At 51.9% G+C, this 57,671-nt stretch carries 55 protein-coding genes, 6 tRNA genes and 2 riboswitches (2 of these 63 running past the window's edge); of the genes, 14 read left to right on the top strand and 47 right to left on the bottom strand.

The window, feature by feature from the left end:
* A protein-coding gene (locus Q5741_RS13030) for a sulfate/molybdate ABC transporter ATP-binding protein (protein ID WP_305024518.1) crosses the window boundary here: on the bottom strand, nt 1-131 show its 5' portion. Its footprint begins 934 nt before the window's first position; 131 of the gene's 1,065 nt are visible here — the first part of the coding sequence; it begins with the start codon at nt 129-131; its stop codon lies off the left edge, out of view.
* 248 nt (nt 132-379) lie between these two features.
* On the opposite strand from Q5741_RS13030, the gene Q5741_RS13025 reads away from it, so the two are divergent.
* On the top strand, nt 380-781 hold the full coding sequence (locus tag Q5741_RS13025) for a secondary thiamine-phosphate synthase enzyme YjbQ (protein WP_305024517.1): 402 nt from the start codon (nt 380-382) through the stop codon (nt 779-781).
* A gap of 122 nt (nt 782-903) precedes the next feature.
* Here the strand turns inward: Q5741_RS13025 and Q5741_RS13020 are convergent, their stop codons facing one another.
* From Q5741_RS13020 to Q5741_RS13010, 3 genes are all read right to left on the bottom strand, one after another.
* Nucleotides 904-1,485, bottom strand: coding sequence for a TetR/AcrR family transcriptional regulator (locus Q5741_RS13020; protein WP_305024516.1), 582 nt, complete (start codon nt 1,483-1,485; stop codon nt 904-906).
* A gap of 4 nt (nt 1,486-1,489) precedes the next feature.
* The gene (locus Q5741_RS13015) at nt 1,490-2,122 is read right to left on the bottom strand and encodes a YigZ family protein (RefSeq protein ID WP_305024515.1); all 633 of its coding nucleotides are present in this window, start codon (nt 2,120-2,122) and stop codon (nt 1,490-1,492) included.
* Nucleotides 2,123-2,314: 192 nt separating this feature from the next.
* Nucleotides 2,315-3,670: a glucose-6-phosphate isomerase gene (locus Q5741_RS13010; RefSeq protein ID WP_305024514.1), complete on the bottom strand. Its 1,356-nt coding sequence runs from the start codon at nt 3,668-3,670 to the stop codon at nt 2,315-2,317.
* A gap of 154 nt (nt 3,671-3,824) precedes the next feature.
* On the opposite strand from Q5741_RS13010, the gene Q5741_RS13005 reads away from it, so the two are divergent.
* A complete protein-coding gene (locus Q5741_RS13005) occupies nt 3,825-3,974 on the top strand; it encodes a hypothetical protein (protein ID WP_305024513.1) in 150 nt (49 codons plus the stop codon).
* Nucleotides 3,975-3,984: 10 nt separating this feature from the next.
* Here the strand turns inward: Q5741_RS13005 and tkt are convergent, their stop codons facing one another.
* From tkt to Q5741_RS12945, 12 genes are all read right to left on the bottom strand, one after another.
* On the bottom strand, nt 3,985-6,033 hold the full coding sequence (gene tkt, locus Q5741_RS13000; RefSeq protein ID WP_305024512.1) for a transketolase: 2,049 nt from the start codon (nt 6,031-6,033) through the stop codon (nt 3,985-3,987).
* Nucleotides 6,034-6,333: 300 nt separating this feature from the next.
* The gene (locus tag Q5741_RS12995; protein WP_305024511.1) at nt 6,334-6,819 is read right to left on the bottom strand and encodes a hypothetical protein; all 486 of its coding nucleotides are present in this window, start codon (nt 6,817-6,819) and stop codon (nt 6,334-6,336) included.
* 112 nt (nt 6,820-6,931) lie between these two features.
* On the bottom strand, nt 6,932-9,778 hold the full coding sequence (locus Q5741_RS12990) for a VWA domain-containing protein (RefSeq protein WP_305024510.1): 2,847 nt from the start codon (nt 9,776-9,778) through the stop codon (nt 6,932-6,934).
* Nucleotides 9,762-11,768, bottom strand: a complete 2,007-nt coding sequence (locus Q5741_RS12985; RefSeq protein WP_305024509.1) for a vWA domain-containing protein — start codon at nt 11,766-11,768, stop codon at nt 9,762-9,764. Before Q5741_RS12985 ends, Q5741_RS12990 begins: the two co-directional genes overlap by 17 nt.
* Before the next feature lie 14 nt (nt 11,769-11,782).
* Nucleotides 11,783-12,706, bottom strand: a complete 924-nt coding sequence (locus Q5741_RS12980) for a DUF58 domain-containing protein (RefSeq protein WP_305024508.1) — start codon at nt 12,704-12,706, stop codon at nt 11,783-11,785.
* Complete coding sequence (locus tag Q5741_RS12975; RefSeq protein ID WP_305024507.1) at nt 12,703-13,692, bottom strand: AAA family ATPase; 990 nt, start codon at nt 13,690-13,692, stop codon at nt 12,703-12,705. Before Q5741_RS12975 ends, Q5741_RS12980 begins: the two co-directional genes overlap by 4 nt.
* A 57-nt stretch (nt 13,693-13,749) precedes the next feature.
* Nucleotides 13,750-15,456 carry a coiled-coil domain-containing protein gene (locus Q5741_RS12970; RefSeq protein WP_305024506.1) on the bottom strand — a complete coding sequence of 569 codons (1,707 nt, stop codon included), beginning with the start codon at nt 15,454-15,456 and terminating at the stop codon, nt 13,750-13,752.
* 27 nt (nt 15,457-15,483) lie between these two features.
* The gene (locus tag Q5741_RS12965; RefSeq protein ID WP_305024505.1) at nt 15,484-16,398 is read right to left on the bottom strand and encodes an ABC transporter permease; all 915 of its coding nucleotides are present in this window, start codon (nt 16,396-16,398) and stop codon (nt 15,484-15,486) included.
* Nucleotides 16,382-17,323, bottom strand: a complete 942-nt coding sequence (locus tag Q5741_RS12960) for an ABC transporter ATP-binding protein (protein WP_305024504.1) — start codon at nt 17,321-17,323, stop codon at nt 16,382-16,384. Before Q5741_RS12960 ends, Q5741_RS12965 begins: the two co-directional genes overlap by 17 nt.
* Nucleotides 17,320-19,725, bottom strand: coding sequence for a DUF7408 domain-containing protein (locus tag Q5741_RS12955; protein WP_305024503.1), 2,406 nt, complete (start codon nt 19,723-19,725; stop codon nt 17,320-17,322). The genes Q5741_RS12960 and Q5741_RS12955 overlap by 4 nt, the downstream gene beginning before the upstream one ends.
* A gap of 180 nt (nt 19,726-19,905) precedes the next feature.
* A complete protein-coding gene (gene purU / locus Q5741_RS12950; protein ID WP_305024502.1) occupies nt 19,906-20,802 on the bottom strand; it encodes a formyltetrahydrofolate deformylase in 897 nt (298 codons plus the stop codon).
* A gap of 41 nt (nt 20,803-20,843) precedes the next feature.
* Nucleotides 20,844-21,971: a deoxyribonuclease IV gene (locus tag Q5741_RS12945; protein ID WP_305024501.1), complete on the bottom strand. Its 1,128-nt coding sequence runs from the start codon at nt 21,969-21,971 to the stop codon at nt 20,844-20,846.
* Between the two features lie 461 nt (nt 21,972-22,432).
* Here Q5741_RS12945 and Q5741_RS12940 point away from each other — a divergent pair, with 461 nt between their 5' ends.
* Nucleotides 22,433-23,344: a TIGR01777 family oxidoreductase gene (locus Q5741_RS12940; RefSeq protein WP_305024500.1), complete on the top strand. Its 912-nt coding sequence runs from the start codon at nt 22,433-22,435 to the stop codon at nt 23,342-23,344.
* A gap of 60 nt (nt 23,345-23,404) precedes the next feature.
* Here the strand turns inward: Q5741_RS12940 and Q5741_RS12935 are convergent, their stop codons facing one another.
* From Q5741_RS12935 to Q5741_RS12885, 11 genes are all read right to left on the bottom strand, one after another.
* On the bottom strand, nt 23,405-23,587 hold the full coding sequence (locus Q5741_RS12935; RefSeq protein WP_305024499.1) for a hypothetical protein: 183 nt from the start codon (nt 23,585-23,587) through the stop codon (nt 23,405-23,407).
* A 175-nt stretch (nt 23,588-23,762) separates the two neighbouring features.
* Nucleotides 23,763-25,421 (bottom strand): DUF6382 domain-containing protein, encoded by a 1,659-nt coding sequence (locus Q5741_RS12930; protein ID WP_305024498.1) that lies wholly within the window; start codon nt 25,419-25,421, stop codon nt 23,763-23,765.
* A 163-nt stretch (nt 25,422-25,584) separates the two neighbouring features.
* Complete coding sequence (locus Q5741_RS12925) at nt 25,585-26,094, bottom strand: A24 family peptidase (protein WP_305024547.1); 510 nt, start codon at nt 26,092-26,094, stop codon at nt 25,585-25,587.
* Between the two features lie 38 nt (nt 26,095-26,132).
* Nucleotides 26,133-27,071: a TadE/TadG family type IV pilus assembly protein gene (locus tag Q5741_RS12920; protein ID WP_305024497.1), complete on the bottom strand. Its 939-nt coding sequence runs from the start codon at nt 27,069-27,071 to the stop codon at nt 26,133-26,135.
* A gap of 32 nt (nt 27,072-27,103) precedes the next feature.
* A complete protein-coding gene (locus Q5741_RS12915; protein WP_305024496.1) occupies nt 27,104-29,317 on the bottom strand; it encodes a DUF5702 domain-containing protein in 2,214 nt (737 codons plus the stop codon).
* Between the two features lie 19 nt (nt 29,318-29,336).
* The gene (locus Q5741_RS12910; protein WP_345784159.1) at nt 29,337-30,023 is read right to left on the bottom strand and encodes a TadE/TadG family type IV pilus assembly protein; all 687 of its coding nucleotides are present in this window, start codon (nt 30,021-30,023) and stop codon (nt 29,337-29,339) included.
* Nucleotides 30,004-30,192 (bottom strand): Flp1 family type IVb pilin, encoded by a 189-nt coding sequence (locus Q5741_RS12905; protein WP_305024495.1) that lies wholly within the window; start codon nt 30,190-30,192, stop codon nt 30,004-30,006. Before Q5741_RS12905 ends, Q5741_RS12910 begins: the two co-directional genes overlap by 20 nt.
* Nucleotides 30,193-30,206: 14 nt before the next feature.
* Nucleotides 30,207-31,085 carry a type II secretion system F family protein gene (locus tag Q5741_RS12900; RefSeq protein ID WP_305024494.1) on the bottom strand — a complete coding sequence of 293 codons (879 nt, stop codon included), beginning with the start codon at nt 31,083-31,085 and terminating at the stop codon, nt 30,207-30,209.
* An 11-nt stretch (nt 31,086-31,096) separates the two neighbouring features.
* Nucleotides 31,097-31,936, bottom strand: coding sequence for a type II secretion system F family protein (locus tag Q5741_RS12895; protein ID WP_407074354.1), 840 nt, complete (start codon nt 31,934-31,936; stop codon nt 31,097-31,099).
* A 17-nt stretch (nt 31,937-31,953) separates the two neighbouring features.
* Nucleotides 31,954-33,198, bottom strand: coding sequence for a CpaF family protein (locus tag Q5741_RS12890; protein ID WP_305024493.1), 1,245 nt, complete (start codon nt 33,196-33,198; stop codon nt 31,954-31,956).
* Between the two features lie 13 nt (nt 33,199-33,211).
* Nucleotides 33,212-34,369: an AAA family ATPase gene (locus tag Q5741_RS12885; protein ID WP_305024492.1), complete on the bottom strand. Its 1,158-nt coding sequence runs from the start codon at nt 34,367-34,369 to the stop codon at nt 33,212-33,214.
* A gap of 302 nt (nt 34,370-34,671) precedes the next feature.
* On the opposite strand from Q5741_RS12885, the gene Q5741_RS12880 reads away from it, so the two are divergent.
* A complete protein-coding gene (locus tag Q5741_RS12880) occupies nt 34,672-35,415 on the top strand; it encodes a DUF3153 domain-containing protein (RefSeq protein ID WP_305024491.1) in 744 nt (247 codons plus the stop codon).
* A gap of 33 nt (nt 35,416-35,448) precedes the next feature.
* The gene (locus Q5741_RS12875; protein ID WP_305024490.1) at nt 35,449-36,258 is read left to right on the top strand and encodes a thermonuclease family protein; all 810 of its coding nucleotides are present in this window, start codon (nt 35,449-35,451) and stop codon (nt 36,256-36,258) included.
* Nucleotides 36,259-36,367: 109 nt separating this feature from the next.
* On the opposite strand, the gene Q5741_RS12870 is transcribed toward Q5741_RS12875, so the two are convergent.
* The 3 genes from Q5741_RS12870 to Q5741_RS12860 form a co-directional block, all read right to left on the bottom strand.
* A complete protein-coding gene (locus tag Q5741_RS12870; RefSeq protein WP_305024489.1) occupies nt 36,368-36,799 on the bottom strand; it encodes a thiol-disulfide oxidoreductase DCC family protein in 432 nt (143 codons plus the stop codon).
* A gap of 172 nt (nt 36,800-36,971) precedes the next feature.
* Complete coding sequence (locus Q5741_RS12865; protein WP_305024488.1) at nt 36,972-37,253, bottom strand: hypothetical protein; 282 nt, start codon at nt 37,251-37,253, stop codon at nt 36,972-36,974.
* Nucleotides 37,254-37,481: 228 nt separating this feature from the next.
* Nucleotides 37,482-37,901, bottom strand: coding sequence for an organic hydroperoxide resistance protein (locus tag Q5741_RS12860; RefSeq protein ID WP_305024487.1), 420 nt, complete (start codon nt 37,899-37,901; stop codon nt 37,482-37,484).
* Nucleotides 37,902-38,298: 397 nt separating this feature from the next.
* Here Q5741_RS12860 and Q5741_RS12855 point away from each other — a divergent pair, with 397 nt between their 5' ends.
* A complete protein-coding gene (locus Q5741_RS12855) occupies nt 38,299-39,618 on the top strand; it encodes an Nramp family divalent metal transporter (RefSeq protein WP_305024486.1) in 1,320 nt (439 codons plus the stop codon).
* Between the two features lie 162 nt (nt 39,619-39,780).
* On the opposite strand, the gene Q5741_RS12850 is transcribed toward Q5741_RS12855, so the two are convergent.
* On the bottom strand, nt 39,781-40,203 hold the full coding sequence (locus Q5741_RS12850) for a hypothetical protein (protein WP_305024485.1): 423 nt from the start codon (nt 40,201-40,203) through the stop codon (nt 39,781-39,783).
* 113 nt (nt 40,204-40,316) lie between these two features.
* Nucleotides 40,317-40,483: riboswitch (cyclic di-AMP (ydaO/yuaA leader) on the bottom strand.
* A 109-nt stretch (nt 40,484-40,592) separates the two neighbouring features.
* A riboswitch (cyclic di-AMP (ydaO/yuaA leader) is annotated at nt 40,593-40,781 on the bottom strand.
* 339 nt (nt 40,782-41,120) lie between these two features.
* On the opposite strand from Q5741_RS12850, the gene Q5741_RS12845 reads away from it, so the two are divergent.
* Both Q5741_RS12845 and Q5741_RS12840 read left to right on the top strand, forming a co-directional pair.
* A complete protein-coding gene (locus Q5741_RS12845; protein WP_305024484.1) occupies nt 41,121-41,603 on the top strand; it encodes a glutathione peroxidase in 483 nt (160 codons plus the stop codon).
* Nucleotides 41,604-41,815: 212 nt separating this feature from the next.
* Nucleotides 41,816-42,520 carry a response regulator transcription factor gene (locus tag Q5741_RS12840; protein ID WP_305024483.1) on the top strand — a complete coding sequence of 235 codons (705 nt, stop codon included), beginning with the start codon at nt 41,816-41,818 and terminating at the stop codon, nt 42,518-42,520.
* Between the two features lie 52 nt (nt 42,521-42,572).
* Here Q5741_RS12840 and Q5741_RS12835 read toward each other — a convergent pair.
* Nucleotides 42,573-42,655: transfer RNA gene (locus tag Q5741_RS12835), tRNA-Leu, on the bottom strand.
* 251 nt (nt 42,656-42,906) lie between these two features.
* On the opposite strand from Q5741_RS12835, the gene Q5741_RS12830 reads away from it, so the two are divergent.
* Entirely contained in the window at nt 42,907-43,605 is a 699-nt protein-coding gene (locus Q5741_RS12830; protein WP_305024482.1) for an urease accessory protein UreF, read from the top strand.
* Between the two features lie 252 nt (nt 43,606-43,857).
* On the opposite strand, the gene Q5741_RS12825 is transcribed toward Q5741_RS12830, so the two are convergent.
* Nucleotides 43,858-44,328 carry a hypothetical protein gene (locus Q5741_RS12825; protein ID WP_305024481.1) on the bottom strand — a complete coding sequence of 157 codons (471 nt, stop codon included), beginning with the start codon at nt 44,326-44,328 and terminating at the stop codon, nt 43,858-43,860.
* A 226-nt stretch (nt 44,329-44,554) separates the two neighbouring features.
* On the opposite strand from Q5741_RS12825, the gene Q5741_RS12820 reads away from it, so the two are divergent.
* Both Q5741_RS12820 and Q5741_RS12815 read left to right on the top strand, forming a co-directional pair.
* Nucleotides 44,555-44,803: an XRE family transcriptional regulator gene (locus Q5741_RS12820; protein ID WP_305024480.1), complete on the top strand. Its 249-nt coding sequence runs from the start codon at nt 44,555-44,557 to the stop codon at nt 44,801-44,803.
* Nucleotides 44,800-45,432: a PAS domain-containing protein gene (locus tag Q5741_RS12815; protein WP_305024479.1), complete on the top strand. Its 633-nt coding sequence runs from the start codon at nt 44,800-44,802 to the stop codon at nt 45,430-45,432. Before Q5741_RS12820 ends, Q5741_RS12815 begins: the two co-directional genes overlap by 4 nt.
* A gap of 92 nt (nt 45,433-45,524) precedes the next feature.
* On the opposite strand, the gene Q5741_RS12810 is transcribed toward Q5741_RS12815, so the two are convergent.
* From Q5741_RS12810 to Q5741_RS12790, 5 genes are all read right to left on the bottom strand, one after another.
* The gene (locus Q5741_RS12810) at nt 45,525-45,890 is read right to left on the bottom strand and encodes a helix-turn-helix domain-containing protein (RefSeq protein WP_305024478.1); all 366 of its coding nucleotides are present in this window, start codon (nt 45,888-45,890) and stop codon (nt 45,525-45,527) included.
* 164 nt (nt 45,891-46,054) lie between these two features.
* The gene (locus tag Q5741_RS12805) at nt 46,055-46,459 is read right to left on the bottom strand and encodes a MarR family winged helix-turn-helix transcriptional regulator (protein ID WP_345784158.1); all 405 of its coding nucleotides are present in this window, start codon (nt 46,457-46,459) and stop codon (nt 46,055-46,057) included.
* 209 nt (nt 46,460-46,668) lie between these two features.
* Nucleotides 46,669-46,751 (bottom strand) — tRNA-Leu (locus Q5741_RS12800).
* 14 nt (nt 46,752-46,765) lie between these two features.
* Nucleotides 46,766-46,841 (bottom strand) — tRNA-Lys (locus tag Q5741_RS12795).
* 56 nt (nt 46,842-46,897) lie between these two features.
* Nucleotides 46,898-46,969: transfer RNA gene (locus Q5741_RS12790), tRNA-Glu, on the bottom strand.
* A 197-nt stretch (nt 46,970-47,166) separates the two neighbouring features.
* On the opposite strand from Q5741_RS12790, the gene Q5741_RS12785 reads away from it, so the two are divergent.
* Nucleotides 47,167-47,958, top strand: a complete 792-nt coding sequence (locus Q5741_RS12785) for a DeoR/GlpR family DNA-binding transcription regulator (protein ID WP_305024476.1) — start codon at nt 47,167-47,169, stop codon at nt 47,956-47,958.
* The gene (locus Q5741_RS12780) at nt 47,958-48,824 is read left to right on the top strand and encodes a Cof-type HAD-IIB family hydrolase (protein ID WP_305024544.1); all 867 of its coding nucleotides are present in this window, start codon (nt 47,958-47,960) and stop codon (nt 48,822-48,824) included. The genes Q5741_RS12785 and Q5741_RS12780 overlap by 1 nt, the downstream gene beginning before the upstream one ends.
* A 47-nt stretch (nt 48,825-48,871) precedes the next feature.
* On the opposite strand, the gene Q5741_RS12775 is transcribed toward Q5741_RS12780, so the two are convergent.
* The 3 genes from Q5741_RS12775 to Q5741_RS12765 form a co-directional block, all read right to left on the bottom strand.
* Nucleotides 48,872-48,960 (bottom strand) — tRNA-Ser (locus tag Q5741_RS12775).
* Between the two features lie 5 nt (nt 48,961-48,965).
* Nucleotides 48,966-49,041, bottom strand: a tRNA-Asn gene (locus Q5741_RS12770).
* Nucleotides 49,042-49,067: 26 nt separating this feature from the next.
* Complete coding sequence (locus Q5741_RS12765) at nt 49,068-49,547, bottom strand: SprT family protein (RefSeq protein WP_305024475.1); 480 nt, start codon at nt 49,545-49,547, stop codon at nt 49,068-49,070.
* A 138-nt stretch (nt 49,548-49,685) separates the two neighbouring features.
* Between Q5741_RS12765 and cmpA the strand changes: the two genes are divergently transcribed.
* Nucleotides 49,686-49,817, top strand: coding sequence for a cortex morphogenetic protein CmpA (gene cmpA / locus Q5741_RS12760; protein ID WP_305024474.1), 132 nt, complete (start codon nt 49,686-49,688; stop codon nt 49,815-49,817).
* Between the two features lie 66 nt (nt 49,818-49,883).
* Here the strand turns inward: cmpA and Q5741_RS12755 are convergent, their stop codons facing one another.
* The 6 genes from Q5741_RS12755 to Q5741_RS12730 form a co-directional block, all read right to left on the bottom strand.
* A complete protein-coding gene (locus tag Q5741_RS12755) occupies nt 49,884-52,097 on the bottom strand; it encodes a Tex family protein (RefSeq protein ID WP_305024473.1) in 2,214 nt (737 codons plus the stop codon).
* Between the two features lie 111 nt (nt 52,098-52,208).
* Nucleotides 52,209-54,284 carry a carboxypeptidase-like regulatory domain-containing protein gene (locus Q5741_RS12750; RefSeq protein ID WP_305024472.1) on the bottom strand — a complete coding sequence of 692 codons (2,076 nt, stop codon included), beginning with the start codon at nt 54,282-54,284 and terminating at the stop codon, nt 52,209-52,211.
* On the bottom strand, nt 54,274-54,708 hold the full coding sequence (locus tag Q5741_RS12745; protein WP_305024471.1) for a hypothetical protein: 435 nt from the start codon (nt 54,706-54,708) through the stop codon (nt 54,274-54,276). The genes Q5741_RS12750 and Q5741_RS12745 overlap by 11 nt, the downstream gene beginning before the upstream one ends.
* Nucleotides 54,674-55,237: a sigma-70 family RNA polymerase sigma factor gene (locus Q5741_RS12740; RefSeq protein ID WP_305024470.1), complete on the bottom strand. Its 564-nt coding sequence runs from the start codon at nt 55,235-55,237 to the stop codon at nt 54,674-54,676. The genes Q5741_RS12745 and Q5741_RS12740 overlap by 35 nt, the downstream gene beginning before the upstream one ends.
* 155 nt (nt 55,238-55,392) lie before the next feature.
* The gene (locus tag Q5741_RS12735) at nt 55,393-56,367 is read right to left on the bottom strand and encodes a DMT family transporter (RefSeq protein WP_305024469.1); all 975 of its coding nucleotides are present in this window, start codon (nt 56,365-56,367) and stop codon (nt 55,393-55,395) included.
* Nucleotides 56,368-56,518: 151 nt separating this feature from the next.
* Nucleotides 56,519-57,671, bottom strand: the 3' portion of a protein-coding gene (locus tag Q5741_RS12730; protein WP_305024468.1) for an alpha-galactosidase. It continues 1,043 nt past the right edge of the window; only the last 1,153 of its 2,196 coding nucleotides appear in the window; its start codon lies beyond the right edge, outside the window; it ends in the stop codon at nt 56,519-56,521.

Genomic DNA, 57,671 nt, shown 5'->3' with positions numbered 1-57,671 from the left:
ATGGATGTCTTGCCGCCGCCGCTCGGACCGAGCAGGCCAATCAGATGCCCCTTCTCGATCTTGAACGAAACGTCTTTTACTGCGTGGAACTGGCCAAAATGCTTGTTCAGATTGTTGACCTCAATATGCATGACCGCGCACTCCCTTTCGCTGCTGTACTGTATATGACCTCTTCATATTCTATTGCCTATCCGAATCCCTATTAAATTCATGGGTTTTCACCATTTTAAAATAATGTACCAAACCGGTACTTCACCGTCAATAACTATTCACGAAATGTTGAATAAGAAGTTCTTCTCTTTCCAGACGACTTGATAAGCTGAAGCAGGTTAAGGTTATAATTTATAGGAATAGGCTTTATTCAAAAGGAGAGATAAATATGCTTCATACACTGCAGCTAACGACAGCACGCCGGGACGAAATGCGGGACATCACCCGGGATGTTGCAGCCTTCGTGGCGAAAAGCGGGGTACAGGAAGGCACTGTGCTCGTCTACTGTCCTCATACGACGGCAGGTATTGCCATCAACGAGAATGCCGATCCGGATGTGAAGAAGGATGTCTTAATGCGTTTGGATGAGGTTTATCCGTGGGAGCATCCCAAATACCGCCACAGTGAAGGCAATACCGCATCCCACCTGAAATCGATCACTACCGGACCTTCCCAGACCATCATCATCCGCGGCGGGCGTCTGCTGCTCGGCCGGTGGCAGGGCATTTATTTCTGTGAATTTGATGGTCCGCGTACCCGGGAATGCCATCTGAAGATTATGCAGGGCTAACCTGAACAAACGGCGCATTCCCGTGGGAAGCGCCGTTTACTTTTGCAATGCAACGTTTTTACCTTTTACCGTCATGAAGTATAAAGTGAAATAAAAAGGCCAACCGGCATTGTGCTCCATAACTATAAATTTCTGCACAGCATTTGAACATGTTTGATAGCTGCGGGTTTGATTTCATCGAAGGTAATCCGGTCCTGTATGTAATAAGAGATGAAGCCGTGCATGGCGAGGAATAAGCTATGTGGTAAAAACGGGCGATCCTCTTCAGGACATCTGCTGTCCTTCAGGTAGTGGGCGACCATGGAGGCAAGCATCTCAAAACACCTGCTCTGTTCAGCCCGGCAGTAGGCGAGGAGCTCCTCATCGCGGATCATGAACATAATCTCATATTGAAAAGGATTATCCAGGCCAAAACGCACGAATTCAATCAACAGCATCTCCAAAGAAGTCAAACCATCCTGCGGAGGCTGATTCATTGCCTGCTTCATCAGCAGTCCTAAATGGCTGAAATCATCCATCACAATGGCGTAAAATAATTCTGCCTTCTCTTTAAAATGATAATACAACGACCCGTGACTATAGCCCAGATGCTGGCCAATGCTGCGCATGGATATGGCGCGGTACCCTTTTGTAATAAAAAGATGCCTCGCCGCTTCCAGTATCCTTTCTCTCGACAACTCCTGTTCTACTGCTCTTCTGGCCATAATGTTATTCCCCTTCAGTAAAGTAAAGCTGACTTCCCTCCGTAATCAGAGATTGACCTTGGGTCAGGTCGCGCATCCAAGCCTGAAAAGCCTCGGCTTCCTCAGCTTCCGGAAGACACAGCAGTGTCACCTTATCGGTAAAAGACGTTTCTCCCTGGCGAATATTGCGGCTGCGCAGCTCGTTCTCCACTTTACCGAGCCAAGTATAATCCAGTTCCACGAACACTTCCTGATGCAGCACACGGGTAATGGCTTCCCCGGCTTCAATCGCCGCGACGGCTCCATCGGTATATGCACGAATCAGACCGCCAGCTCCCAGCATAATACCACCAAAATAACGGGTTACGACAATCGCCACATTCTTCAGGCCCTGATTGCGAATCACTTCCAGAATCGGTTTTCCTGCGGTGCCGCTCGGCTCGCCATCATCTGACTGCTTCTGAAATTCATCACGCTCGCCGATCATGTAGGCGGAACAGTTGTGGGTCGCATTCCAATGCTGCTTCTTGATGTCTTCGATAAACTGGATTGCTTCTTCTTCACTCTCAACCGGCTGAATATGGCCGATAAAGCGTGATTTACGAATCACAATCTCTTTATTTCCCGCCTGCCTGACGGTACGGTAACGTTGAATCATAACATACTAACCACCTTACACATTTACAAGCCACCTTGAAGATTTGCAAGAAAGCAGCCCCCGGCGCTAAGCCGGAGAACTGCTCTCCTGTTTGGGTGCTTCATTTTATTTCAATAACCAGACAACAAGTCAACGTCCATAAGACAGTTAACCTTTAAAATGGTTACTACACTCTATGCCGGGACGCCGGAATTATTCCGACAGTCTTGCTTCGAGTTTGGCTTTTTCTTCTTCGTAACCTGGTTTGCCAAGCAGGGCAAACATGTTTTTCTTGTATGCTTCTACGCCCGGCTGGTCAAATGGATTGACGCCCAGCAGATAGCCGCTGATGCCGCAGGCCTTTTCAAAGAAGTATACCAGATAACCGAAGGAATATGGAGTTAAATCTGGAACATTGACGATCAGGTTAGGCACTTGACCGTCTGTATGCGCAAGCAGAGTACCTTGGAACGCTTTTTTGTTCACGAAGTCCATGGTTTTGCCCGTCAGGAAGTTCAGACCGTCCAGATCGTCCGGATCAGATTCGATAGAGATGTGGCTAGGCACTTGATCAACCTGGATCACTGTCTCGAAAATGTTACGGCTGCCTTCCTGGATGAATTGACCCATGGAGTGCAGGTCTGTCGAGAAGTCAACAGATGCCGGGTAGATCCCTTTGTAGTCCTTACCTTCACTTTCACCGAAGAGCTGTTTCCACCATTCGGATACGAAGTGCAGGGAAGGCTCATAGTTGACAAGGATTTCCGTTCCTTTGCCTTTGCGGTACAGCGCATTACGAACAGCAGCATATTGATAAGCCTGGTTCTCGGCAACGTTAGGGTTGCTGAATTCCTTGGATGCAGCAGCAGCGCCTTCCATCATTTCTGTAATGTTGATGCCAGCTGTTGCGATTGGCAGCAAACCTACAGCTGTCAGAACGGAATAACGGCCGCCTACATCATCAGGAATCACGAAGGACTCATAACCTTCTTCGTTAGCGAGCTTTTTCAGGGCACCGCGCTCTTTGTCTGTTGTCGCATAGATGCGTTTGCGTGCTTCTTCTTTACCATATTTTTTCTCCAGTGCCGCACGGAAGATACGGAAAGCAATCGCTGGTTCTGTTGTTGTACCGGATTTGGAAATGACGTTTACGGAGAAATCTTTGCCTTCGATCAGTTCCAGCAGGTGGTTCACATAAGTGGAGCTGATGTTGTTGCCAGCGAAGTAGATTTCAGGTGTTTTGCGTTTGTCTTTAGGAAGCATGTTGTAGAAGGAATGGGACAGCATTTCAATCGCTGCACGTGCACCCAGGTAAGAACCGCCGATACCGATAACGATCAGTACTTCGGAGTCACTTTGGATTTTAGCTGCAGCCTTTTGGATACGGGAAAATTCTTCTTTATCGTAAGCAGTCGGAAGATCAATCCAACCCAGGAAATCAGAACCTACACCTGTTCCGTTATGTAGCTGCTCGTGAGCAAGACGGATTGGTTCTGCGAAATAATCAACTTCATGTTGACCTACAAAGCTCAGCGCTTTGCTGTAGTCAAAAGTCACTTTTTTAGACATGGAATAGAACCTCCTAATTGGTATATTGCCTTGTCTTCTTGGAACGACTTAGCAATAGAATACTTAATTTTCGGGGGCCTGACAAGCTTTGTGGAAGCGGCAGTGAGACAGCCAGAGCTGCTCTCTCCCGTTCCCCAGACCCCCATTTATAGGGATGTATGGTCAAAAAAAGACCGTAAAGTCTGAAAACAGCCGTGATCCTCGCGGACGCAACGGCTGTCTACAGTATGCAGCAGAAGCGGCCCTTGCCGAAGCGCAGGCCTCTTCCGCTTCACCCCGGCTGAGCGCCGGAAGTGATGGTTAACAAAGACCGATTACAGCAAAGCTTTTACGCGGCTAATCACGTTCTCTACTGTAAAGCCGTATTCTGCAATAACGCGGTCGCCAGGAGCGGAAGCACCAAATGTATCGATGCCGAGGATATCGCCTTGGTCGCCAACGTATTTCTGCCAGCCCATTGGATGAGCCATTTCGATGGAAAGACGAGCTTTCACGTCAGGCAGCAGGACAGAATCTTTGTAAGCTTGGTCTTGTTGATCGAACAGTTCCCAGCTTGGAAGGCTGATTACGCGAACTTGAATGCCTTCTTGAGCCAAAGCTTCCTGAGCTTTCACAGCCAGTTGAACTTCGGAACCCGTTGCGATCAGTTGTGCAACGGCTTTGCCGTCTTTTGCATCGGAGATTACATAACCACCGCGTTTGATGCCTTCACGCGCATTCACATCCGTACCTGGCAGGATCGGCAGGTTTTGACGGGAAAGCACCAGGGCAACCGGATTTTTCTTATTCTCTACCGCATAAGCCCAAGCAGCCGAAGTTTCGTTACCGTCTGCTGGACGGATCACTTTCAGGTTAGGGATGATGCGCAGGGAAGCCAGCTGCTCGATAGGTTCGTGAGTCGGACCGTCTTCACCAACAGCAATACTGTCATGAGTCAGGACGTAAGTCACAGGCAATCCCATCAGAGCGGATAGACGAACCGCTGGGCGCAGGTAGTCGGTGAATACGAAGAATGTACCGCCGAATACTTTCACACCGCTGTGCAGAGCCATACCGTTCATAGCTGCCGCCATACCGAACTCACGGATACCGAAGTAGATGTTGCGGCCGGAGTAATCTTCTGGTGTGAACGCAGCCAGGTTGTTCAGGTGCGTCATTGTGGAGCTCTCCAGGTCAGCGGAACCGCCTGTCAGGTTAGGCACGTTAGGAGCCAGACCGTTCAGTGCGTTACCGGAAGCCACGCGAGTGGATACCGCTTTGTCTTCCGTGGAGTATTTAGGCAGATCGCGGTCCCAACCTTCAGGAAGATCGCCGCTGATTGCTGTTTCGAACTGAGCAGCCAGTTCAGGGAATGCTTTTTTGTATGCTGCGAATTTCTCTTCCCATGCTTTGTTAGCAGCAATGCCTTTGTCTTTGACATTAGCAAAGTGGCTGCGAACTTCGTCTGGTACGTAGAAATCTTCTTCATATACCCATTTGTAGAAGTCTTTTGTCAGTTTGGCTTCCTCTGTACCCAATGGGGAACCGTGAGTACCGCCATGGCCGCCTTTACCTTGTTTGTTCGGGCTGCCGTAACCGATCACTGTTTTAACTTCGATGATGGTAGGACGGTTTGTTTCTTTTTGTCCTTCTTCAATCGCTTTTGCGATTGCAGGAAGATCGTTACCGTCTTCTACACGCAGTACTTGCCAGCCGTAAGCGTCAAAACGCTTGGCAATGCTCTCGGAGGAGGACAGGTTCAAAGCGCCGTCCAGTGTGATGTCATTGGAGTCGAACATCAAGATCAGTTTGCCCAGCTGCAGACGTCCAGCCAGGGAAGCTGCTTCATGGGAGATCCCTTCCATCAAGTCGCCGTCGCCGCAGATCGCGTATGTAAAGTGATCTACGATGTCATGACCTTCCTTGTTGTAAGTCGCGCCCATTTGAGCTTCAGCCATAGCCATACCTACTGCCATTGCCAGACCTTGGCCCAGAGGACCTGTTGTCGCGTCAACACCTGCAGTGTGACCGAACTCAGGGTGACCTGGAGTCAAGCTGCCCCATTGACGGAAGTTCTTGATCTCTTCCATTGGCAGATCGTAGCCGCTCAGGTGCAGCAGGCTGTACAGCAGCATGGAACCATGACCTGCGGACAGCACGAAACGGTCGCGGTTCACCCATGTTGGGTTGGCCGGGTTGTGGTTCATGGTTTTAGCGAACAGTTGGTAGCCCATTGGAGCGGAGCCCATTGGCATACCAGGGTGTCCGGATTTGGATTTCTCAATCGCGTCAATTGCCAACGTACGGATCGTTGTAATGGACAGATTGTCGATCGTGGAATTCTCATCTTTGTGAATCGCTTGCTCTTGATTCTTGTCAGTCATGATTTGTCCTCCTCATGTCTTTTGCCAAATATAGAATGCATCAGAATTCCCTTCCTGTATACGCCAAGTCCGCGCTGCACAGGGAGTGAATCCGCTTGAATCTTTCAATTTGACTTATACGTTCTTTAGTATTGTAACACTTGCTGAAACACTTTTCTAGATCATTATTCAAACCTGTCGAAATTCGCCGACAAAATACTTCCCAAGGAAGTATGTCCCATCCGGCAAAAAGCATGCAGAACCCTCCGCCAGAATTCACTGCCAGCCTTCATTCTCCCGCTCTTAGGGACTGAATAGCTGTCACTCCTTCTCCCGGCTTGTCCGCTTCAGCTCTTTCCAGAATTCGTCAGCCTGTGTTGTACTGTACGTTATCCTGTCCAATATCTCGATGTCCTTGCCATTCTCCAATCTCTCTGACGAGACAAAGTAATATGGTGTCTCCCCCCGGTAACCGGATATATCGGCCCGCGGCAGCCTGCTCTTATCATAAACGGCGATCCGCATCTGCATTCCATTCGTTTGTAAAAATTCGAACAACTGTTGTCCACACATCCTCGGATCTTCATCCTCTTCAATAATTACACCAATGAGCGGGAGCCAAACATTCGTCATTCTCCGGTACAGCTTATGCAGCCCCCAGGACAAGAGAGCCGTGACCCCTCCGGTGACGAGAAGCTCCCAGGCTGTATCCGGACGGGTATAATAAAGGGCTATTCCTGAAGCTCCCACAAGCGATAGGGTGATGGTCATCATGCACCAGCGCAGGATATAGATGAGCAGCGGCATTCCAAAACTCCTTTGAATTTAACGTGTTGATTTCATTTAGACCGGGCGAGGCGCATAAAAGGCGCTCCCGTTTGAGGAGCGCCTTCGTTAAGTCCGGCTGCGACGCCCTCCACTAGCGCTGTCCGCGCTTGCGGGCTGCCAGCAGCCGGTCCATGCCCGCCGCCGCGCCTTCCGGCGGCGAAGGTGGCGGGGCAGCCGGACGGGCTGCCCCGGAAGGCACCGGCGCGCGCGGCGCCGGTGGAGGGCCGCCTGCTGCCGGTGCAGGCGGTGTGCGGTCCGGCGGTGCCTCCGGTGCGCCGCCGTAGAAGCTGGCCGTGCGCTGCTTGCGCGCGGCCAGCCGGTCCAGGCCGGCGCTCTGCGCGGACGCGCCGGCCGGGTTGCGCCGCCGCGGCAGCCAGGCCGCGGCACGGGCCGCGAAGCGGCCCCAAGGGATGGCCAGGCGCCGTAAGGCGATATCGGCCACCCACAGGAGCAGCGCGGCCGCCAGCAGCATCCAGCTCCAGTTATGGAGCTGTCGGGCGGGCTCAGCGGTGCCGGCGAAGAGCTGCTCCGGGTGATCCCAGGAGAGCACCCGGCCGCCGGTCAGCTCGGCAAGCCGGTTCAGTCCGCTCTCGCTGTTGGCCGCGATCCGGTATTCCGGCGAATACGGAACAACAAAACCGCTGACGGCACCGGCCGCCGGTTCCCCGTCAGCCCCGTCGGGGGTCACGGACAGCAGGTAAGTACCCGGTGCGGTCGCACTCACTTGGCCCGTATATTCACCCGGCGCTTCCTGCACAAGGGTCACCTTCTGCTCGCGGCCGTCCTCCCCGGTCACCGTCGCCTGGAGACGCTCCGGCGCAGGGTCGGTGCTTGAAGTCACGCGCAGGGTTACATCCGTACCTGTAACTTCGGTTTCGCTATGATACGGGGAGGCCGAGAATTGCGGAAGCGTCCATTTCACGACCGTTGTCAGCGTCCTGGCGAAATCCGCCCAGGATACCCATTCCCTGGACCACTGCCCGGTCAGGTCACTGGTCCAGGCCACTGTCCGGCCCGAGCCATAATTCCACCGTGCCAGGACAGGGTCTGGTTCCGGACTGATGAGTACAGCCTGGGCTGACGGCTTGACCGTTGTTGCCACATAACCGTGCAGCGGCGGTACTCCCTGGCTGAACAGGCTGCTCCAGTCGCCGGGGTTTCCCGCCGACGGCACGAAAGTCTTGTTCACCATATAGGAACGCATCATCATCGCCGTCTCCCGGGTGAATATAGAAGGAATCGCTGAAGGATCGGAGGCAAAATAATACCGTCCTTTTCCTCCGTCCGCTAACGACTGCAGGAGGGCCGTATCGGCATCACTGCCAATCGCTACAGTTGACAGTGTGATTCGTTCTCCACGCATCCGCTCCGTCAGCTCGTCATAATATGAGCCTCCGGCAGACTGGCCGTCTGTCATCAGAATGATGTGGCGCCGTTCAGCCTTAACGTTCAGCATCTCGTTCAGTCCCGTCTGCAGTGCTGGAAAGATATCCGTGCCGCCTGCAGCCGGAATCGACTGGATTTGGGAAAGAATAGAGTCCCGGCCTTTTCCGATCTTCTGCGGCTCAACCACCCACCAGGGGGAGTCATCAAAAGCGACAACCCCAACCGTGTCCTGCGGGCGCATCAGCTCTACCGTGCGCATCGCCGCTTCCTTGGCAAGCTCCAGCTTCTCACCGGACATGCTGCCTGAACGGTCAATAACCAGAATCAGCCCGGAGCTTGGAATTTGACGTTTACCTTCGAGCTCCATTCTGACCGGCAGCGCCTTTTCGATCGGAGTGTCAAAATAACCGCCCAGCGCAAAGCTATCTTCACCGCCAGCCATCATAAAACCGACACCGTAGCTGCGAACTGCCTGTTCGATAAGAGTCATTTTTTTCTCGCCGACCTGATCTCCTGAAACGTTATTGAAAATAATGCTGTCGTACGACAGCAAATCGGCCAGCTCCAGGGAGAGCAGCTGCGGGGAAATAGCCTTCACGCTGGCAAACCCCGAGCCGAGCGCCGATGTGATGTTTCCCGAGCTGCCTGGCTGGCCTTCCACCACAAGAATCCGCGGGGGACCGGATGTCCTGGATATGGCGTAAGCTGTATTATTGGCCGACTGCTCATCACCAGCTGCAAAAATCTCAGCCCGATACCGGTGCAATCCCGGTGACTTGGCCAGCCCTTCAATACGGTATCGGCCTACACCCGGTTCGAGCTCGATGGCGCTGCGACCGATTTCTCTGCTGTCTTCGTAGACCCGCAGCTCCCCTGTCGTTTTCACCGAGCTGGCGATCTCGGCCTCCAGGGCAAACCTCTCACCCTGATAGAGCTTATCCGGAAGCTTGATCTCATTGATGGCCACATCCTTGCGCTGCTTTGGCTTGGACTCCAGCACATCGACCGCAATTCCCTTCTCCTTCAGCAGTCTGCCCGCAGCCATCATACTGCCTGCATTCTCCTGACCGTCCGTGATCAGCACCAGCCGCTTCTCGCCCGGACCTCTCAGCAGACTGGAGCCCAGCTGAAGTCCGCGTTCCAGATTGCTGAAATCCGGCTGGAGTGCCGCATCCAGCGGCAGCTCTGCCAGTGGAAGCCCGGAAGGACTTCGCTCGACAGCAGCATCGAGCGCGGTGGATACGACAGCTGTCGTATCCTGCTTGCCTTTGGATTGCGCCGAAGCAGCAATCCACTGACGAAGTCCTCGATCCTCCGGCATGCTTGACGAACGGTCAGCAATGTAAACAATCTCTTTTTGCTGGAAGAGGGTAAAGGTCTGCAGACCAGCCAGCATCAGGATCAGCAGTACCGCAATGATGACCCGCAGGATAACAGCCGCTTTTTTTCGTCCTCCCCGCAGCCTGAAATCCTGTCGAACCATCCATACGGCTGCAGCCGGAACCAGAAGCAAAAGAAGGAGAAACCAGGGATAATCAAATTGAACGCCCACGCTGGTACACCCCCCATTCTGCTGCGATCAGCAGCAGCACCGCCCCGGCGATCATTCTCATCCACGGGAGTGCATCCTGCAAGGTGATCTCCTGCCCAGAGCTGGTCTGAGTCTGGGAAGCACCTGCAGTGCGATGTTCTGTCGGCGGGACAACAGAGTCGCCTGGGGCAAACAGCTTGTCCGGCGACTTCTGAACCTGAAGATCCCCTTCAGCCGGATCAGGCGTAACCGCAAGATACCTGCGGCTGGTCTGACCGTCTGCTCCTTTTTGTTCGAGAGCATACAGCCCCGGAACATCCGGAAGTCTCTGCATGGAGACAAAGCCCTGCTTCCCCTTTTCCAGCGGAATAGCAGCTCTTGACTGTTCTGCTGCCAGTCCGGAGACAGGCACCCAGGAAGCCTGGACAGCATCCAGTGCGACCGGCACATCCATCGCCGTGCCTGCGGTTCCCCGGCCAATACCTGCCCCGGCACTGGATTCCAACCAGGCAAGCGAATTACTGATCAGAATCGGGAACTCCGGCTTGAGCGGCAGATCACTGTCCTCCAGAGAAAAATTAAACTGCAGCCGCGGCTGACCCTGCTCTGTGCCTGCCCAGATGACGCCCTTGCCGCCGGCAGACACAATCGCCTGCGCCCAGGCAGGCTGATCTGCTGTTCCAATCCGGTCGATATAGATGCCATCGAACGACACATACCGGGTGACCGGATGATTTAGCATCTCTATCTTACCGATTCCCGGCTGCTGCCCTGCTGCGGATGATGCGCCAATCTCCCAAAGGGGGTGCTGCTGACTCAACTTGAGCCAGGCTCCCGATGACAGGAATGGTGGACGGCTGCCCTCCACGACAACCAGATCCGGCGTTACCGCCGGCAAAGGCGGTGTCTGGCCATCTCCCGATTTCCACTGCAGCCGGACCACCTCCGCCCCTGCAAGCCGCAGTCCTTTGTCTAGAAACCAATTCCCCTCTCCTTCCGCGATAAACAGCACGCGTTTATTGCTGCCAGGGGATAGGAACGCATAAGCCTCATTATCCGCATGGTAATCATCTTTCGTGTCAAGCTGAAGCCGGTATACTTTGGCCGGCTCCAGACGGTTGAATGTATAGGAAGCCCTCTGTTTCGGTTCCCATTGTACCTGCCGGGAGAGCAGCAGCTTGCCGTCCCCATACAGATTCAGCGCACCTTCCACCCTCTCATTCGAGCTGTTCAAAATTGTTGTTACCCCGGTTACATGACTGCCGGAGGAAGCCGAAGATACCTTGTCCTCCTGGGCAGCCTTAACACCGAACTGCTGGATTGCTGCATTCACAGCCTGGCCAGCTTCGATTGGCTGGACCCGAACCGGAACATCGAACAGAATATCCTGACTGGCTTCCTTCCAATCCCCGTCGGTGAATACAACCACTTCCGTATCGGTCTCCCCCCGTGTCAGTGAAGCCGCAAGAGAGATCGTCTCCCGGTAGGCCGTTTTCCCGTAAAAAGGCTGGAGCTGATCGATCTCTTCCGTCAATCGGCTGTCGTCCATCTCACCGGCAAGCAGAACTTCAGGCTCGCTGCCGGTAGCCAGCAGCGTCACTTCACTGCCGGCAGCTTCGTTATGAATGAATGTTCTGATTGCCTGCTTCATCTCGGACATCCGGCTGGAGTATTCCTCCCCATCACCTTCGGGAGCCTCTTTGGTCGTGCTCATGCTGCCCGATACATCCGCAATCAGCAGCACATGCTTCGGAGCCTTACTGCCCCCCGGCAGGACAGGCTGCATCAACGCAACAACGAGCAGGGCTGCCGCCAAGAGCTGCAGCCACAGCAGCAGCCGGTTCTGCAGCTTCTGCCATGGACGGTTTGCCTCCACATTACGCAGGACCCTTCTCCATAACAAATGGCTGGTTACCGGTATATCCATATAAGTGCGCTTGAACAAATACATTAAAATAATGGCGGGGAGTGTCAGCCCGAACCACAGGCTTGCCCACGATCCAATCTGCATCAATCTTCCCCTCCCTACAAGCCTGCTGAGCCAGAAACCGCCTGTAATACAGCCTGTTCCAGCGGCAGGTCACTCTGGATAAAAACATAACGCATGCCGCGTGCCGCATACATAGAAGCGAGTGTCATCTGGTAGGTTCTCAGCTCATGCTGATAAGCTTGAATGATCTTCCCTGTCATGGCTACTTCCTTGCCGGTTCCTGCCTCCACATCAACCAGCCGCAAATCCCCGCTGTAATCCGGAGAGACCTCTCCAGGGGATAACACATGAACAAAGACTATCTCCTGCCCGGCTGCCATCAGGCGTTGGAGCACGCGTTCCATCTCTGCTTCGCCCTCTTCCATCCAGCCGTCAGAGATCAGCCAGGACATGCCGCGTCTCCGGGGAAGCAAGCCCGGGGTCATAAGAGAAGCCTCCAGCCCGCTTCCGCCGCCGGCTGCCATATCATTTAACACCTGAAACAGCCGGCGGGCAGCCCCCTTGCCGCGCAGGGCAGGGAGCCGGATAGCACCGCCTTCCTTACAACCGTACAGATCGACCCGTTCATAAGCTGCAAGTGCAATATAACCGATACATCCTGCCAGCTGCCGGGCAAACCTCCACTTGTTCAACAGTTCGTAGTGAGGTGAAGCTTCCTCTGACGTTCCGGCAGACATCGAGGCAGAGCAATCCAGATAAATGCTGACCTGCAGCTCCTGTTCATCGTAATATTCACGAACAAAGGGCTTGCCTGTCCTGGAATACACCCGCCAGTCAAACCGGCGAAGATCGTCACCCGGCGTATACGGCCGGTAGTCGGCAAACTCCAGCGATGTTCCCAGTGCACCTGAACGGCGCTTGCCCTGCATGCTTCCGGCTGGACGTGTACGGGCCGTAAGACTCATCCGTTCCAGACGCGGGAGCAGGCTCACAGGGAGGAGCAGCTGCGAAGCGTTCATCGCTGGGCCTCAACGGCCTGCAGGACATCCTCGATCAGCTGATCCGCAGTAACCCCCATCGCCTGGCCCTCGAAATTCAGAAACAGACGATGCCTCAGCGCGGGAAGGGCAACAGCACGAATATCGCCTGTAGAGAGATGCATCCGGCCTTTACTCACCGCGCGGACTTTGCCTGTCGATATAATCGACTGAATTCCACGCGGACCCGAACCGTACCTCACATACTTGCGGACCGATTCCGGGGCCTCCGGCTGATCAGGATGGGTCATCATCAGCAGCCTGACTGCATACTCGAGCATATCCTCACTGACGAGCACTTCCTTGACCCCGCGCCGGATGTCCAGCAGCTGTTCTGCTGAAGCCCGCTTGCTTACGCTCGAAGCAGCAGCCCCCGTAGTGCGCCTTACGATTTCTTTTAATTCATCCTTGCTTGGATAGCCTACTTCGATTTTGAGCAGGAACCGGTCAAGCTGCGCTTCCGGCAGCGGATAGGTCCCTTCGTTCTCAATAGGATTCTGGGTAGCCAGAACGAAGAAGGGCTGGGGCAGCTGATGGGTTGTGTTCCCGATCGTTACAGTCTGCTCCTGCATCGCTTCCAGGAGAGCACTCTGTGTTTTGGGCGTCGCCCGGTTGATTTCATCCGCCAGAACGATACTGCTGAACAGCGGTCCAGGCTGAAACGAGATACTCGTTTCACCCCGGCTGCCAAAAGCCATAACGTTGGTTCCTGTAATATCGCTGGGCATCAGATCCGGTGTAAACTGGACGCGCGAGAACGACAGATCCAGCGTCTCGGCCACCGTACGGACCAGCATTGTTTTACCAAGTCCCGGAATCCCTTCGAGCAGGGCATGCCCCCCTGCAAAAATACACCACAGCATTTGCTCTACTGCATCCTTCTGACCGACAATAACCCGGCCGATCTCGGATTCTACCGCCTCCATGCATTCACGCCATTGATCTGGCTGCACGCTGATTTCTGCCATGCCGAGGGCTCCTTCCCGTATCCATATGAAGTGAAATTGTATTTGAATTAGGACCCTTTAAGGATCCGGATTGATTTCCATAAAATAATTCTCAACCAGACCCTGCATCTGGGCAGGCAGATCACTGCGGTTCAGGGAGTCTTTGGCCGCCGCTGCATAAGAGCCGTACACTTCCGTATAGGAGCGGCTCTGGCCGGCTTCCACTGCTGCCTTGCCTCCGCGCTGAACGGAGCCGCCGCTGCGCACAGGGCCGGCATCGTTGGATGCGCTGCCGCTGCCCTTTAAGCCGCGTGGAGTCGTAACCAGCGTACGGCCGCCTGTTCCAAGACCGGCACCTCCGCCGTTCCCGCTGCCTGAACCCTGACCTGATCCACTGCCGCCAGTGCCAGAACCGGCGCCTTGGCCTGAACGGCCGCTTCCACTGCCGGAGCCTTGACCAGGGTTGCTGCCAGATCCGCTTCCGGCCTGCTGTCCTGCGCCCTGACTGCCTTCGGCACCTGCTCCCCCTGCATTGGTTGGATCTCCATCGGATCCGCTGCTGTCAGAATACGAAGCTGGATTACCGTCCGCTCCCGCCGCAGCCATGTCCGCATTCGAGCTGCGGCCCCATGCATCCGGCACGGTCATGCCCGCTGCCGCCATCTGGTCGGCCAGCTGCCGGCCCTGCTGCCCAAGCTGTGCACTGGCATTCGCGGCCGCTTCAGCGGCCTGCCTGTCGGCAGCCGCTGCGAGCTTGCCTGCCAGCTCCTCCACAGCCTGTTCACGCTGCGCTGCATCCTTCTGCTTCATGGCTTCAGCAGTCTGATTCAGCGCCTCGGACAAGGCTGTCTGTCCACGCTGCTGCTGCGACTGCGCAGCCAGCTGTTTCAGCTGCTCCTGCAGCTTCGCCTGATCCTGCGGTTTCATCTGAGACAGCTTGCGTTTCAGCGTCTCGCCCGCCTGGCGGATCTGTTTCGCATCTCCTGTCTGAATGGCCTGAGCCAGCTGCTTAAGCTCCGGCTGCGAGAGCATCTGGTCGGCAAGGCGTTTCAGCGCCTGGCGACTGTCCTCCATCTGCTTGGCCAGCTTCTCCAGCTCCTGCTGTGCCTTCTCGATCTGATCCAGCGCCAGTTTCGCATCCTTCGTCTTGGAGAGTACCTTCTCCAGTTCGCGCAGTCTCGCAGCTGCCTGGCGCTTGGTTTCGGAATCAAGGCCTTCTGTTTTCCGGACGAGCTCCTCCACCTGGGCACTTTGCTCTTGCACCCAGGAACGTTCCTTCTCCCTGGCCGCCAGCTGCTCGTCCATCGGATTCGGAACCGCCATCAGGATCAGCAGCAGGCACAACACGGCCAAACCGGCAGACCACAGCCGGGGATATTTCCGGGCCGGGAGCCTGCTTGCCAGCCGGGTCTGGACATGTCCAGCAGCCTGTTCTGCCTGCAGCCGCTGCCACTGTGCGGCAGGGGAAACCTCGTTCGCATATTCCAGCGCTGTAACGAATAGATCGCTGCGCTCGGTTCCAGGCTCAGCCGCATCCAGCCTGCGTGCGGTCTCCATCAGAGAGAGGCTGCGAAATCCGCCTGCAGCTGTTCCTGCTATCAGCCCCAGGCCTGTAAGTGCGCCAGCCCATAAGCGGACATGAGCAATCGGTATCCAGCGCCCCAGCAGCAGAAGAAGTACGGATACCAGCAGACCGGCCAGCAGACCGGAACTTCCCGCATGGACCATGCGCTGGCCTCTGATTCGATTCCCTGCTTTTTTGAACAACGTCTTCAAGGCTTCCACTTCAGCACCCTCCTTTCCGGCCGAGCTCTACTCCCCAGCTTCCACCGTTTCAACTTCATGCTGTTTCCGCCGGCGGACAGGACGGATATAACGAATGCTTAACAGATTGACCACGATGATGACAATGGTATACACGAGCACAAATTCCAGCCACAGGCTGATCGGTGCGTCATTCTGGGTACTGATCGAACGGTTGACCAGGAAGGCTTCACGCGAGAAGCCAGGCTCCAGGATCGACAGCAGGGCTCCGGCGGGGTTCAAGCCCAGGATGTATCCCACCCATGAATGGGCTGGCCGCACAGCGCCCGGCTGATAATAGCTCTGCTGTACCAGGCTCATGAAGAACAGATAGAGCAATCCGGTCACCAGGAAAATCAGCAGCCCGGCTCCATAAGTTACAATCACAGCTACAATCGTCCGCTTGAACAGCGTGGAGAACAGGACCCCCAGTGATCCCAGCAGGAGCATGACGAACAGATAGAACAGGAACATGAGTCCCAGCTGCCCTGGCGATATCCCCCCATACAGGAAAACGATACTGTAAATGGGCAGGGTGGCAAGGACAATCACCGTCATGAAACTGAGTGCTGACACCAGCTTGCTCAGAATAATGGTGGCCGAGCTCTGCTGGGTGGTCAACAGCATTCCGAGGGTTTGCTTCTCACGCTCCCCGCTGATGACGCCTGCCGTCAGCGCCGGTGTCATGAAGGCAATCAGCACCAGCTGTGCAAAACTGATCACGTAGAACATCACGCGGCTGATGGAAGGGTCAAAGCGACGCGGACCATTGTCCAGGTACATCGTCAGATAGATGAAGCCCATGGCCAGAAGACCCAGAGCCAGGACATAGATCATCACAGAAACGGCTGAACGCGGAGAACGCATGCGCAGACGAAACTCTTTATTCAGTACAGGGTTAATCCATTTACTGCGCCAATTCATCTGCAGATCCTCCTTTGGTAATCTCCAGAAAAACATCTTCCAGGTTGGTCTGGGCCTCGCTAAATGAAATGACCGGATAACCCAGTCCGATGATACGGCTCAGCAGTTCGCTCTGCTCACGATCCTGTCCGCCAAAATGCACATGCACTCCGGCAGTATCCTCCAGGACCTGAGTCACGTAGGCTTCATCCCTCAGGAGGGCAGCGAGCTCGGCACTCCGCTCGGCCACCCGGATATGCAGCACTCTTTTCACACGCAAACGGTCCTGAATATCAGCCACTCTTCCCTGAGCCACCATCTGACCGTGCTCGATAACGCCGATTTCATCCACCATCTCAGCCAGCTCGGGCAGGATATGCGAGGAAATAATGATGGTCTTGCCCATCAGCTTGAGCTCCTTCAGAATCTCTCGCATTTCAATGCGTGCACGCGGATCGAGACCGGAGGCCGGTTCATCCAGAATCAGCACCAGGGGATCATGGACTAGACAACGTGCCAGGCAGAGACGCTGCTTCATCCCGCGTGAGAGGCTGTCGACATAGGCATCTTTTTTATCCGACAGGTTGACCAGCTCGAGCAGCTGAGGAATAAGCTTTTCGCGGTCCGGTCGCGCAATTCCGTAGCTGCTGCCATAAAAATGAAGGTATTCCGTCGTCTTGAACTGGTCATAAACACCGAAAAAGTCCGGCATGTAGCCGATCAGCCTGCGGACCTCGTCCGGCTTTTCGGTGACTTCATAGCCGCCAACCTTTGCTGTACCCGATGTAGGAAGCAGCAGGGTCGCCAGAATGGACATTGTCGTTGATTTGCCTGCTCCGTTGGGTCCGACAAATCCGAAAACCGTTCCCTGATCAATATGCAGATTAAGATTGCGCAGCGCCTGGAAGCTGCCATAGCTTTTATTCAAGTTTTTAATTTCAATCATGGTGTGTTCCCCTTTCCTTTCAGGGAGAGGTCCGGCAGCGAGAACGTTGTCTGATTCTGGACGGTAATTCGCAGCCGCAGCGTTCTGCCATTCAGCAGATAATCACCGAATGCCCCTTGCATCAATGAATACAGATTTTTGGTCCATTTCACGGGCTCCCATTTTTGAGTCTGCCAGTTCATGACCGCATAGTCCGTGTTCTGGCCGAGCGTCTGCTGGCGGAAATGAATTTCATTCAGTTTGCTTGCTGTGATTCCGGAAGGCATGTCGTAGTCCAGAATCATCGAGCCTTGGCCCATATCAATCAGATTATTGCCATTCTGATTCCACCCGCTGCCTGCACCGGTAATGATCGACGGACTGACAAAACCGTAAGGAACACTGATCGTTCCATTGTTCGACCAATTGAGGTTCACTTTCTGCAGCCACAGATTGAGCTGCTCTCCGGCAATACGGCGGCCATCGGATTTATAACTCAGCAGTTCATCATTGTTCCACGCCAGCACATACGTGCGCGCATTATACAGCGCTGTGGAAGGAAGATAACTGTTGAGCATAATCCGCTCCCTTTCATGGACATCCTGTCCTCCGTAATAAGGGAAAATGGCTGACCCCAGATCATTAAAGGCCGTTCCCAATCCTCCGCCGCTGCTCTGAAGCGGCAGCGTCTCACCGCTTTTCATATCTCCCAGTTTTACTAATTTGCCGCCCATCACGATGACGACATTGCTGAAGTTTCGGTCGGTCGTATTCTTGACCGTGCCCTGCAGATCCCCCTGATCATTGACCGAGATCTTGGTCTCAAATGCGCCTACCTGCTCGTTGGCACGCTGCTGAGCCCACACTTTAGAAATAGACCAGTACGGAACCTCATTCAGGTTAACCTTCGTTCCACCCTGACCCATATCTATATAAGTGCCGCTAGCATTACCGGATTGACCTCCGATGAAGGACCCCCCGCTGCTGTTACCGATCCCGATATAGGTTTGGGCAGGGAATTCAAGCTCGTAATCACCGGAACGCGGAGCGAAGAAAGCCGTAGCGCTCACTCTCTGTCCGCTGCCCTGCCCGTCCATCTCCACGACGCTGATCGTATGGCTGCGCTCTGCGTTTTTGTCTGAAGCTCCCACAGCGTAGATGATGGCGCTCGAGATCAGGGCCACCGACGGAATAAGGAGCCAGGCCCATTCCCGCTTATCCAGCTTCTTGAGGATCAGGTACATGAGCGGAGCTGCCACAATAACGTAGATCAACAGTATAAGCAGCATCAGTCCGAAAGAAGGAACATGCAGGGCCGGAAAATAATCCAGCGCATTACCGAGCTGCAGCAGATTGCCAGGAATGGTGCCCCAGTAGCCATAATTATTCTGGTTCTGGGTTTGGCTGAAATCCTTTTGCAGGACGGTCTGCCATACAGCAGGGTGACCGCTCCAGGATGCCAAAGGTTCGGTTCCTGCATTGTATGCGGCATACCACACCTTGCCCTGCTTCTCAACATGGGAAGCAAATATAGGCTGTCCTTCACTTCTCAGCAATACCTGCGTTCCCGGCTTGATACTGGCTGCCGAGAGAGTAATTCCGTCCTCCAGAGACAAAGGCTTTGCCCCCAACTGGGCCAGCTCGGGCAGCTTCGTTACACGCTGTGTCCCTTTAACCTCCACCGGTGAGAGGTCCTCAAAACCGCGTACGGTTTTGGCATACCCTTCTCCTCCTGCCAGAACCAGTGTACCGCCGGTACCCACCCAGTTCTTCACCGCTTTAACCTGCTCCTGGCTGAGCATATCGGACGCAAAATTATTCATCACGATGACATCAAGCATATCCAGCAGCATGGGATCACTCGGAACATCCCCGGCCACCATCGGAATGACACTGACGTCTTTTCCTTTGCTGCGCAGTGTGTTCAGAAAGTTCATCGTATCCGGATCAGAAGACAGGACGCCAACCGCGGTGCCTGGAACGGTCATACTCTCGACATAGCCGTTCTTGGTTGTAAAGGGAATACTCGTCCCGTCTTTCACCGATCCTTCAAAAAATTGAATCGTATTGGAAGATTTGTTGTATGGAATTCCCGCCATCCCGATAACGACTTCCTTAGGCGTATTGCGCGGAAGTTCGACATGGCGAATATACGAGACGGTATCTCCGCCGTTCAATGGGTCGACTCTCACCACGATATCACCACTGACGTTGACATCACTGGTTAGTGTCAGTTTCAACGGAGCCCAGCGGCCCTCCTTGATGATCAGGTTGTAACCGATTTCTCTTTTGAGGCTGATCTTGGGCGCATTCCCGTCTGGGTCCGCAAAAGTCCATGATGCGGCAGCCCAGGTGCTGAGCAGCACAATGAGCACCATCGACAGCGCATAGCGAATCGGCTTTGGTAGCTTCGTACGTGACAAATGAATTCCTGCCCTTCTCCAATCATTTTCCAAAAAAATCAAATATGGATTGTCTACATTATAACGAGACAACTTCAGGCAAAGTTTGCAAAATTTCAATAATTTATGCCCTTAACGGCAGAAAGACAGCCTGAGCCTCTGCTCTAGCTGTCTTTCCTATCGATCTTTATGATGACGGGGTTAGTTAAAGACCACCGTTTTATTCTCGTGCACCAGCACCCGGTCCTCCGTGTGCCACTTGACCGCGCGCGCCAGTACCACACGCTCAATGGTGCGGCCGATCCGCTTCAGCTCACTTACGTCATCACTATGGCTGACACGCTGGACGTCCTGCTCGATGATCGGTCCGCCATCCAGTTCTTCCGTTACGTAGTGGGCAGTGGCGCCAATCAGCTTAACTCCTCGGTTATAGGCCTGGGCGTAAGGCTTGCCGCCTACGAATGCCGGCAGGAAGGAATGGTGAATGTTGATGATCCGATTGCGGTAATGCTCGATGAAGAGCGGAGAAATAATCTGCATATATCTGGCCAGAATGATGACGTCAATATCATTCCCGATCAGCTCCAGCTGGCGCTGTTCCGCCTCTTTCTTTGTATCCGGCGTTACCGGCACATGGTGATAGGGAATGCCGAAGGACTCGACATACGGCTGCATATCCTGATGGTTGCTCACGACCATGGCAATCTCGGCGTCCAGATCACCGGCCTGCCACTGCCACAGCAGCTCGACCAGGCAATGGTCTTCTTTGGATACGAAGATGGCCAGTCTTTTCTTGCGGTTCAGCGGACGGATGCTCCACTCCATATTAAACTGCTCTCCGACAGCAGCAAAATCCTTCTCCACGTCCGGCAGGTTCTTCTGCAGCTGCGGCAGGTCGAATTCTACCCGCATGAAAAACATGCCGCCTTCCGGGTCCATGGTGTACTGGTCCGATTGGACAATATTCGCGCCATGTTCATGAAGAAAACGCGATACGGCTGCAACGATTCCCGGGCCGTCCGGGCAAGAGATCAGCATACGAGCCCGGTCGTTCAGACGCTCAGGGTTGGCTGCTGTTTGCTTGGTGTGGATACTCATTGGATGAAATGCCCCCTACTATATTTATAATCTGCTATGAATTAAATGGTCACCAGCTGCTCTTTGCCGGCGAACCAGGCGATCAGCCGCTGGTTGATCTGCTCCTCACTCAACTCTGGGAACAGCCCTGCTTCCGCGACCATATCATACAAGCGTTCCATCGGCTCGCGCGGGTCGGCCTTTTTGGCCTTGGCATCGTTCTTAAGCAGCTCCCAGGTATTCAGCACGAAGGAGCGGTGTTCAATGTCCTGCTTGGAAAAGAAACCGTGCAGCTCTTCTACCTCACTCAGGAATTGTCCGCCAAAACGCTCTGATACATCGCCGCGCAGCAGTGCAATCTCGGCTTCATACATCGGACGCTGCGTTTTAGCATCCTTGCCGATCCATGGCGTTTCGAGAATAAACGGTCTGCCCTTCAGCAGTTCATGGTGCACCACATTATGGATAGCCTGATATCCGATCCAGCCCGAGCCAATCGGGGTATGACGGTCCTTCTTCGCACCCGCCGGATTTTTGCTGTCGTTGATGTGCACAACCGCAATCCGGTCCAGTCCGATCAGATCGTCGAACTGCTTCAGCACCCCGTCCAGATCGTTCACAATATCATACCCGGCGTCGTGAATATGGCAGGTATCCATACAGATCGTCAGGCGTTCGTTATGGTGAACCCTATCGATGATTTGCGCGATTTCCTCGAAGCTGCGGCCGATCTCCGTGCCTTTGCCAGCCATCGTTTCGAGTGCGATATTCACATCCGTCTCCTTCACGCCGTCCAGTACTTCGTTCAAACCATCCGCGATCCGGGATATTCCGTATTCCGCATCTTTATCGGTAAAAGCACCGGGATGCAGGACGATATTACGCACACCAATCGCATGAGTACGGCGGATTTCCTCCTGCAGGAAGCTTACAGCCAACTCGTACGTGTTTTCCTTATAAGATCCGAGATTGATGATATACGGTGCATGGACCACAATTTCACCCACCCCGTTCTGCTGCATTAAGGCCTTGCCTTCTTCAAGATACATACTTTCAATTGGCTTGCGCCGTGTGTTTTGTGGTGCTCCTGTATAAATCATGAACGAACTGGAACCGTATCCCTGGGCTTCCTTGGCCGCAGTCAGCAGTCCCTTGTCCGAGAATGACACGTGGGAACCAATTTTCAGCATCATTCTTCCCCCTTTTCATCAAATGTTCCTCTTATTTTAGCCTGCTTGGACCAAACAGACAACATGAGCATTTTGGATGCCTTCCGGACCGCTTAGCAGCACTCTTTTTGATTTTCTTCAAGTATCAGTGCTATATATAAAAGGTAACAGAACATATTACAGGTAATCAGGTCATTGAAGCGGATTCGTTTGTAATTATGCAAGAGGAACGATGGTGATGGGATCCCCCCGGGAATATCTGAAGCAAACCTTTCTGCTTGCCGGAAGGGACAAGTCTGTATCTGCAGGGTAATTAGCTGTATACCAGATTGACCCAGCTATCCGAAATCAGTACATATCATCACGACACTGTGGCATTTGTCACACTGCGGCATTAGCCCGTCAGATTGGAAACTCGCCTTTCCATTGATGCAAATGCAGGATTAGATGTAGAACGATGGACCCTATGAGGAGGAATAAGGATGAAGATTGTTGTGTGCGGAGGCACAGGATTTATAGGAAGGGCACTGGTCGATTTCTGGCTTGAAGCCGGTCACCAGCTGGTGATCGTCACCCGCGAGCATCCTCAGCATGCCCAGCCCAGTACAAACCTGAGCTATATCAGCTGGGATCAGCTGGATCAGACACCGCAGATGATCGAGGGCATTGATGCCCTTGTAAACCTGTCAGGGGAAACACTGAACCAGCGCTGGACCAAGAAAGCCAAAGAGGAAATTATCGAATCACGGCTCCGGACCGTCGCCATCGTCGCCAAAGCGATTGATGCGCTGCAGCATAAGCCGGAAGTGGTGGTACAGGCATCAGCCATGGCGATTTACGGAACTTCCCCGGACAAGACGTTCGACGAGAATAGTCCTGCCCGGGATATGAATTTTCCTTCTCATGTTGCTGTCGAGTGGGAGAAAGCCGCCGAAGCGATCAAGGGAGTGCGCTTAGCGCTGTTGCGGGTCAGTCTTGTCCTGGGTCACCGTAAAGGGGTTTTTCCGCTTCTGAAGCTGCCTTACCATCTTGGAGTCGGAGGCAGAGTCGGCAGCGGCAAGCAGTGGAACAGTTGGATTCACATTATTGATATGGTCCGGTTAATTGATTTTATGGTGATGAACAAGGAAATGACAGGCGGCGTCAATGCCTCTTCCCCGAATCCGGTAACCAATGACGAATTTGGCCGAACCATTGGACAGGTATTCCACCGCCCGCACTGGTTTCCGGTTCCGAGTTTCCTGATCAAGACTGCGGTCGGAGAGCTGGCTGTCGTGCTTCTGGAAGGGATGCGTGTCATCCCCAAGAAAGCGCTGGATCATGGATTCCAGTACCTCTTCCCCACTCTCCAGCTTGCGCTCGAGGATCTCAAATCACGCAAACTGTCGGATTAAACAAATAGCGTATCCTCACAAGGGAGCCGATAAAACCGCATAGGTTTACCGCTCCCTTGTCTAACTGTAAGCCTGTATATACGTCAGAAGAACGAGCAGCGTCCATACGAGGACAGCAAACAAGATGGATGCCCAGACACGAACAGCTGTCGTATATCTGGCTGGATCCAGCAGCAGATACAGCAGCAAAAAAGCGATAACGGGACTGACAAATACAGCGATCAGCGTCGCAAAGGCGAACAAGCATATCAGCTCCTGTTCTGTAAGGATTGGGCTTTTGTACCCTTATCTAATCACCATAAAAGAAACAAACATAAAATGTATAACCTATCCTTTATCTTTTGAACACACGCCCCACGCCTTGATTTCATATTACAAAAAAATAGCTCCTGCCCCTGAAAGGGCGGGAGCTGTCTTTCTATGCCGTTGACCGGAAAGTGTAGGAAGCGCCTGCGAATGAAAAAGTATCTCCATGATCTAATAGATACTCTTTATAGGGAATCATTAGCTCACCTCTTAGAGTCGTGCCGTTACTGGAAGCCAAGTCCTTGATCACATACCGGTCTTGCCTGCGGCTAAGCTCCACATGTGTACGCGAGGCACCTACAGAGGACTCGACATACTGTACGGCCCCTTCCGCCCGGCCGATCAGAAAGCTGCCACGATGAAGCTCGATCCTTTCCTTCTGCCCGCTGTCAGCAGTCTGTCTCTCCAAGTAACCGAATGAGCGAGCTGAATGCTGCGCCGATGGATCCTTTTGAGCCCCGGACGAGGCCTTCAGGAGAACCGTGGCCACGCCTTTATCACCAGCCGGAGCTTCGCCCGGGAAATGAAGGTATCCCACCGGGTTCAGCATTGATAATTCCCCGACTCCACCACCTGCACCTTCCATTTGGTTGAAGGACAAATTCTCACGTGCAGAGAAAGATTGGCTGCCGCACTCCATATCATGGGAGGCGTTCACAGCCTGGACAACACGTGCCCAATCCGGCTGCTCCGTTTCTGTCCCAGCCTTCTCTTCAACTGCCTCGCTGTCCGCTTGGTTCCAGCGCCACTCTTCAGTTTCGTCTTCCTTAGCTTTTTTGATGCCTAATTCAAATAACCGGCCATTCCAGGCGAGCAAAGATACTGCAGCCATGACGATAGTTACAGCGCCCGAAATGACAAGGTTCATTACGGTAGCTTCCGCCAGATAAAAAAATCTCCATCCCACCGCACTAACCAGAAGGCCCCCTAGACCAACATAAGTCCGTCTGGCCGAACTCTCCTTGAGGCCATCTTCCCCCTCTGCTTCCTCCAGTTTATTCTCATGTTTAGGTACATTCCCAGGCTCATACCGTTGATTGGCCGGATGAAACAGGCTGTTTCTAGCTTCTTTCCGGTTATGGGGGATGGTCGGTCCCGTTTCGTCAGGGATCTCTTCAAGCTTCATGCTCATGCGGCTACCATCCGAATGCTGAAATTTCTCTGGGCCCCATCCATCCATGTTCCTCTTGTGAGGTAGCTGCCCAGAAGCGATATGCAGTCCATGAACACCGGCCGTGGACATATTTTGCGCATAGGAACTTCTGCTCGGATTATCGTCATTTAACAGATTCAACAAAATTTCGTGCAGCAGCCTCAGGTCAAACGGCTCGGCGGCACACTGATTGAGAATAGTCTGTATTCCGCTGCCCGACAGCTCCTTAACATGAGGCATAAGCCTGGTTACCAGCCTGCTGAAACGCACTTGTACAGGGGTATCATCCGGCTCCTGCAGCGGCACATAACAAAAGAAAACTGAACTCAGCTCTCCCGTAGCGTCCACGAACATATACTGTTCATCCAGAATAAAATTGCGAATATCCAGCATGTATATCCTGCCGTTCAACAGTGTCTCGCATAATTCAAACAGCAGGGTATACATATCCATGATCCCAATCTTGTGACTCTTCAGCTGATGGGAGAACATCCGCCGGCCTGTAATGTCATACTGGAGTGTCACCTGGAAGTCAATCTCCCGGATGCTTAAAGGAAGCAATCGGGGAATGGCATTCGAGGTCATCATACCAGTTTGAATACGGTTTAACTGATTCACTTGGAGTGGGGGCTCCATGTACAGGACCATACATGCTCCGCCATTGTCTACAAAATCCCTTGATAAGTCTGATAGCGCCGGCAAAGGTTTCACCTCATTTCAATCTCTGGCCGCCTCAGCTGTACATCCTGAAGCTTCCGCGCACGCCCCAAAACCATTCTGCTCAAACATAATTGATGTATGTACATATGACACCCGGTACCACCGCGATCATAAAAGGAAACCGGATATGCTCTGCGGCACCATGCCGAATAGCTTCCCTGCTCCCAATAAGGAACATTCCTGCTACCGCTGTTAGAATCCTCCGGATACGCAGCAGCATCTCGCGGCGCCACAGCAGGATTCCCAGACCGATCAGCCCGGCAAACATAACAGAGCAGATTATGGATTGAACGGTAAACATGGTTCCGGTCCAGGCCCCAATTCCGCCGAACAGCTTTACATCTCCTGCTCCGACAGCACCCGTCCAATACATAATGAGCAGTATTCCAAAACCAGCACCGATTCCTGCCGATGCAGAAATCAAGCCTTCCCAGCCTTCGGCGGCCCCTTGGTAAAAGAGTCCACCAAGCATTGCCGGTAGGGTCAGCTTATTAGGAATTTTCATATAACGGAGGTCCGTAATCAGAGCTGCCACTATAAATACAGCACATATCCCGTAGTGAATACTCAGATGCTTTTCCCTCCATTTCATTTCAGGTCACGTTGTAACTAGGAGCTAGATGACTCTGCCACCTCAAAAGGCACTTCAATCCGGCTCCCGTCTGCCGTCTCCACAATAAAGGCCCATTGACCTGGCGTCGTTTTCGTTCCCACAAACCAGTTCCATTCCAGAATGCCCTCTGCATCTGCGGCTGCCCAGCCGATATGCTTGGCTGTACTGCTGCCGGATTTATATAAAACCGATAGATTGGCCGAGCTTCCTGGTGGAATTCTGACTTTGATTTTGTTATATTTCCCCTTTATGGCAGGCTCAGGTTTGTAAAGCAGCTCAATCACTGTACTGCCGTTTCCGCCTGTATTTTTCCCATCCGATGAACCTTCACCGGTATCACCGATCCACAGCCTTTCTTCAGCGGCGGCCTGAATATAGATACTCCTGTACAAGAAGGGCACCTTCATTGGCAGCTCGTAACGAAGCTCCACCTTAAAATATGGATTGGTCTTCGATGCCAGGTCAGGAACGGTAATCCCTGTTACATGGATACGTTCATACCTGAGCAAGCTCTTTTCGACATAAGACTTGAATAAGGGTTTGATTACCGGATCCAGCACCGTCTCCGCGACCTGACCTTTCAGTTCCTCTAGTGGACTTTTACCTGCTTGTACGGCCTGCTCCATCCATTCGGAGAGCGGAGCTGGCAGCATCCCGGCGAAACGACCGCTCCATTCATCCAGCGATAATTTAGGAATTGGCATCTTGGAAACGGCATGATCCGCTGCTGAAGAAATAGAATCGACACCACGGGAGACCGGGTAAATCTGGGATGATACCTGTTTAACCGTCTCGGAGGCTACCGTCTGCAGCGCGGTGGAGACTAAGGTCATCTGAACAATGTAGATCAAGAAAAGTACAACAAAAATAAAAAACGGCAGTACGATAGACGCCTCCAGCACAATGCTTCCCTGCTCGCGCCGCTTCTGAAGCACAGTCCTCTCTCCCCTCTCAATATAATTTGAGATCAATAGGAGAAATCCGCCTGCTTGGTAACATAATATCGTCCATTCTCATACACTCCCCCGCTGCCTGTGCCGATTCCGAGCGTCCCCATAACACCAGGCAAAAACCACAGCCGCATCCCGCGCTTAACCTCACCGGAAGCATAGGTATCACGTTCGGCCGGATTGATCCCTGTATTCAGCCGGATCAAGGCAAGCATCCTGGACATCTTGTGTTCATTATGGCTGTGCAGCATCAGAAACAGCCGCAGATGGTCAGCATATGTCATACGCACCGGCACATATTCGGACAATTGAATCGCCCCCTTTTGCGCCAGTTCAACCATATCCTCGATCGCCTTCTCTACCCCGTACAGAACGGCTGCTGCCAGGACGAGAAGCGGATTTCCTTTGCTGCTGTTCTTGATCAGGCCTTCCATGGTACGAATAGCCAGCCTCATACCAAAGATTTCTCCATAGGCAGCTGCCAGGTTCCCGGTTGGGTTATGCAACCCATATAAAATGTACTCAACCTCCTGGTTGTTCACCAGCAGCTGATCGCCAAGCACTTCAGCCATCTGACCTTTAAATCCCCCGGATCCAGCCGAAAGTCCCCCAAGTTTACCGAAATCAACATGATTAAAATACATTAAGGCATACTCGTTCTGAAAAAATTCATCGCTCAACTGTCCCATAAGACTTGCAGCAGCCGCGTACATTCCGTCCATTCCCTGCATGGCATTACCGCCCGCTTCATATGGATCGGATGCAGCAGTGCCTGCTGACACCTCTTCATTTGAGCTTTGGTTATAAGCAAGACTTTCCTCGTAATACTGCTTCAGCTGCTCAAACTGTGCACTGCTCTCCTGTCCCTTGCGGAGCATATCCAGGACTTGATAAGCCTGCTTCAATTTGGCACCCGCCTGTTTCTCCAGTGACTTGCGTTCTTTATCCGAACCACGTCTTTCTTCCAGTGCCTCTTGTTCCCGGTTAATCTCATTGGAACTGCCGCTGTCCAGGTAGCGCTGTTCATAAGTCTTGACTGCATGATAGGCGCTGCGCACACTCTGCTTATATTCTGCACTGGTCGTGCCAGCGCTCACGGCAGACTGCATGGATGAACGGGCAGACATCAGCAGTTGACCATTCGCTGCATGGTCTTTTTCCTGCTCTGATATTCCTGTCTCCAGCATGATAAAGATCGATTCCGGAAGCAAAAGCTCCTCAGCCCTTGCCCTGGATTGGCCTGCAGTCCCTTCTGACGATGAAGCTTTCTGATTTGGTGTACTGGCACTCCCCACCGTATCGTATCCCTGGTTGGCGTTACGCTGCCTGCTTTCCTCAATCACCCCTTTCATTTGCTCATTGAGCATGGAGGCTTCGTGAATAAGACTTCGGCTCTTGGCCAGCAGCTCCGCATGTTCCTTCACGGCCTGCTGACTCTCCTGCTGAATGCGTGTCAAAATAATGCCGGTTCCCAGTCGGTACCTCTGGAGCTCATCATTGTACTGCTTGTCCTTCGGTTCCCTGAGCGCGTCCTCGTTCACCTTGAGCTGATAGTCCTCATACATCGCAGCCGAATCGGCCGCGCTCCGGATCGATCCTCCAAGTCTCTGGTCGCCGATCACCTCTGCACTGTCATTCCCAAGCAAGCCTGGAATTTTACTTATGCCGGATGCTGCTTTCCTTCGATTCTCTAAGGCCTCGTCCAGCTTTTGCTCGCGTTCATCATACAGCTTCTGAAGCTTCTTCATCAGATCCACAGTATGTGATGCTTCCTTCATATCCCGGGAGAGGGGTTTAAAGCGGTCCAGTATTTCGAATGCAAAATCGACGGGCGCCTTGTATTTCATCTCCTCCTGAACCTGATGATTAAATATCATATATCTTCCTAGCTTGCGGTCCTTCGTCAGTGTCGATGAATCCACCTGACCTGTGAGGATACTGATGTTTCCATCTCTTGTATTCAATTGGTCACTGTCATTCAGCACCTTGGTCATAATTTCCTGACCTGCCCCTTCACCCAAAGCAAACAGGGCATACTGCTGCTGCAGTACAGGGTCAAATGACGACATTACAGACCTAACTGCCGCATGGGTTAACCGGTCGGTCTGAACATGCAGGGCAGCAATCCGCGCTGTATCTGCGAACACAGCCACAAAAGCAAAGATGACTGCAAAAACAAGAATCAGAAATGGTGTCACTGCGCCGTCCTCTGACGTCTTTCGGCCATTCATGGCTTTACCCTCCTACAATCTACCGGGCCGATGGGCTGCTCTGCTTCAGGACCTGCCCTACCCCATCTGGCGTTACAGCAGCTCCACTGCCCCGTCCCAGGAAGCGTGCTCCGTAGTAGCGCACAAGTTCAAATGACCTGATCCACTCTACCGGTTCGACAATCCCCGACTGTGTCTCAACCTCCAGCTCGGGATTCCTCATATAATGCTTGAGCATCGGCAGAGTTACAGGACGCTCCAGCCGGACTGATACCTGCCTGCTGATCAGCCTGTTGTGATAGCGCATCTCCCCGGCCATCGGATTAAGGATACGGCTGCCCGCTCTGCTCATTTTTAGGATGGACAGATCACCTTCCTGCTCACTTCCGGGTAGAGAAATGACCCGCTCCTGCTCTGCTCCGGCCCAGCCGAACAGCGCACCAAGCAATTGGTCGTCATACAGCCTCCAGTACAACGAATCATACTGTCCTTCCTTAAAGAACCCCGTTTGCGGTTCTTTATGGCTGTTATCCCAGCTGTAAGCAGCCTGTTCTGACGACATAGCAGCTGTCTGCATAAGAATAGCTTGCTGATACAGATACACACAGAAGAACATCAGCAGGAACAGCGTCAGCAGGACGATCGGGAATACGAGAGAAGCCTCCAGTGAGAAACTTCCATCTTCACCCCCATTCCCCATGAGTCCGCTAATTAAGAAACTGTTCACTTTTGGTTTCCATATTTTTAAGAAGCTTTTCGATGAGGGCCTGAATGCTTTTGCGGAACAGCAGTGCGATAATGAGGATCACTGCAATAATCAGAATGACCTCCAGTGTCCCAATTCCATCTTCCTCTTCCCAAATCGCTGCAGCCTTCTCTCTGAACGTTGTCAACATTATCGCTACGCCTCCTAAAAGTTCATCATCATAAAAGCGGGTGCCCCGACGAGCACAAGGACTACCATGAATAAAACCGCCATCGGAAAAACAAGCTTGGAAGATGCTTGTTCCCCCCGGGTACGGGTGATCGCTGTCCGTTTACTCCACAGAATCTGTGACAGATCCCGCAGCGACATAACGAAGTCAGTACCTCCCCGTCTCATATTCAGCAGGATCGTTGTTGTGAACACGGAAATCTCCTGTACCCCGCAGCGCTTGCTCAGATTTTCAAAAGCCTGCTGAAACGAATAACCGCTTTCCCACTCAGTTAGAGTCTGACGCAGTTCCCGGTAAAGCGGATGACATTCTTCCTCTTTTTTGCGTTCTACACAGTGAATAATTGCTCTCTGAACCGTCTCCCCCGCCCCAACCAGCAAAGTCATTTTATTTAACAGCTCCGGCAGCTCCAGCAGCATTGCCTCTTCCCGCCTTGATACCTTGCTGTACAGATCCTTCAGAATGGCAAATGGAAGAACGGCAGCCAGCAGACAGCCAATGATCAACCCTGCCCCGGACCCGCCGCTGATCAGAGAAAGTACGCAGCCGCCAAGCAGCATTAGCCAGCTGAACCCCATCATTTCGGCCAGGAACAGCATCGTTTTCTCACTCGCCTGCCGAACACCGTAGATCTTCTGAACGGCCCGTTGAATTCGAAACACAACAATAGGGAGACGTGAACCGATGCGTCCGGCATGGAGCAGGAATAAAAACGGAGGCGACCACTTCTTCAGCTTGATACCTGGCATGTCCAGTCCGGCCATGTACCGGTAAGGTTCCCCTTTAATCAGGTATAAGCCCAGCCATCCTGCAGTCAGAGCCAGGAAGCCAGCTACAGCTGTCACAATTCCCATACGGTTTCTCCCTACACGTCGATCTTCATAATTTTATTAATCCATAACAGACAACTGCCCAGTGTCAGCAGGGAAAGGAAAGAGATCAGATAACCTATCCCGCTGTAAAGCGGCTCCATATAATCCTTCGCAGTGAGATTCATGAACACCACAAACAGGATCGGGGCTGCAAACATGGCTCTGGCTTCGAAACGCTTCTGGGATACCATGACACGAATTTCCTGCTGGATCTCCAGCTTCTCCCCAATGATCGAAGAGGTTCTTCGCACCACTTCCACGAGATCCCCTCCGGTCCGTTTGCAGGTTGCAAACACATCGGCAAAGTTAGTAATATCCTCTAAATCAGCCCGCCGGGCAAAGTCCTGCAGCGCTTCCTCTACAGGCTGACCGTATTCCATCCGGGCCACGATCACGCTGAGTTCCTTGATCAGGTCATTGTCATGATCCGGACTGAGCAGTCTCAGATCCTCAATAGCTTCGCGGAATCCATTCTCGACGGATCTGCCCGCAGCCAGTGATGAAGATAATGAATAAAGTGCCTGCTTGAACTGGATTCCCAGTGTATCTCGCCTTCGCTTCAACAGATATTGACGCCAATACCCGGGGAACACCCATCCCGCCCCAGAGAGAAGGCCTGCAGGTATCCAGTGATGAAAGAACAAGTACCCTACACTGAATAAAAATATTCCACCCGCCAATCGGCAAACCCACTTCTCTCCCGACGACAATAAGTAAACTCTGTAATCCGTCAATGACGAGCCTATCCCTGCCTGCCCCAGGTCTGAATGACTTGTCTTTGCACCTGAAATTGTACTATCAACCTTGCCTGATCTCCCCAGCGTGCCGCTCATGTTCCTCCCGCCCGTCCTCATTTTTGATGCTCCGGCTTCTGCTCCAGCCGCGGAATACCTGCCATCGCAAGCTTATCGACATGCTGTAGTCCATCACCGCAAGGCTCCAGCCGCCCTGTAATCCTTCCTACCTTCTCCCCAGTCTCTCTGAAGCGGTACAACGGATTCAGCACGACTTCGCCACCGCTAAAGCCAGCGACTTCGCTGATTTCTGTCACCCTGCGGGAATGGTCGCGCAGGCGAGACAGATGGACGAAGAGGTCGATAGCGGAGCTGATCTGCTTCCGTACTACCGTCAGGGGCAGATCGGCTCCGCTCAGCACCATCGTCTCCAGTCGGCTGACCATGTCAGGAATGCTGTTACTGTGACCTGTCGACAAAGACCCGTCATGCCCGGTATTCATGGCCTGCAGCATATCCAGCGCCTCCCGTCCGCGCACTTCCCCGACAATAATCCGATTAGGACGCATTCGCAGCGATGAACGAATCAAGTCCCGGATCTGAATCTCTCCCCGTCCTTCGGTATTGGCGTTACGGGTCTCCAGGGATACAAGATTCGGCACGGTCCGAATCTGCAGCTCTGCAGAATCTTCAATTGTGATCACGCGCTCACTGGCAGGAATGTACTGGGACAGGGCATTCAGGAAAGTAGTTTTGCCGGAGCCGGTTCCTCCACTGATAAAAATGTTGTATTTGCTTCGTACAAGATCCCGCAGCAGACCGGCAGCTTCCTCGCTAATTGCATCACGCTGAATCAGTCCTTCCATTGTTAATGGTTCGGCGGGAAACTTGCGGATCGTCATCGTCGGTCCCTTAAGAGCAATGGGCGGCAGCACAATATTGACACGCGATCCGTCCTTCAGCCTGGCATCTACGATCGGCGATGATTCGTTCACGATCCGGTTAACGTCTGCTACAATATTCTGGATAATATCTTCCAGCCGCTCTCTGGATTCAAACTGCAGCGGCAGCTGTGAGACTTTACCTTGCTGTTCAATAAATATCTCTGTATGACTATTGATCATAATTTCAGTTACCGATAAGTCATCTACCAGCGGCTGTAAAATATCTAACCCGCGAAATGAATCGAACAGGCGCCGTATCAATAAAAGTTTAGTGTTTGAGGTCATTCCGGTCATATGGGGATCACCCAATATCCGTCGCTCAATGACACGGTAGAGCTCTTCACTGCTTACGGTTGAGGTTACATCCAGGCTGCTGCGAATATCACTGCGAAGTCTGCGGAATAACTCTTCATTCATAGATAACTCCTCTCTAATCCCCCGCTGCGATTACGCGCTGTCGGTGATCCGTTTCTGAGGACAGCCACTTACACAGCTTGGAAATCTCGCGCTGATAGATAGGGGAGCTAAGCAGAAGCTCCTGGTCATGCAGCTGCTTCCAGGAAGGAATATACGGCAGATACCCGTCGACGCTCCATTCCTCTGCAGGCAGCGGGTTGTGCATCTGGTCAGCGTAAAGGTTGAGCACAAACCGCGTCTTCGGCACGATGGATGCGTACAGACCAGGCTGACCAGTCTGCAAATACCTGAACATCAGACGGCATTTATGTACAGCCATTATTTCATCCACCAGCAGCCAGACCAGGTCATCGCTCTGCTTCAGCACAGCCTCTGTCCTGCTATGCAGTTCACTGTCACCATCTACGATGATGAGATCATACCTCCCGCATGCCCGCAGCATATCCAGCAGCTTCTCCGTCTCAACAAGATTCATCTCCAGAAGCTCCTGACGGTTGCTCAAAGGTATAAAAATATCCGCTTGTATTCCCTCATGTCGCACACAATACCCGCGTTCGGATAACAGATTACTTTTGTTATCCGAAGCCTTAAGCTCATAGAGAAGCTTGGACAACCCCTCAGCAGCCGAATGTTCAGCTCCCGTCAAACCCGGGGCTTCGAAGCTGTCGAACGTTTCCAGATTCAGATAGAATACCGATTTCCCGGCTTGCCCGTACTGCTTGGCCATATTCAGCGCAACCGTTGTTTTGCCAACACCGCCTGAAGCTGAGACGATCCCTATAATTTGTGCCTGTCGGCTCTTGGAATATCGAACCGTTCCTTTCCGCTCTCCGCTTCCCGCCTGCAGCATGGCCTCCAGCAGCTGCGGCAGCGGCTGGTACATGCCCAACATATGCTCTTCCGCCGCCCCTGCTGCTCTCTGTCCCAGCTCTCGCCACGGAACTTCCGCTTCCCTCACGGCCAGCCATTCCCGAAGCAGCTCCGGCTCTCCCACCACCAGATCAGGTTTGCTATAACCGCTGCATTCGCTCATATGCTGCATAAAAGCTTCCGGCCTGGAGAAAGCCGTGATATGGATTCTCCGGCTGAATTCACTCCCATGCACATAAGCCAGCAGCAGTTCCATGTAATTGAGATCCTGTACGGCCAATACAACTTTAAGCGGGATCATGAACAACCTCCTTCCCTTCCTTAACACACAAAAAAAGCACCGCTCACCATCGCGATCAGCGATGAGTGAACGGTGCTTCCGTCACGTGCTATTCATTTAAAGCTAGAATAGCATACCACCAGTATGTAATCAAGCCTTAATTTGGTTTTTTATACCAATCTTTTCTCTTGCGCTTTTGTCTACTGAATGGGTAATTATCCTAGCCAAACATTCTCTGATATACTTAAATCTTGAGCATTTCGCACGAAACTAAGCGATCATCCTGCATATTTTAATTGTCTTATTGGAAAGGTGGTTTCTTCATGTATAACTCAAACAAATTCCGACGTGCCGGCGCCGTGCTCATCTCTGTGATCCTGCTTCTCACGTTGTCTGCATGTGCACGCGGGGAAGCCCATGCCACCGTGCATGTGAATGGCAGCGTCGATCTGGACCTGTCCTTCAGTATGAGCGATTCGGCTCTCCAGGCGGTCGGTATGTCCAAGCTGCCTGATAACCTGTTCACCGGTATGAAGAACGAGGGATTTCAGGTCGAACCCTATGATCAGGATGGCCGGATCGGCTTCAATGCCCATAACAAGTACGAGATCGATCGTAAATCGGCGCAGAACAAGCCGCAGCTCCCGGAGGGCATGACATTCGACATGACCAACACTCCTCATTTCTTCACAACGACCCGGCATGTCACGGTCACCGCTGATTTACTGCGCATGACACCAGCTTCCGCCTCTGAAGTAAGAGAAAAGCTGAATTCCATGAATTTTATAGCGAAACGGCTGCTGGAAAATCAGCTGCAGATGGATTTTAAGCTGACCCTGCCGGTCAAGCCGGGTGAGAATAATGCCGATGCGACGGAAGACGGCGGCAAGACGCTGGTCTGGCACATTTCGGCCTTGAACGAGAATACGCTGGAGCTTAGCGTGAATACGCCCAATATCCGCAATATCGCTATCACCGGAGGCATTGTGCTGCTGCTGATCATCATTGCGGTTATCATCTGGATCCGGTCCCGGCGCCGCAAAGCCGCTCCTCCAACGCAGCCCTAAACGATCAAATAAAGACATCAGGAGGAATCATCATTGAACAATTCAAACAGACCTCTCATCGGCACACCAAATCTTTGGATGATCCTGCTGCTGCTCACGGCCTTGCTGCTGACAGCCGCAGGCTGCTCGAGCGAAAGCGCCCAGAAGACGGGCTCCCCGTCCGCTTCCCAGACAAACGGAACGGCCGTAACCCTTGACCGGGCCATTGACGGGGATACCCTGCGGGTGTTCTACCAAGGCAAAAGCGAGCTGGTTCGCCTGCTTCTCGTCGATACTCCGGAGACGGCCCATCCGCAGCTGGGGGAGCAGCCCTATGGGCGTGAGGCTAAAGCCTACACCCGTAAGCTGCTTGAACAAGCACATGACATTACCCTTGAATTTGATGACGGCCCGCACCGAGACAAGTACAACCGCCTGCTCGCTTACGTTTATCTGGACGGGACGATGCTGCAAAAATCCCTGCTGAAAGACAGCATGGCACGGGTGGCTTATATTTATCCGCCCAACGACCGGTACGCTGACGAATTCAAGACCATTGAGAACTCAGCCAAGAAGCAGCGGCTCGGCATCTGGAAATATGACAATTATGCCCGTCAGGACGGATTTCATCCGGAAAGCTTCAAGTCTTCCACTAGCAGCACCAAAAGCTCTACATCCGGAACCAAGGGTCCTTCTGATGCCAAGCCTTCTAATACATGCAGCATTAAAGGAAACATTAAGGCGAACGGTGAGCGCATTTATCACACGACTGCATCTCCGGCCTATGCTCAGGTCAAGCCGGAGCAGTGGTTCTGCAGCGAACAGGCAGCCAAGGCTGCAGGGTTTCGTGCAGCCGGCCAGTAAGATTTCAATATAAACAACCGGCTCTGCAGCGAGCCTGTTGTTTATATTGGGGGAATAATCTTGAAACGAAGAAGCCGCCGGGAAATCCGGCGGCTTCTGATATCCTTTTTTATAAAAATCGTTCACGGATATCCGGGGTAGGCAGTCTGCAGGCATCTTCCTCATCCTTGCCGAACCACCGGTAACGATGACGTGCTACATAGTTATAGACGGCATCCCTCAAAAACCGGGGCACCGCTATAAACGCATACAGCAGCGGGTACGGGAATTTCAGCTTTCTTGCTATACGCAAAGCTCCCGTAGAACGGGTATAGTAAACGCCGTTCTCTATCAGCACAAAGGTATCCATACGATCCGTAGACAAGCCGCCCTCTTGGAGCAGCTTCTTGCCGATATCCGACTGCTGGGATGCGAAATGGAATTGTCCCTCAGGATCACGCTTAATAATCCATTTGGTCAGCCCCTGGCAAAAATGGCAGACACCGTCGACGAGTACAATGGAGTGACCTTCATGAGATTGAACCGGATTCGTGGGGGTCATGGCAGCTCCTCCTTCAGTGAAAAAGCACTTCTATATACTTTACCCTATTCGATAGGTACCAATCGCAGTGCCCGTCATCAGCGTGAACACACAAGAAAAAAGACACCGGCTTCCCGATGTCTTATCTATTCATGCGGCATGCTCCGCCCGTTGACGGAATTGTCTCATTCTCTTACTCAGCCAGCGCTTTCTCGATCCACTGATCGTCCTGCATCTGACGGTTCAGCTCGCCTTCGTATTGATCCATGCATTTGCAGATGTAGTCTTTGCGGCATACCGGGCAAGGTGTTTTTTGCAAACGGCTGACATTCATCAACTTCCATTCAGGATTGCGTTGGTAGAATACACGACAAGCCGTTCCGTCAGCCAAGTTCATGGTAAACTCGTACAGTCCGTCTTTTTCGTTAATGCCCGCTTTCTTCAGATCCACAATACTTGGTTTGTAAGACGACATTTATATCACCCGTTAATTCAAATTTGGTTATTCATACGTACAGCGTCCTTGTGATGGATTCACCTAAGTCATATTAAAGAATTTTGATAAGCATGTCAACCAAACTGCCGCTACCAGGTACCTGTAAACGTGAAAAAGCAGCCGCATTTTGCGGCTGCTCCAAAATGATCCTAGGATTGCGCGATCCCGTAGATCCTTCAAGGCTTCAGGCTGTATACCCTTAACGTATTAGATGACATTCAGCTCGACTTCAATATTGCCTCTTGTCGCCTTGGAATACGGGCAGAAGTCGTGCGCTTTGCGGGCTAAGTCCTCAGCCTGGGCACGGTCTACACCCGGAATGCTGACATCCAGGCGTACAGCCAGACGGAAACCGCCGTCGCTAGGATCTTTGCCGATCGATACATTACTGGTTACTTCCACATTCTCCAGCTTTACTTTCTCCTTGCGCGCCACGTTGGCTAGCGCACTTTCATAACAAGCGCCATAACCAGCCGCAAACAGCTGCTCGGGGTTGGTCGCTTGACCTCCTGCACCGCCGAGCTCCTTGGGCGTACTCAATTTATGTTCCAAAACCCCGTCGGAAGAAGAAATAGAGCCGTCTCTGCCGCCTTTAACCGTTACTGTTGCTGTATAAAGAGCTTCCATCTTCAATCTCTCCTTTGTGTTCATTAATTTAATTGGTTTCAATCTCATTCTAATATGCTGCACGATCAATCTGATGCTTAGTCATTTTGTTGCATACAATATATTTTAAACTCATCATTCAAATTGAAACGCCTGCTTTGATTCACACCACAGGGCCGCGTTTATAAAATGGCAGAAATAACACCAAACCCTTCTCATGGACAGGCACGGAGAAAAAATTGCCCCGAAACATAAAAGTTGCACTAGACAAAAACATTTGTTGGAGTACAATGTGATTAGGTGAGGGCAACATTTTAAGCTATACCTGTTGTCGTTCATCCGCATAAAAAGCTGCCGACTTTTCGAATCCTGTATTCATTAGATTTTCCAAAATAAATATAAAGCGCAGGTGATCTTCTTGAGCAGTTCCCCAGATACACTGGCAGAGAGTGTCTCTCTGTCCGAAATGAACCGTTCGATGCACGTTCCCAAAAATGGCTCCTGGTTTCGCAAATTTTTGGCTTTTGCCGGTCCGGGCTATCTGGTCGCGGTCGGCTACATGGACCCTGGCAACTGGGCTACAGACATTGCGGGCGGTTCCCAGTTCGGCTACACGCTCCTAAGTGTCATCCTAATGTCCAACCTCATGGCCATCCTTCTGCAGGCCCTATCCAGCAAGCTGGGTATCGCTACAGGCCGGGATCTGGCTCAGGCTTGCCGGGACAATTTCAGCCGGCCGGTTACCTTCGTGCTGTGGATCCTCTGCGAGTTGGCTATAGCCGCCACCGACCTGGCAGAGGTCATCGGTTCAGCTATCGCCCTAAAACTGCTGTTCGGAATCCCCATCCTGTATGGCGTCATTATTACCGCTCTGGATGTGCTGCTGGTGCTGCTGCTCCAGAAGAAGGGCTTCCGCTCACTGGAAATTATCGTTATTGTACTGATGGGCACGATTGCCGCCTGCTTTGCCATCGATCTGTTTCTGGCGAAGCCGGACATGGGCGGAATCATGAACGGGTTTGTTCCCCACTCCGAGATCTTGAGTAATCCCAGCATGCTGTACATTGCCATTGGGATTCTGGGCGCTACTGTGATGCCGCATAACCTCTATCTCCATTCTTCAATCGTCCAGACACGTCGATTCGAACAGACATCTAAGGGGAAGCGTGAAGCCATCAAGTACGCAACCTGGGACTCAACCATTGCCCTGACCTTCGCTCTCTTCATTAACGCGGCGATACTGATCGTAGCAGCGGCTGTCTTCCATAAGGCAGGTATGACGGATGTAGGTGAAATTACAGACGCCTACTACCTGCTCACCCCGCTGCTCGGAACAACCGCAGCCAGCATCCTGTTTGGAGTAGCTCTGCTGGCCTCCGGGCAAAATTCAACCTTAACTGGTACCCTGTCGGGCCAGATCGTGATGGAAGGATTCCTGAATATCCGCCTGCCGGCCTGGCTGCGCCGGCTGATTACCCGGCTGATCGCCATCATACCAGCCGTTATCGTTACTGCCATAGCCGGAGAGAAGGGTGTCGAAGAACTGCTTGTGCTCAGCCAGGTCATCCTTTCCCTGCAGCTCCCGTTTGCTATCATTCCGCTTATCTTGTTCACAGGCAGCCGCAAAAAAATGGGTGAATTCGTCAATAAACCTTGGCAGAATATCCTCGCTTGGATTGTCACAGCCATTATTGTCTCCCTGAACGTGTACCTGCTCTTCAAGACCTTTACAGCCTGAGCAGTTACCGCATACTAAAAACCCCTGCAGCTGAGCTGCAGGGGTTTTTAGTATGGCACTGCCTGAAGCCGCGGATTTGATCCGCGGCAGGACTGCTCGCATCTCTATGGAGATGACCTTTACTACGGGAATCCTTCTAAATGGAGGCGTTAGGAGGCTTCCTTAAATGGTTCTAGATTCGGGAACCGATTCAGGATTCAGCAGAAATCCCAGCTCGCCTTTCAGACGATAGACCACCTGATCTGCACCCATGCCTTTATAGATCCCCTGGGGATTACCGCTTTGGGTGATCACACAGACCCGTTCGCGTGTCCAGGACCGGCATATTTGCAGGAAGCGGCAGGTCAGATTCAGACTGTTCTCGAAAATAAACACCTTGCCGACACATTCATGAGGGAGAAACCAGTTCTCCGCGTGTGCGGTGTTAATGCGGATGATCCGCGCTACACCCATTTTCTTAAGCTTCTTCTCTTCATGCGCGCTGTTGGTCAGTACAGCGAAAGCCAGCTTTTTATACATTAATAATTTAATGAAATTGCGCCCCGCTTCATTCGGGGCCGTGACCAGAATCAGACTGTCCTCCATGTGGGCTCCTCCCTGTAGCGTTCAAGACAGCGCAAAAAAAGAAGCCGTGCGGAAAAGAGCTTCCGCGGCTTCCTAGGTATTCATGGATCACCCATAAATACGCATATGGCTGCGCTGCCTCTCCCGGTACGCTTACGAGGTTAGCTGTCGGATTCGGGCGTGAGAGTCGCCCTATTCCCGTCGCCTGGACGGAAAATTCACCCCTGAAACCGCTGTGCTCCAGCGATTCCCTTGTTGGTTCCCCCGCTTCTGCCTTGGCAGAATTCAGCGTTTGTAGATCCTATTCATCTTCGTATTCATTCTCATCCATCATCTTCATTCAGGCGCAAAAAAACCACAGAGGTTTGGCGCCCCTGTGGTTGATTAATCCATCAAGCACAAGTCCATAGTTCCTCTCTCAAACGGCGCTTACGAGGTTAGCTGTCGGATTCGAGCGGTGAGAGTCGCTCTACCCGGGGCCTGACAGGCTCCAGGATTCACCCCTGCAATGTCATTATTCCGACTCTCACACCGGAACAGCAGCACTGCATTTGGTTCCCCCGATTCCGCCTTCCGGCGGAACTCAGCGATGGATCTGCAAATTAAAGAATAGCTGACATTTGAAATCACGTCTTGAATCATACACCCGCACCTGCTGCATGTAAAGCAGTGCAGGGTATCAAAAAAATGTAAAGAGAAGCATGAACCATCGGGATAACGCTTACAAAAATGTATTTCTCGATTTATCTGCGGTTTTCTCTTCATCTCTAATCCTGGCAAATTTAAAGTAGCTCCGTCAGTTATTAGAGTTAATACATATAATAAAACTTGCCAAATTATTTTATATTTTGTACAATTAAATTGCACAATCAGATAAAAATATCGTTACATTTCAAGGTTTTACATATCCAATGAATGTATTGAAGGAGGTTTCCAGCATGTCGATTTATCAGTTTGAAGCCAGCACACTGCAGGGCAAGAACATACCGATGTCCGATTACAAAAATCAGGTTCTTCTCATCGTTAATACAGCAAGCAAATGTGGTCTTTCTCCACAATTCGAAGGATTGCAGCAGCTCTACGATAAATTCAAGGATCAGGACTTCCGCGTTCTGGGATTCCCCAGTAATCAATTCGCAGAACAGGAGCCTGGCACCAGCGATGATATTGCAGAATTCTGTCAGATGAATTACGGTGTGAGCTTCCCGATGTTCGAGAAAATTGACGTCAAGGGCGACAAAGCCCACCCTCTCTTCAAACATTTGACGAAAGAAGCCCCTGGTATTCTGGGCTCTAAATCAATTAAATGGAACTTCACTAAGTTTCTTGTCGATCGTAATGGAAATGTGGTCAAACGTTATGCTCCTCAGACAACCCCTGACAAAATTGAAGAGGATATCGCTGCTCTGCTGAACAAATAGATCCTCTAATAGACTTTCCTCCTGCCCCTCCCCTGCCCGCAGCTCCTGCTGCGGCTTTTTTATTTTTACACTTGCCCCAGACAATAACTCCAGATTTCAATTTCACATTCGAAATTTTAATTAAACCCTTATTTAATCCACTACAGTTAATGATAAAATTAAAGCAGAGCCTTATTGTAGCTTGAGTAAGAACCCGCAGGAGTGTGACTGAAATGATTAAGCTTTTACTCATAGAAGATGAAAAAAATCTTGCCGAAATGATCGCCTTTTACCTGGAGGAAGAAGGGTACATTACCGAGAGTGTTCAGGACCCGGCCGATACGATACAGCATTTTCGACATTTTAAACCTGACCTGATCGTTACCGATCTGATGATGCCCGGCTTATCAGGGCACGATATTATAGCTACCATTCGCAGCTGTTCAGATATTCCCATTCTAATGATTTCTGCGAATACGATGTTAAACGAACGGCTGCAGGCACTGGACAGCGGAGCTGACGATTTTCTCTGCAAGCCTTTCAGCCTTAAAGAGCTGGACTCCAGACTGAAAGCCCTTCTGCGGCGCAGCATGCCTTCAAGCCTGATCAAGGCGCAGCATTCACAGCCTAATCCCGAACAAGCTTCTGTACAGCCGTATCTGCAGATCAGTCTGGACAGTCGTACTGTTTTTGTAAAAGGTCAAGAAATTGAGGTTACCCATATTGAGTTTGAGCTTTTGCGATTGTTCTCCAGGAATCCTGGCAGGGTATTCACGCGTAATGAATTGATTGATCGAATTAAAGGAGAGGATCAGGCTATCCTGGACCGGACCATTGATGTGCACATTTCCAGTCTCCGCCGCAAAACCGAGCAGGAACCCAAAAATCCGCTCCACATCAAGACCGTGTGGGGAACAGGTTATAAGTATATAGAGTAGAACAAAAGAAGCTTCCCTTAACGGGAAGCTTCTTCTTCATCATACTTTAAAATGCGGTCGAGAGGACTCGAACCTCCACGGGCGTACGCCCACTACCCCCTCAAGATAGCGTGTCTGCCATTCCACCACGACCGCTCGGTTAGCAACAGAATTTATTATACCTATTTAGCAAGCAAATGTAAAGCATAAAATAAAAGAAACACAAACCAAATACTATATGTTAAGTATTGGTCACGTAAAATAACATATTTATAAAATTAATTAGGATTTATTTGACATGAACATTACATTTATATAGACACCTTTATTGGAAATATGGCAAAATGGACTCAAATTTCAACTCAACTTATAGAAAAGTTAACACGAAATATAAGGAGGCGAACAGTTTGAATAAGGGCAATAAGCTGCTGGACTATGCACAGCTGCTGGACTCATCATTCCCAGGCGAAAAAGCGGGATGTTCTTTCGGTTCTGCACTTCCTGATAGCAATATGACAGTCCTCAACAAGGAAGATCGAGCAGCATGGATTGAGCAGCAGCTCCAGCGCAAGCTTATTCACATGGACGTATCAGCCATTCAGGCGGTATACGCGGTATTCCCCCAGCAGGACCCCGCCTTAATTGCCGCTATTGATTTCAGACTCTCCCGCATGCGCTCCAATTCTACTGAAATTCAAGATCCGGAAGCCAAATCTGCCGGCCGCAGAATGTTCAAACTCGCACAAGTCCTGTATCCTTATCTGAATTTCAGCCAGCTGGAGACAAGCTGCCGCCTGCTGAACAGCCACAACACACTCGCCGTTCTGCACGGCTGGATCAATGCCCAACTGGGCATAGCACTGCACGATGCAATTTCCGGCTATATTACAGCTGCCGTAGCAGCTCAGCTCCGTTCCGTCCATTCCTTGGTGAACTTATCTCAAGAAGAACGTTCCCAGCTTCAGCAGCAGCTTGTCCGCTGTATGCACGAGGGCTGGCTGCAAGCCAGAGAAGAGTCCCTCACCAGATGGACGTCCGAACATATCCTTCACCCTCGACAGGTAGCGAGCCTTCCCGTTCAACCGGTTGTAACCGCTCTGCGCTAAACCTTTATTCCTCCCCTCCGATCGACCACATCCAGGACCCTCACTCCCCCGTTCCTTTCCCCGTCCCCATATTAATACTTGAAAGAAGGTTCTGCCTCAGCCACAAAAAGGGCGCCGCTGCTCACGGCGCCCTTTTATCATATATAAAGCCCCCTGAAGGACACAGCTCAACCAAGGGGCTTTCAATATTCGTATCCATTTCATAATAATTATTTCTTATGCCTAAGAAAACACAAAGCACATCACTTCAATTCAATCCTTTATCTGGTGGGCCTGGGGTATCCACAGGGTATATGGCTTCGGCCCTTCAGTCTGATCTTCGTCCTCCAGCAGCTGCCAGTTAACCGCGAGTGTATGTCGCAGCAGCTCCGCTGATTCCGGGCGCAGCTGCAGCCCTTCAATCCATCCCTCACTAAACAGAAAGTGACGCCCTTCTTCAAAACCAAACTTCTCGAACAGCCATATTTTCAGACCATTATTGGTATTAAAGGTCATCCGGTAACCCTCAACCACAGCCTGAAGCAGATCTTCACCATGCTCTTCAGCATACGACAAGAATTCCTCATAAGATGTTCCCGTCTGTTCAGCCGCCTTAAGACCGGATAGCTTACCGGTTGTTATAATTGTCTTCAATTCATCATCCGTAATCCCAACCCGGCGGGCTCGTTCCAGCAGGATCGCCGTCTTTTGCGACAGGCGAGCACATTCTCCCAAGTTACTCACTTCCTAACTCCATTTATATTAATCCTAGTATTTTAGTATACTTTAGAACACACCTAAACTTATCATTGACCATCCATCCCGTCAACATTCCATTCGTCCCAAAGTGGATATATACAACTTAATTACGTTGTTTTTATTGTTAAATAACTTTAATACGTGTATAATTCTGGATATCAAAGATTACATCGATCCTATACGTTCTTGATGAGCTGAAGGAGTGAGGACGTTGAAACGCAAACAGCCTGTCACCCCATTTGGTTGGGCCATCAAGCGGCGACTCGCCGAGCTGCATCTGGACCAGAAGGAATTCTGCAAGATGCACGGAATACCACCCTCGCGCCTGTCCAATCTGATTCATGGCACACGCAAAGCGCTGAGATACAGGGAACAGGTAGCATTGCTCCTTGAGTTGGAAACGAAGGCCCTCGAAGCCCAGGAGATCGAAGCAGCATCCACACCCCCAAGACAGGAGTGAACCCATTGCTTGAGAAGTCATATTTTAGCATGGGCCCGGCCGTTCAGTCTTTGGCATGCCAGACCGTAACCACAGACCGTTTAGGTGTTATTCATTCCGTTAACCAAGCCTGGCAGCAGGCTTGGCATCCCGGAGAACCTTACGTCCAGGAGGCATGGCACGGGAGAAGCTATTTCCAAGTCATCAACACCATGACTGCGGATCATATCGACCTGGCCGCTGAGATCAACGGTTCGCTGGAGGCCGTGCTGGCAGGACATTCAGCCTCCTGCACTTATGAATTCCGCTCTTACCAGACTTCCGGACCTCCCTGGCTTCTGCTGCAGGCGTCTCCTCTGCTGGACCCGGCCGGAAGATTACAAGGTATGGTCGTAGCCCATACGGATATCACCTTGTTGATGCAGAGACAGCTTGAACTCGAACAGATCATCCTGAACATGCAGGGACTCCGGGGGTTCCTCCCTATATGTGCCGTTTGCAAGAATATACGGGATGACAGCGATGCCTGGCATTCGATTGAGAGTTATATGGAATCACACAGCCAGATTCAATTCACACACGATATTTGTCCTCACTGCATCCGCCAGTTGTATCCCAAATATTCTTCTATTCTGGACCGTCTTGATTAGAGAAGAATCAGCATCTATCGGCAGTATATACATCATCTAAAAAGCCCTTTCACCTTCCGGTGCGAGAGCTTTTTTTAGTAACGTGCCATTTTCTAATTCCAGTCCTGCTGTCTCCGAAAACGAGTAAAAGCAATATATTCCTTGATAAAACGAATCTCTTCCTCTGATAACTCATCCATTTGGCAATTCAATTGCCCCAGAACCTGAAAAAAATAACCTTCCTGCTGCTCCTTCAGCATCTCGGTTTCAGGTCCCACCCTGCGGCCAAGCATCAGCCAGTCCAGACTGACATCAAAAAAGCCTGCAATTTCGATCAGTTTCGCCGTGCCAGGTACTGACTTCCCCCGCTTCCAATCCCCGAAGTTCCCTGCGCTGATCCCCAGCTGCTGACAAAAGGCTTTTTTCGTCATACCACGGGCTGCAATAAGCTCTTCAATACGCTGATAAATCGATTGCATATCCGACCGCCTTCCGACCATGTTTATCCTGGATACCGACGGCACCCTTTTTACCCCGAGCTTCTCAATTGTTTTATTATACCATAGGGCCAAGAGCTGACGGCAACCGCAAAAAAAAGACCCTTGCACACAACCTCTGTCTGCCGGGGTCTTTCAGCTTATGGTCATACGGGATGATTATCAATCTTGAGCAAGATCCCTTTGAGCTTACACAGCGTCGTTTCCAGTTCCGTCAAATCTTTCGGGTTGAGCGTTGCGAGCTTTTGTTCTATTTTGTCAGCCACCATATCGCGCATCTCTCTACAAACCGTATCACCTTTGGGCGTAATCTCAACATTCACGACCCTGCGGTCCGAATCACATGATTTGCGGTCTACCAGTTCAAGCTCTACCAGCTTGTCCAGCAGCGGCGTCATATTCGGACGTGATACATTCAACTGTTTGGACAGCTCCGATACAGACGAAATCCGAACCTCGTGCAGGACAACAAGCACCTGAATATTAGAGTGAGACAAATGCATAGGCAGCTCGGAAGCAGGCACCGGATAAAAAATTTTCTTCTTAAGCAACGGGAACAATCCCAGTAAACTTGCCGATATATTCTCCAGTATATTAGGGTCCATTACATTCACCGCCATACCTAGTATTGTTTTATTTTATCATAATTACTTGCTTTATAGTCAGCAGATTCAACGCACGTACCAGCCCATTTTTTACCATCATAATTAAATAAAACAAAAAAGCCTCTTATGGAAGAGACTTTCATGTACAATCATAATGCGGTCGAGAGGACTCGAACCTCCACGGGCGTACGCCCACTACCCCCTCAAGATAGCGTGTCTGCCATTCCACCACGACCGCATATTTAATATAAATGGTGAGCCATGAAGGACTCGAACCTTCGACACCCTGATTAAAAGTCAGGTGCTCTACCAACTGAGCTAATGGCTCTCGATGACTACCCCATGCTGATGCCAACAGTCATAGATAGATAATGAGGAAAACAATGACCCGTAGGGGATTCGAACCCCTGTTACCTCCGTGAAAGGGAGGTGTCTTAACCCCTTGACCAACGGGCCACATTAACATACCGTCTCCGTGACGACAAGATTGAGTATATCAAAAATTCCGGAGCGTGACAACCACTTTTTTAAATATTTTTACGCTCTCATCTTCCTTATAAATACTTATATATACTTATTAAAAATTGTCATATTGCCGAAATAACTAAAAAAACTTATAATTACTTACATAAACAGATGGAGGTATGGGATCCATGTATCAAGAAGAACGCATGCGCAGTATTGTTGATTATCTGCAGATACATCAAAGAATTTCAATCGAAGATATCTGTTCCCTCTTTCAGGTATCCCGTGACACGGCACGCCGTGATCTGGTTAAACTGGAAGAGCATCAGGCTATTATTCGCACAAGGGGAGGCGCCCTGCTCCCGGCCGCCCCGTATGAAGTTATTCAGAATTATAACGAACGCTTGCTGGCTGTCTCGGAAGAGAAGAAACGGATCGGGAGCCTGGCCGCACAGCTGGTACGCCCCGGAGAACGGGTAATTCTGGATTCTTCCACTACGGTGCAGGCCTGTGCTGAAATGTGGAGGACCGCTGACTGCTACGTCATTACCAACTCCATCAACCAGGCTGATGTATTATCCTCCAAACCGGATGTTTCCATTCATCTCCTTGGAGGACAGCTGCAGAAGGAACATCGTTATGTCTATGGCTCTTCCGTCACCGACACCCTGTCGCGCTATCAGGTGGACAAAGCCTTTATCGGTACTGGCGGCATTGCCGACGGTGGGTTGTTCGCCGTATACGAAGAGGAAGGCCGGGTGAAGGAACGTATGATGGAACAGGCTTCCCAGGTTATCGTCCTCGCGGATCATTCCAAATTCGGCAAAAGCAACTACTACCGCTTTGCCAGCTGGTCTCGTATCGATCTTCTGATTACTGACTATCTTCCGGAACCACAGCTGCTGGAGCAGCTGCAGCAGCATGGTGTGGAAGTTCTGGCAGCCCATGACCTCGAGAAAAAGGAGCAGGATATTGAATGATGAAAATGATAGCTATTGACTTGGATGGAACTTTGCTGAATCAGGACAGCCTGATCAGTCCGGCAAATGCGGCGGCGGTCCGTGAAGCCCAGAACCAAGGCATTCTGGTCACGATCGCAACAGGCAGAGCCTTTTACGATGTGCAGGAAATATGCAAGCAGGCTGGCATTGTTACCCCAGTCATCGGCGCGAATGGCGCTACAATCCATGATGAGCAGGGCAGCCCGATTCACACAGAGCCCATGAGCCGCAGCAAAGCAATGGATGTATTAGCATGGCTGGAAGAAGAACAATATTACTATGAGATCATGACAGACCGGGCGATCTATTCCCCGCAGAATGGACATGAGCTAATGACTATTGAAATGGACCGGGTCCTGAGCAGCAGCCCCGAACGTTCTCTGCAAAGTCTCATGCACGCCGCAGAGAAGCAATACTCCCAGAATGGGATTACCCGTATCCCTTCCTACCGTCATCTGCCGACAGATGTTGAAATATATAATATTTTGGCATTCTCTTTCCTGGAAGAAAAATTGGCTGCCGGCCGCAGCCGTTACAGCCAGGATTCCGAGCTGACGATGGTGGTCTCAGCGGATCATAACTTTGAGGTTGAGCATCCGTTAGCTTCCAAGGGGCATGCCCTTTCCCGACTGGCAGACATGCATCATATTCCATTAACCGAGGTCATGGCCATCGGCGACAGTTATAATGATATATCCATGATGAGGATAGCCGGCCGGAGTATCGCAATGGGCAACGCCCATCAGCAGATCAAGGATGTATGCGATATGGTCACGCTGACGAACCAGGAAAATGGTGTCGCCCATGCTATCCGGCAGCTTCTGGGCAGCTCCATGAACATTTAGACAGCAAAAAAAGAGTTACAGCAAATGCTGTAACTCTTCTTCATGTACGGAGAGAGAGGGATTCGAACCCTCGCACCACTTACGCAGTCTAACCCCTTAGCAGAGGGTCCCCTTATAGCCACTTGGGTATCTCTCCAAATATGGCTCCCCGAACAGGACTCGAACCTGTGACAACTCGATTAACAGTCGAGTGCTCTACCAACTGAGCTATCAGGGAACAAAAATCAGTGTAAAGCTAATTTATCATGATTTATTTTTGTCGTCAAGCGTTAATAACTTCAGAGTGCCTGCACAACGTCCACAGCGGTATTTGCGCACATCCACCTTGCGTTTACGCTTGTACTCATGTCCGCAATTCTGGCATTTTAATACATAACGGTAAGGCAGCGTCTTTCGTGCCTTACCCTCCGGAAGCGCCTGGCAGTAACGGCTGCCGCCTACCTGTGCAAGCAGCTGCTTGAAATCTGCGTCCCGATGTCTGTAACCTCTTCCTCTCAGATGAAGATGATAATGACACAGCTCATGCTTGATGATCCGCTCCACCTCTTCTCTGCCATGAGCGGCAAGCTGATGCGGATTAATATCGATGTTATGGCTTTTCATAAAATATCTGCCGCCTGTGGATGACAGTCTGGAATTGAAGGATGCGCGGTGCAGGAATGGAACACCAAAGCTGTCAAGTGAAATACGCTCGACCCAGGCCTGCAGCTCTTCGTTACTCATGACGTCCATGGACTCATCGTTCATTCCTTTCCTGATTGTTAGCGGATCTGCAGGTTTCTTTTGCGTATTTTGTCACACTTCGGGCCATTTGCCCATATGCTATCCCAACAGAATGTACAGCAAGAGGAGGAGATCCCTATGCCTCAGTGGCTTTCCAATCAACTAATGCGTGCTTTTAACCGCAAAGACCGCCGTCAAATTATGCTGCTTAACGAATGCTGGTACTTTTATCGTCAGACGCCAAGCGACCGTCATCGTATTGAACAATGAATATAAAGCCGGTGCCGTCTTCCTATACGGCACCGGCTTTATGAATGATTAAAACCCAAAAGCCTGTTATTCTGCTACATTAGGCTTCTTCATGGTCAGGCCGACACGGCCTTTCTTCAGATCTACATTCAGCACCCACACGGTTACATTGTCGCCAACGGATACGACATCCATCGGGTGTTTGACAAATCCCCCGCTCAGCTGTGAAATATGGACAAGTCCGTCGCTCTTGATTCCGATATCCACAAAGGCACCGAAGTCAATCACGTTACGGACCGTTCCCTGAAGCTCCATACCTGGGACCAGATCCTCGATCTTCAAGACATCAGTCCGGAAAATAGGCAGCGGCAGTTCTTCACGCGGGTCACGCCCCGGACGCTGCAGGCTGTCCAGAATATCACGCAGTGTTGGAACCCCTACATCCAGCTTAACCGCAAGCTCTTCCGGGTTCTGCTCGGTCAGCAGATCGGACAGCTCTTTGGAGCCCAGCTTGTCCAGTTCAATATTCAGTTCCTGGAACAGCTTGTCGACTACTTTGTAAGATTCAGGGTGAATCGGAGTTCGATCCAGCGGGTTCTGGCCGCCCGGAATCCGCATGAAGCCCACGCATTGTTCGAATGTCTTGGCGCCTAACCGAGGAACCTTCTGCAGCTGCTTGCGGTTCTCGAACTTGCCGTTCTCTTCCCGGTATTTGACGATATTCTTTGCAATCGTTGCATTAATACCCGCTACGTAGGACAGCAGGGACGATGATGCCGTATTGACATCTACGCCAACATGGTTAACCGCAGATTCGACAACAGCCTTCAGGCTCTCTTCCAGATGCTTCTGGGATACGTCATGCTGATATTGGCCAACCCCGATCGCCTTCGGATCAATCTTCACGAGTTCAGCCAGCGGATCCTGCACACGGCGTGCGATCGAAGCCGCACTGCGCTCCGCCACATCCAGATCCGGGAATTCTTCTTGCGCCAGCTTGGACGCAGAATAGACCGATGCCCCTGCTTCGTTAACGATCAGGTAAGCCAGTTCCGGCTTGCCAGTCTCAGCAATTACTTCCGCGACGAACTGCTCGGTCTCCCGCGACGCAGTACCATTGCCAATAACAATCAGCTGAATGCCATATTTGTTAATCAACTCGTGGAACTTGGCTGCCGCTTCCTTCTTCTTGTTATTCGGCGGCGTCGGATATGTCACAGCTACCTCCAGCAGCTTGCCGGTATCATCAACGACCGCAAGCTTGCATCCGGTACGATACGCAGGGTCTACACCCAGAACGACGTTTCCGTGGACCGGCGGCTGCAGCAGCAGGCTGCGCAGATTACCGGAGAAAATGGAGATGGCTTGATTCTCGCCTTTCTCTGTCAATTCTGCACGCACTTCCCGTTCGATGGATGGTGCAATTAAGCGCTTGTAGGCATCTTCAATAATGCTGCGGAGCAGATTCTCTACGATCGACTGTCCTTTGATGACCTGTCCCGCAATGTAGCGGTAGACCGAATCAGGAGTAACTTCCAGATTTACTTTGAGGAAACCTTCGCGTTCCCCGCGGTTGATGGCCAGAATGCGGTGTGGCGGCATTTTTTTGGCCAATTCCCGATAGCTGTAATAGTTCTCATAGACGGATTCTGCCTCGGCATCCTTCGCTTCGGACACCAGCATGCCATGATCCAGCGTATAACGGCGCACCCAGGTACGAATGGCGGCATCATCGGCCATGTTCTCGGCCAGAATGTCCTGTGCTCCCTGCACGGCGGCTTCCGCACTGTCCACACCCAGCTCTTCATTGATGTACTTGGCGCCTTCTTCGTACACATTTCCCTGCTTCGGCTGCTCCCAGATCCAGGCCGCAAGCGGTTCGAGGCCTCTCTCTTTGGCGACACTGGCCCGGGTCTTGCGCTTCTGGCGGTAAGGACGGTAGAGATCTTCGACCTCCTGCAGCTTCACTGCATTGGTGATAGAGGTCTGCAGTTCCTTGGTCAGCTTGCCCTGCTCTTCTATGATACGGATAACTTCCACCTTACGGTCTTCCAGATTGCGCAGGTATACAACCCGCTCCTCGATCTGGCGCAGCTGGTTCTCATCCAGTTCTCCTGTCATTTCCTTACGATAACGCGCGATAAACGGAATGGTGTTGCCTTCGTCCAGCAAAGTGGCTGTCGTGCGGACCTGCTTAATCGACAGTGACAGCTCTTTGGCTACCTGCTTGATAATTCGCTCCTGGCGTTTAGCCAGCAGCTCGTCTTGAACCTGTTCCAGTACAATATCCTGTTCGGACAATACAATCCCTCTTTCTTTCCTGTTCTGTTGAAGAACCATTAACCTCCTTATTATCACAAAAAAATCCGGCGAGCGCCAGTTATCCACTGTCGTCCGCCGGATTTCCCTGCTTCATTTCACCTTTTGCAAGGTCTCGATAAATGCTTTGAGCGGTGTATCACGGGTAGTCTGAAGCCAAGCATGGATGTCCTGCTCCTTTCCGCCCAGGAACCATCCCAGCTTCTCATGAATTTCCCTCGCATAGGCGGAATTCTGCTCTGCCTTGGCCGCAAGCTGACTCAACAGTTCCTCCCAGCTGTGATTGATTTCATAAATATACAAGGTCCGGTCAGGGTAGCGACGTACCAGTTCAAGCGTCCCCGCAAGGTCGGCATGCAGGTATAAATGCAGTGCAGCATATAGCCCTATCGAGCGGTGGCTGGCGTCCCGGGGCACGTTACGAGCAAGCAGCATCTCTGCTTCCTCGTAACGTCCCTGTCTGGCGATGGCCTCCGCATATTCCGATTCCAGGTAAATCAAATCACTGGCAGCGGGATCTGCTGTGATCTTCCTGTACACCTGGTCCAGCTGTGACCATTTTCGATGCTCGTTATAGTAGTCGAACAGCTGCTCCAGATAACGGTGATCCGGATTTAACGCTGTCATTTGCTGAAGATAGCTTCCGGTCTCGGCACTAGAAGGTTTCCCCCCCTCCATCACGGTGGCTTTGGACTGAAGTAGACGGATGATCATACGCAGGCTGTGAAGATCCGATCGGTTCTCCTCGTAACTCCTTTTATATGCTCGCAGAGCTTCCTCCATCTTGTGATCCAGCAGCAGCTGGTCTGCAGGGGTTAATGTCAGACCGGCCAGCTTGAAAAGGGGAAGAGCTGCGGCGTTCTCCTCATCCAGCCGATAGCCGTTACTTCTGGAAATAAAATGGCCGTTCCGGTCAAAGGCTTCAACATTCCAGTGAAAATGGACCTGCGGATTCTCGAAACCCAGTAAACTTTCTGTCTCTACAGAAGACCAATCTCCTATCTTGCCAAAGCTGATCGTTATGGGAGTATCGTATAGTTCCTCGATCGGAACACGAAGTGAAGCCGAGGCAATACGATCCTTTAATAAGACGTTCATCGAATCCCCTTTACCTGTCCGCAGGCCAATATTCACATTGTAGTATGCAGCTCCAGCAACCGGCTCCCAGGCAAAAGTCATAGTATCGCCGTGAATGACTTCATTGTTGACGGGTGATGTCTGCTGGATCAGAGGCTGAAACTCGACATTCAGCTCCCGTCGTTCTCCAGCCTGGATATCGATCCAGGTATCGTTCTCGATCTGCCAGCTCCAGCCATCCACCTGATCCAGACGAAGACCCAAATTCAGCTGATAACTACCCGGGAGGACACCGTGGAATGTGAATTCTCCTTTACTGTTGGTCATCGTCTGGTAAGGCTCCTCGTTCACCACACTGTGGTTCGCATCCCCCTTCTGTCTCAGATAGACACCCGCATCAGTAATCGGGGTTCCATCGCTTCGTTTAATGACTCCCGTGACCGTTGAGGAACGGGTCGGCGGCAGCTTGGCCGCCTCAAGCAGCGTCTGGTAAGGGGCATTAGAAGCTGATGTCTGCTCTTCCTTAACCAAGGACTTAATCAAGGACTGAACCCTCTGCGGATGCCCGCTGGCCATCGCAAGCTTGACCCATTCGAGCATTAGCTGCTGCTCGCCATAGGCATACCCGAAAAAAGTGAGTCTCTTCCTGGCTTGGGACAGAAAGGCTTCCGCCTGCTTGAAGTCCCCTTCAGCTGCAGCATGATAAGCGAGCAGGATCGCCGCTCCAACGACTTCGGTTCCTGCCGGAGCATGCTGAACATAGTCTTCCAGATAGTGCTGCTTGATCGTCCAGTCCATGGGGAATGACGCTGCTTCTCCATCAGAATGTCCGCCTCCCCTTACACCGGAATGCCCTGGCCCAATCTCGACATCATAGCTGTGCACCCAGCTTGGGCTGCTGCGGATGATATAAGTACTTATAAGTTCCCACTTGTCTTCGTCAGAGACGCTGCCCGCCGTCTGCTGGAAGCTTACCTGATCTGTAACAGCGGCAGCGGTTATGGCAGCCTCTTTCCTGTCTAGGATCAAGACAGCGGCTGTAATGATTACAGAAGCCAAAAAGGCCAGCAGGAACAGGTGTTTAATTTTCATCCGTATAACCATTCACGACCAGCCTCCTTTGCAGCTCATCCTCCCAATACCTACTTCCTCCGATCTCAACCATGCTGCGGCCCCCTGTCTGGCGGACCTCTGACGGCTCTGGCTGATGCTCTGTCCCCACACGGGGATACAATACCAGAAATCCGCCTGTTATCATCATCAGCAGCATGACAGGCATAATCGGGACTGCGACATCCTGGTTCAGCCATGCACGGAAGCGCCGGTGCCACCCTGGGGGTTGTATACGTGCCAGCACCTTATCCTGTCCGGTAAACACGATATCAGCTAATGCCTTTTCCAGTCTGTGATGCAGTTGTTCCCGTTCCAGTTCCGGCGGTGTCTGGCCCTGCAGGGTCTGCAGGTTCGCCTGATTGTCAATTTTACAATTGTTTGGGGGCAGTCTGTCTTCGCTCAAATTCCTGCTCCTCCTTTTCCCACAGCTCACGCAGCTTTGCCCGCCCACGTCTTAATCTGGATTTAATGGTGTTGGTACTGCAGCCGAGCAGCTCTGTAATTTCTTCGACCGAATATTCATTATAGTAGTACAGCACCACGGTTTCCCGGTAGTTATAGCTCAGTTTCTGTACCGCCCTCTTCAGTTCTTCGTTACGTGAAGCCGCCAGCAGTCTTGATTCGGGTCCCTGCCGTTCATCTGCCGGATTCTCTGTATTCCCTATCTCGGATGGAAAGATATATTTCCAACTCCAGCGCCGCTGCCGCATTCTGCAGCCGTTTACCGTGATTGCCGTCAGCCAGCTTTTGAGCCGGGATGGTTCCTTCAGCTGATCCGCCTTGCGAAAAGCCTGCACGAATGTGTCCTGCACCACTTCTTCCGCAGTCTGATAATCCTTCAGCAGCATGACCGCCGTTCGAAGCAGATGATCTCCATACCGGTTCATCCATTCTCGTAGGGCGGCTTCATCCTGCTGCGCTTGCTCCTCCATATTCAGATTACTCGCCCTCCCTCTCACCTACTAAGATGCATCCCGATCCTTTCAGGTTGCATTATTTTCCAAATAAATAAAAAAACCTCTCTCCAGCGGAGAAAGGTCACGCGAATAGGTCCTGGACTATCCATGCAGATCACGGCGGATGAAGTTCAGGAGACATGCCGTTCATTGGCAGAGACCGGTCCGGGCTTCTTATGCGGTACTGTGCTGTGAAGCACCATACCGATAATGACGATCCCCATCCCGATCCAGGACAGCAGCGAAGGCAGCGGCGCATTCAGTATAATCAGCTCCCCCGCCAGGGCAAAAAGCACCTCCATCGATTGAGTGGCTTCGACAGCACCCAGCTTGTGCATACTGCCCTGTGCCATATCAGTAGCCTTGAAGAACAGTACGGTTGCAACGACGCCTGAGAACAGCGCAACCAAAACCGACTGCATAACCTGCTCCCGGCTTGGCAGACCGGCCGCGGCGATTCCGAATCCGGACAAGATAACCCACAGCGGCAGACTGGCCAGTGTCATTCCCAGTACACGCTGCAGGGCATCCAGCCTCCCTCCGGTAAGCTCCATCATTTTACGGTTGCCCAGAGGATATGCGAAGGCTGCAATAATTATAGGCAGGGTCCCCCATAGCAGGTGGCTGAATGGTATGGTCCGTGCCTGTTCGAGCTGCATCAGGACAACACCCAGCAAAATCAGGAGCGACATGAACAGTCCCTTTAAAGGAATCATACCTCTGGTTCGAATCAGCCCCCCTTGTCCCGGTACCGTAACCCAGAACAAAGGGGCCAGCAGGGAACCGCATATAATGGTTAATTGCCACGTTCCCGCTACCAGCCAGCCTGGAGAATATGCTGAAGCCATACAGATCGGTATGTAAAAGAGACCGAATCCGACCAGACTCCACAGCACCCACATTCCCGGCCGCTCCCGCATGACATGAAGAAGCGGGAACAGCTTACGCTGCGGCAGCACCAGCAAAAGCAGCATGGGCAGCATAAACAGATAGCGCAGCGAGGCGCTCCAGATCCAGCTCCCTCCGGACAGCTCCATCGAACGGTTTAGCACAAAAGTAATTGCAAAAAACAGGGCGGATACCAGCCCCAGCAGTATGGCTTTCAATCCTTATCGCCCCCATCGTCCCTCCGGTGCTCCCAGAGCTTTTCACCTATTATATCATCCTCTAGTCCTCCGAAAAGACGCCAGAAACAAGCAAAAAGACTGCCGCAATGGCAGTCTTTTTCACTGGACAATAAATTATCCATGCCTCAGATTATACACGCTTCAGACGATAGAATTCGCTATGGTAATCCCCCAGCGGGAGCCCTACCGAAATACCGCCGTACATCAGGGCATCTCCACCTCGTATGCCTTCTGCCCCTTCGATGCTGTAATCAGCCTGAGGATCAAGCCCTTTGAGCTTCAGGCGGCGCAGGGGACTGTTCGGCTCGGCCAGCACGCGGAAGTAGAATACAATCGCTTCGGATTCGTCAGCTGCGACGAACATCCAGGCAGCTTCACGTCCCTGACCTTCAAACGGACTCACCAGGCGGTGGAAGGTACCGAACTGCACCAGTCCCCGAATCTCCTTGTACAGGCTGACCTGATCCCGCACGATCTGACGCTCATCCTCGGTAAAATGAGTCAGATCCAGTTCGTAGCCGAAGTTACCAGACATGGCTACAAGCCCCCGGGTCTGGAGCGAGGTCGAGCGTCCGACCTGATGATTCGGAACCGCAGATACATGCGAGCCCATGGAGCTCACCGGATATACCAGACTGGTTCCGTATTGGATACGCAGACGTGAGACGGCATCGGTGTTATCACTAGTCCAGGTCTGCGGCATGTAATACAGCATTCCCGGGTCGAAGCGGCCGCCGCCGCCGGAGCAGCTCTCGAACAGAATGTCCGGGAAGGACGTGGTTACACGCTCCATGACCTCGTAGAGTCCCAGCATATAACGGTGGGCGGTCTCCCGCTGATTCTCCGGCTTCAGGAGAGCGGATCCGATCTCTGTCATGTTACGGTTCATGTCCCACTTCACATAGGTAATCGGTGCACTTCCCAGAATTGCCGTCATCATGCGAACGATCTCATCGCGCACATCCTGGCGGGAGAAATCCAACACGAGCTGCTGGCGCCCCTGCGTCCGGCGGCGATCCGGCACATGCAGGCACCAGTCCGGATGCTCACGATACAGGTCACTATCTGGAGAGATCATTTCGGGCTCGAACCACAGACCAAAGCCCATACCTTGCGACGTGATCCGATTCACCAAATCATCCAGGCCGTTCGGCAGCTTGTTGAAATCAACAACCCAATCCCCAAGCGAGCTGTCATCGTTATCCCGGTGTCCGAACCAGCCGTCATCCAGCACGAACAGCTCAATTCCGAGCTCCTTGCCGGCGGTTGCAATGGATTCGATC

The organism is Paenibacillus lacisoli (assembly GCF_030580655.1).
In the GTDB taxonomy this organism is placed as follows: Bacteria; Bacillota; Bacilli; order Paenibacillales; family Paenibacillaceae; genus Paenibacillus; species Paenibacillus lacisoli.
This window is presented reverse-complemented; position numbering and strand designations above follow the sequence as displayed.

Coding starts and splice junctions, on each gene's coding strand:
- Q5741_RS13010 (WP_305024514.1), bottom strand. CDS start 3,670: ATGTCTAAAAAAGTGACTTTTGACTACAGCAAAGCGCTGAGCTTTGTA.
- Q5741_RS13015 (WP_305024515.1), bottom strand. CDS start 2,122: ATGATTCAACGTTACCGTACCGTCAGGCAGGCGGGAAATAAAGAGATT.
- Q5741_RS12765 (WP_305024475.1), bottom strand. CDS start 49,547: ATGAGTAACGAAGAGCTGCAGGCCTGGGTCGAGCGTATTTCACTTGAC.
- Q5741_RS12895 (WP_407074354.1), bottom strand. CDS start 31,936: ATGAGCGGCACGCTGGGGAGATCAGGCAAGGTTGATAGTACAATTTCA.
- Q5741_RS12890 (WP_305024493.1), bottom strand. CDS start 33,198: ATGAATGAAGAGTTATTCCGCAGACTTCGCAGTGATATTCGCAGCAGC.
- Q5741_RS12850 (WP_305024485.1), bottom strand. CDS start 40,203: ATGGAGGACAGTCTGATTCTGGTCACGGCCCCGAATGAAGCGGGGCGC.
- Q5741_RS12995 (WP_305024511.1), bottom strand. CDS start 6,819: ATGCCGCTGCTCATCTATATCCTGCGCTGGTGCATGATGACCATCACC.
- Q5741_RS12885 (WP_305024492.1), bottom strand. CDS start 34,369: ATGATCCCGCTTAAAGTTGTATTGGCCGTACAGGATCTCAATTACATG.
- Q5741_RS12960 (WP_305024504.1), bottom strand. CDS start 17,323: ATGATTGAAATTAAAAACTTGAATAAAAGCTATGGCAGCTTCCAGGCG.
- purU (WP_305024502.1), bottom strand. CDS start 20,802: ATGAGTATCCACACCAAGCAAACAGCAGCCAACCCTGAGCGTCTGAAC.
- Q5741_RS12870 (WP_305024489.1), bottom strand. CDS start 36,799: ATGACCCCCACGAATCCGGTTCAATCTCATGAAGGTCACTCCATTGTA.
- Q5741_RS12965 (WP_305024505.1), bottom strand. CDS start 16,398: ATGAATTGGCGCAGTAAATGGATTAACCCTGTACTGAATAAAGAGTTT.
- Q5741_RS12905 (WP_305024495.1), bottom strand. CDS start 30,192: ATGTTGACAACGTTCAGAGAGAAGGCTGCAGCGATTTGGGAAGAGGAA.
- Q5741_RS12975 (WP_305024507.1), bottom strand. CDS start 13,692: ATGGCAGAAATCAGCGTGCAGCCAGATCAATGGCGTGAATGCATGGAG.
- Q5741_RS12785 (WP_305024476.1), top strand. CDS start 47,167: ATGTATCAAGAAGAACGCATGCGCAGTATTGTTGATTATCTGCAGATA.
- Q5741_RS12985 (WP_305024509.1), bottom strand. CDS start 11,768: ATGCAGATTGGATCGTGGGCAAGCCTGTGGTTCGGGCTGACACTCCCC.
- Q5741_RS12915 (WP_305024496.1), bottom strand. CDS start 29,317: ATGAATGGCCGAAAGACGTCAGAGGACGGCGCAGTGACACCATTTCTG.
- Q5741_RS12780 (WP_305024544.1), top strand. CDS start 47,958: ATGAAAATGATAGCTATTGACTTGGATGGAACTTTGCTGAATCAGGAC.
- Q5741_RS12845 (WP_305024484.1), top strand. CDS start 41,121: ATGTCGATTTATCAGTTTGAAGCCAGCACACTGCAGGGCAAGAACATA.
- Q5741_RS12860 (WP_305024487.1), bottom strand. CDS start 37,901: ATGGAAGCTCTTTATACAGCAACAGTAACGGTTAAAGGCGGCAGAGAC.
- Q5741_RS12810 (WP_305024478.1), bottom strand. CDS start 45,890: ATGCAATCGATTTATCAGCGTATTGAAGAGCTTATTGCAGCCCGTGGT.
- Q5741_RS12980 (WP_305024508.1), bottom strand. CDS start 12,706: ATGAACGCTTCGCAGCTGCTCCTCCCTGTGAGCCTGCTCCCGCGTCTG.
- Q5741_RS12740 (WP_305024470.1), bottom strand. CDS start 55,237: ATGGAGGAGCAAGCGCAGCAGGATGAAGCCGCCCTACGAGAATGGATG.
- Q5741_RS12880 (WP_305024491.1), top strand. CDS start 34,672: ATGTATAACTCAAACAAATTCCGACGTGCCGGCGCCGTGCTCATCTCT.
- Q5741_RS12900 (WP_305024494.1), bottom strand. CDS start 31,085: ATGGGAATTGTGACAGCTGTAGCTGGCTTCCTGGCTCTGACTGCAGGA.
- Q5741_RS13020 (WP_305024516.1), bottom strand. CDS start 1,485: ATGGCCAGAAGAGCAGTAGAACAGGAGTTGTCGAGAGAAAGGATACTG.
- Q5741_RS12840 (WP_305024483.1), top strand. CDS start 41,816: ATGATTAAGCTTTTACTCATAGAAGATGAAAAAAATCTTGCCGAAATG.
- cmpA (WP_305024474.1), top strand. CDS start 49,686: ATGCCTCAGTGGCTTTCCAATCAACTAATGCGTGCTTTTAACCGCAAA.
- Q5741_RS12865 (WP_305024488.1), bottom strand. CDS start 37,253: ATGTCGTCTTACAAACCAAGTATTGTGGATCTGAAGAAAGCGGGCATT.
- tkt (WP_305024512.1), bottom strand. CDS start 6,033: ATGACTGACAAGAATCAAGAGCAAGCGATTCACAAAGATGAGAATTCC.
- Q5741_RS13025 (WP_305024517.1), top strand. CDS start 380: ATGCTTCATACACTGCAGCTAACGACAGCACGCCGGGACGAAATGCGG.
- Q5741_RS13005 (WP_305024513.1), top strand. CDS start 3,825: ATGTATGGTCAAAAAAAGACCGTAAAGTCTGAAAACAGCCGTGATCCT.
- Q5741_RS12940 (WP_305024500.1), top strand. CDS start 22,433: ATGAAGATTGTTGTGTGCGGAGGCACAGGATTTATAGGAAGGGCACTG.
- Q5741_RS12750 (WP_305024472.1), bottom strand. CDS start 54,284: ATGAAAATTAAACACCTGTTCCTGCTGGCCTTTTTGGCTTCTGTAATC.
- Q5741_RS12945 (WP_305024501.1), bottom strand. CDS start 21,971: ATGCTGAAAATTGGTTCCCACGTGTCATTCTCGGACAAGGGACTGCTG.